Consider the following 57,671-nt stretch of genomic DNA (forward strand, 5'->3'; position numbering starts at 1 on the left):
AATGCTGGGGCCATCTTCTTTAAATTTACCCCGGGTGGTCCACCAACTCATCTGGCATACACTGGGCACACTCCCAAGAGCCGACAGCATGACGGCCGTCCACTTAAAACCGGGTACGCTCGAATAAGAACTGATCAACTACCGATGCCGTCCACTTTTTAGACCGTAGTAAATTGCTGATCCGTTTGGTACCGGCCGGAGCGTGAGCCGGACCACAGATATTAAGCACCCAACTCACTCAGGAGTAGCCCCATTTTACTGTGACGAAAAATAAGAATGGAAACGAACAGATCGAAAAAGGTACGCACCAGGCGTTTGTCCAGTTGACGATCCAGTACCTGATCTAGTGGAGATAAATAAGCAGCAACCTGACACAGTAAAAATTGTGATGCTTTTGGTGCACTTTCCTGATTTAACTTATCTTGCAAACGTTCTTTGAACATAGCCCCTTGTGATTTGGTGTGGTCAGATACCCAAATATACAAGGGGCATTTCCTTTTCCTCCTAAAATAAGCATCCCGAATTTCAGCCTAGGCCAAAATTCGGGATAACTCATGTTCAGATCAGGGTAAGTAAATTAGGCTGCAATATCCCCCATGTTACCGAATCACGGGGATCATCCGCTCTCCTAACACACTGCACATTAGGGTAGTGCCAACCGGTACTTCCGCCTGTTTCCCTTTCACGAAGGGCAAAGCCAGAAAACCGATACCTCCTGTCAGTGCACCAGCGGCTACACCGCCCCAGGCTAGCCCTTTGCGGCCTTTCCCTTCAAAATTGGAAGGCATACCGCTTACGGGAAGAAATTGGCCGTCCACAGTCTGCACATACTGGGGTAGAAGCTGAATCTCCCCGGCTTTACCGAACATTTTACTCTTTTCCACTGCACTGACGACCACCCGGGCCGGAGCGCCGGCACTAATGACTTTGTAACCGTTTACAATGATATCGTACTTGACCCGCATATCCACGGTCTGTCCCTGGCTTAACTGCTTCCCGTTCAGCGGATAGATGGTTTCCAGTTCAATCGGCGTGCCGGAGAAAATTGGGACCATTACCGGTGCGTGCTGCTGCTGCTGGTAATAGTAGGTTCCGGCAGGAGGTGTAGCTGGAATCGGTGGTTGACCTGGCATATTGACCGTTGGGTATTGTATCGGTTGTGGGGCCACGCCTACTGGATAACCGGTAACGGTTTGATTAGATACCGGTTGCGATCCGCTTTGTTGAGCAATGGCAGCTTGAGCAGCAAAAAACAGAATGAAAAGCAGGCTAAGTAGAAATTGTTTTTTCATGATATTAGGTTTAAATGAATGATATTGATCCTTTAGTGGAACCATTCATTCTATTGTCCCCCGAAATCACTTTTTTTTATTTTTTCTTAAGACCACTGCACATGTTTAGGAATTATCATGATTTTTTAGGAATGCCGTTCAAACACTAATACCCTAATACTGGGACATTTTTACCGAAATTCCGGAAATCTATCACCGCACTATTATCAGACGGATACTTTCCCGTACTCCTACCTGTTGGACTACCAACATATAGGCTCCGGCAGCCAGTATTGTGGCGTCCAATTCCACACGATGGGAGCCCTTATCTCGGGCAATGGCACTTTCGATGGTCCGGAGCCTACTGCCGAATAGATCGAAAAGATGCAAGGATACCTCGCCCAGATCTGACAATGTGTATTCTATAGTGGTCCGACGATTAAACGGATTGGGATAGGCCTTTAATCCGATCGGTCCCGGGTAGGTCTGCGTCGGGATGACTTCCTGCTCTGGCCGTTCAACTGCTATTGGCGTTTAAGCCGCCGTTGGAGGCACAGGGGTGCAATCCGCAATTTTTGCCACCACGGTTGACCTCTCCCAGAAATGCGTACCGGCTCCGAATGTAATGGATTCCCCGGCGTGGTAACTTGCACTGAACCCCGTAAAGACGACATCGTAGGCGGTGATTGTGTTCTGTGCCCTGAATACGTGAGTACTAGTGAGGAGAGTCTCGTCCTGTATCAGATCGATGTCTTGACAAACGGTAGAACTTGTTGTTACCTGGGGATAGGTCCAGTAAAATCCATTGTCGGTCTCGTCTTTTTCCGTTACCACACCGTCCGCATCGATGAAGTAAGCAATAAAGTAAGCGCCGGCCGGGATGCCGACCGTGCTGACATCTATGGTAATGCTTTCATTACTGGCACCGCCGGGTAACAAAATACCCACCGGATCATTACCCACTTCGTAAACTGCCGTGGCGAAGGATTCATCGATGGATAGATAGTAGCGCAGCGTGGAAGCTCCGGCCGGGGCGTTACCATTGTTGATTCTATTGTTCAAACCACCGCAAAAGGAGGTGGTTTAAACAATAGAATTAAATTAAATTTCATCATTAGTGTGCAATAGCTTCCTATTTAATAACGCTTACTTTTTTGATTGTCACTTAGTATTTTAGATTGAGCTAGGAGTAGGGAGAAAACCATTTACGAGCTCATAAAAGAGTTTTACATGAGTTTATGCGTAAGTAGCACGTTTTTGATACAATTTTTCCCAATGTATCAACGCAAAACTTCATTTGCGTTCATTAAGAATGAGCCCATTCTTTGCCATACTAACAACCCATACCCGATCTGCTTTATACACTTTAGTAGGAAAACAACCGGAGATTTAAGGAAGCTACAGATGATATCCGGGAGAATATCCATTTGTAAAAATTTTATCGGTGTTAATGGCTACATTTGACAAGTGACTATACTTGTAAGATGAAACCACTGAGGGTTAAATACTTGTTTATTGGAACCATAGCCTTGTTAAAGGCAATTGCTGGTTTTAGCCAATCAATTCCAAGTTTTCAGATTGGGACGCAGCAAAGCCAACTTTACGTATCGCCAGTATCTGTTCGAGTGGATAGTACTAACACAGCGACCTTAGAGGAGGTGCTGACTTCCGATTTCTTACCACAAGATCAACTCGTAGTTCATCATTTTATAAAGCCATTCTATACCTATTGGTCAAAGTTTACCGTAAAGAACACATCCGCTGATACGGTGGAGGCATTCCTTGGTTTTAATGAGTTCGATAAGCTGGCATTATTTGCCATTCATCCCCATCTTACGGCAGCTCCTCAAAGAGGTGGGGTTTTAACGAACGACCGTAACAAGGAATGGAATAATCCCATGTTGTTCCCCATCACCTTAGTGCCTAAAGATTCTGTTTTATTTGTTGCCAGGAGTCAGGATTTAGCCTCTATCGTGTTTGCAGCTGATACACTTGACTTCTCAGTGGAGGTGTATTCTAAGAGTTCATTGTATGTCAAGTTGCAGGAAGAGCATACAGGCCAACTTCGTTATTACACCTTTACTATTGCGTTCCTTGCTATAGTGATTTTTATGACCTTTTTTACGTTGATAAAATGGAGGTATAATCAGGATTATGCTTATCTGTATTATTCCGGTTACACATTTGCATTATTTTTATATTTTTTACGGGAGCTTGAAATTAATTACTATGGGATTAATTTTGTATTCTCTTACCTCACGGATTGGTATTACTTTGTGGAGATCGCGACTTCTATGTTCATGTATAGCATGTATGCGCTTTTTATTCAATATTTTCTGGATGTCAAAAAGGTAAATCCGACCTGGTATAGAAGAGCTATTCTGGGTAGTAAGGTTATGGGGATATTTACCCTGTTGTCATTGGTGGTTCTGTTGGTTTTTGGTAACCAAATCGTCACTATCGCTTCCCTTGTGTTTCGTATTTTTCTAGCATTTTTGGCTCTACTGTATATCCTCCATCTATTTAGAACGGCAAGAGAGAGTATCTTGATCAAAATTGTGTTGGGCGGCACTATGATTTTGATATTTGCTAATTTAGTAGGTCTTGGAATAGAGCATTTCGGCCTGTCTCCAGCGGCTGAATCCAACTCGGTTTTTAAGGAACCGCTCATTTATCCGCAGTTGGGGGTTTTACTGGACCTTCTAATATTTTTTATAGGATTAGCGTATAAAGAAAACCTACTGCGAAAGGATAAAATGGCCTCTGAGCGGGCCGCCTTAGCTGCTCGTATGCGACCACATTTTATTTCCAATGGCCTCAATTCGATTAAGCTGCTAATTCAAGAAGAGAAAAATAGACGAGCCGTCAGTTACCTGACCAAATTTGCGCGCCTGCTCCGGGAGATTATTGAGTTTTCTGTAAAAGATCAAATTACGTTGCGGCAAGAATTAGAATGGGCCAAAACTTACCTGGAGATCGAACACCTCCGGTTTAGCGGTGAGTTTGAAAGCGAAATCAGCGTGGATAACACTATTGATACTAATCAGGTCCTGATACCGCCCTTGGTCTTGCAACCCCACCTGGAAAATGCTATTACCCATGGTTTGCGAAGTGTAGAGGAGTTAGAATGGCAAAGGCTAGCGGTACCGCGTACCAAAAAAAAACTTGATATCTTAATAACCCGAATAGCCGACGGCATTAAATGTGTGGTAGAAGATAATGGAGTGGGCCGGGCAATGACAAGTAGTTTGAAAGAAAACTCAACAAAAAACGAATCCATTGGAATCAAAACCACCGCGGCCAGATTAGCGCAGTTTGAAATACAACAAATTATAATTGACCGGGTGGATAAGGGTGGAAATCCACTGGGGACTACCGTTGAAATTATCCTCCCTTCAAAAAATAAATGATATGCTCACCGCCATACTCGTCGATGACGAAAAAGATAGCCTCACAACATTGACTACTGATTTAAAGTATTATTGTCCGCAAGTAGAAATTATCGCGGCTTGCTCTACCCCCTTGGAAGCCCTGAAGACCATTACACGTGAGGAGGTGGATATTGTTTTCCTGGATATTCGTATGCCAGGACTGACCGGATTTGAGCTGCTAAAAATCATTGGTGAGATTGATTTCTTTGTGATCTTTATTACATCGTCCGAGGATCATGCCAATGCCGTCGAAGCATTTGGAATAAGGAATGCCAACTACTTACCAAAACCCATTGATGGAGATCGACTTATTGAGGCTGTCAAACGGGTCGAGTTACAAAAAAGTTTACAACTACAAGTACAGGAGCCTTCAGAAGCAGGAACCGATTTATCCATTGTGACCAGCAGATCATCCATAAAATGGACCGTCTTCCAGGACAGCACAGATTATATCTTCGTTCGGAATGATGACATTATTTATTTCCAATCCGATGGGGATCACGCTAAACTTTTCGTAGATCAACCCGAGTATTATGGGGTCAAAACCGCCGATAAATACATACATATTAATGACGGGCTCGGGAGAACCGCTGATCGCCTCAGATCCCACCACGTATTTTATAGGATCCACAATAAATATCTTATTAACCTGAACCACGTTGTGCGCGTCGAAACGCATAGCACGCAGCGTATGGTGCATCTTTCCAATGGTACGCAATTGCAAGTAGCCATCAATAGAATGCAAGACTTTCTGACTACCCTACGAACCATCCGCTAGTACAGAGCAACAGCCGGAATCATCAAATCTACCGCTGATCTACCTTAATTGGTCGGTATTCTACGGAATAGGAGTGGTAGCTTGAAAATCAAGGCTGATATACTGGGTTTCATTAAGACCATCGATTAATTTATAGGAGGATGACCTTTTAATAGGTTAGCTTATCTAATGTTTTAGCATTCAGATGATTATGTGTTTTTTCTAGTAATAGAGTAGTCGCATCTTTGCATTAACAAACTACTACTATACTAGCATTTTTTAAGAATCCGTCACTGGATTCACTGGGACCTTTATGTCCAATAAATACATCAAATCATCAACCTATGTTTTTCTTTGTAAAATTCAATCATGTATCCATTTTCCTGTGTCTTCTATTAAGTTATAGCGGACTCTTCGGCCAGGCAGACTGCTTTACAATAGAATCCGTTGGCTACGATCGTGGCAGTACCATCGAAGAGGACGTCATTCATCTGCGCGGACGGGTGCCTGAAGGGTGTACAGACCTACGCGGTATCATAACGTATTGCGGCACCGGGGATAAATTTCAGACGGTCAACATTTCTCAAAATGAAGATCAGGACTGGGTGTGGGAACAATCAGTCCGATTGGGGAATTTGGAGCAGCTAGCATGTCTAAGCTGCGGTAGCACTATTCGGATAGAGATTAATAAGTGTTATGGCACTTCGGTCGACTGTTCAGGGCAAAGTGCTTACATCGAAATTCCGCTACGCAATTGTTCTGAGCAGGAATGCCCGGAGATCAAGCTGGACCACCAGCCGATTGATTGTAATGAGATCCTTGAAGACGGCTCCTATACAGTACGCTTTAGTGGTCGTATTGAAGGCAGTCAGCCCTCTTACGACAACCTCAATTACACCTTGGTAGCGATCAACACAGATACACCGCCTATCACCACGGAGATAAATTGGTCTGGTACGGGGCCACCGTTTGAGTTTGCCTTCTCGAAAACATTTGCTTGTGCAGAGCTAAACGATCAGTATCGCGTCTACGTAATGGCTACTGGATGTAATGATGCCGTGGTAAATTCTAATATATCTTCCTTCAACTTCTTGGATTGCGAGTGTCCACTGCACCAAGCAATTGAGGTCGTACATGTCGAAGGGTGTACGTACGAATTTACATTACCAATTGTCGACACTTGTACTGTCTATTCGTACAACTGGAGTTTTGGTGATACCTCGCCAGGCGTTGATATTGCAAAATCGAATGCGTTGACACAGCGGCACTCTTTTTCCGCTGCGGGGGTATATACCGTAACCGTAGATGTTGAAGGTAATCGTGACTGTGTTACGCAGGTTCAAGTGAAAGTGGACTCAGGCTGTGCCGATACAGATATTGAAGAACTGAATTGTAGTGAACTACAGGCCAATGTTGGTGATCACTGCGATGACGGAAATCCGGCTACAACCAATGATAAGATCACATCAGACTGTAAGTGCATAGGGGTTACCACGCCAAGTACCAATTCTGATGGCACCACTGGTGATGAAGGCAGCGGCGGTACCAACGGCGAATGCGACTCCATCTGGCAATTTTGGAATTGTATCACTTTTAACCCCTGCTGGTTATTGGCTTTCTTGCTGATGATCGCCGTAGCGGCCCGGATCGTGGCTATCGCTACGGGTTGGGGAATAGAAGTTAACCTGCCGGGGCTTTTATCGCGTACGATTACTCTAGGCGAGATCGCCACCGAATTAACCATGCTCTTTGGAGCATTTGTGCTGTCAATTTGTCCGTGTGAGGCGGCAATTATGATGCTTGTTGGTGCCATCCTCGGGATGATCATCATTCTGATTTTACTCTACTATTCTAATGGTAGCTTACCCAACTGGCTCATGGCCATCATTGTGGCTGTAATTACCGCTATTATAGCAGTAAGAGCTATTCAGAGCATGGGGTGCTAGTGCCATTGATTACCCAAATATTTAACCAGATTTTAAAATTAACATACTATGTCATATACCATTTTTCCTCGCAATCGAAGTCTGCAGTTGAAGCCGACCCGGCAACCAGGCCGGATGTTGGCTCCGGATCGTGGGTGCCTCGAAAAGCATCGTATAGCACTCAATACGATTGGGATTTCCACGATTAGTGGGTTAGGGGGCATGCAGCTGAAAGAGCTTATCACACCCAGTCCGGGAGTCGTTCTTCCTAATATCCGAGGGGTGATTTCTAGTAGAGAGGTTTCGTTTTCTAACGCCTACCGCCCCACTGGAATCCCCGGTGATGTCGTGCGTTTTGACGGAAAAGCTAAGCGCCTTAAAACCAGGCCTTTTCCTGTGCGCTTTGATCGGAACAACCATCTGCAGATAGGAAATGCGCTGCTGTCTCAGCAAGCGATTACAATGTTGCCGATCCATACCGCCTACTGGGTAGCAGAGCATTTATACTTAGCGGATAATACCACCGTAGTATTTGCGGAGGCATACCGGGATTTAGTCATCATTGCAGAGCAAATTACCATCGGTGAGAACGTAACCTTCACCTGGGCTCGGGAGCCATTGGCACCGCCCGCAGCGCCTCCTAAGGCAGCACATGGCCAGGAAGGCACGAGAAGTCTTTATCTACGTGGACAAGGCGCAAATGGCGGTAATGGGGAGGACAACATAGCCGTTGCACCAACTGGGTACAGAGGTAAAGACGGCCCAAACATTGAGTTGTGGGCTTTGAACATAGATGGCCAAGCTATTTTCGATCTTGCTGGTCAGCACGGTGGGCAAGGCGCCAAAGGCGGTGACGGTGGCGACGGTGGTCGAGGCGGGCAAGGAAGAACCGCCCGGCTCAATAGTGCCAGATTTTGCCGATCCGGTCCAGGTACCGGTGGCCGTGGCGGAAATGGTGGTAAGGGCGGCCGTGGTGGTATTGGTGGCGATGGAGGGGATGGCGGCACCCTAAAAGTTTACGCTCCTCAATCCATCCTACAAGCTTTTGATACAGCGAATATTTTCGGTGATTTCTCTGCTGGTCAGGGGGGGGAAGGAGGTCAGGGGGGCCAGGGAGGACAGGCCGGTGCCGGTGGCCCTCGCGGTGCCTATGTGAATGACCTAGTTGGTAATCCTTGCTCAGGTGACTTTGCCCATAGCGGCAGTGCCGGCTCTCCGGGAACTAATGGAGCTGTGGGGAGTTCCGGTCAGCCGGGAAGGAGTAGCCGAAATGCGGTCCGATTGGTTGGGATTAGCACCGATCTCTTTCGAGAGCAGCTGCAAGCACCGGCGATTCATACCTTGTCTCAGTCTAATGGTAACGTAGGGGATTGGCTTACTTTGCACGGCCGAAATTTCACACAGACAGATACCATTTTGTTCAATGGGGTAGCCTGCGAGACGATTTTCAGTAGCGATACGACGCTGTCTTGTCAGGTGCCTGATGTGGAAGGAGGAGCCGCTACTTTAGCAATACTCCAACGAGACGGTACTCGATCCAATAAGATCAGCTTCGTGCTACGGCCCTTTCTTCAGGATGTAATCAATTCCCAGAATCAAAAATGGAGGGCTGGGGCTAAGTTTTACCCTGGGAAAGAGGCCGCCATAATCGGAACCGGCTTTAGTGAAGAAGTAGCATTATTATTTGGCGGGCACTACCTCGATAGGCAAGAGGTGCAATACATTAGTAAAAATGAGTTGCGGTTTACCGTCAACCGTTCATCCGAAGTGGCCTATCCCGAACTACTGGAGCTACAGGCGCGATTAGGTACGGGGGAAACTTCCAACGCACTATCCATTCCGCTGTGGACCTACGAAATTGTATGTCTTGGAGATTCTATCGTTTGGGGGCAAGGACTGCGTGATGAATATAAATTCACCTCGCTGGTAGAACGGCATATTGCGGAGGAAAGCGCAGGGCAAATAGGTGTCTATCGTCATGTATACGCTCGCTCCGGTGCTAACATTGGTGACCCTGATCATTGGAATATGCGGACGCAGGGAAATCCTAATCATGAGGTGCCGGACAGAAATCCCACAATTGGTCAGCAGGTGCAGCTATTTCAGGAAGCGGGAGGTGATCCTAAGGCCGTACGTTTAGTACTGCTCGATGGGGGGATCAATGATGTGGGAGTGGAACGGATACTATGTAACGACGATATTAGGGGAGATATCGAGTCCTTTTGCTACGGGCGTATGGGACAATTGCTCGATAGGGTTCACAACACTTTTCCCAATGCGAAGATCATTGTGACGGGTTACTTTAAGATCGTTAGTCCCCAGAGTGACAGAGCACTCATCAGTTTGTACCTGATCGGTACCGGTGTAAGCGCAACGGTGGGTGCCGCGGTAATGGTAGCTGGAGCCGGTGGCATCGTTGCAGGCGTGGCCTTATCTGCTGAGCTACATGACCATCTTACGGATCGCTCGCGAGTTTTACATCGACAGGCTCATGCAAGTCTTCGACGGGCAATTGATGAATTTAACGGTTCACATGCAGCTTCGGTGGCCTTCTTTGCCGATCCGGAATTTACGGACGAACACGCGATTTTTGCTCCGGAGGCACTGGTATGGGGAGTAAAAGGGCCACCTGCTCTTGATGCAGCAGACGAAAGTGCCTCCGGCGGCGTAGCCGAAGATCGAAAAGTGCTATGTGTAAGCGCTGGCCTGGGAGGAATGGCGAAATTCAAATGTATACGGGCTTCCGCCGGGCACCCTAATCGCGCCGGTGCTATCCGCTATGCCGAGCGTATTTTAAACATTTGGAACCAAGAGATGAACGATCTCAATGAGTTTCCACAAAACAACAACTAGTTATGAAGTATCTATTTCTTTTTTTCTTTTTACCGGGTTTGATGTGGGACCTTGCAGCGCAAAATTACCCTTGTGATTCAGATCTGGAATTTCAAGCTGACCTTGCTTTTCGTTGGGCGCCGATTCATCACCAGGATATCGACTCTCGTAAGCACAGTAACGGTTGGTTGCCTTGGAACTGGGTTCGCAGGACCTGCAAGCACGGCCTGCAGGGTAGAGCGGATCTCATCACCGCCTTTGACTTCGATCGAGATTCGGACACCTCCAACAATTGGGAAAATCTCAAGCGAGGATTAAACCACGATATATCGCCTGTTTGCTATTATTCTGTGGTAGAGACCGCATCCCATTGGTACATTGTCTACGCCTTTTACCACCCCCGTGACTGGGAGTGTCCCGGAGAAAGCTCCGTCGAAGGGCAGATTGCGAAATTTTTTCCCGAAAAAGTAGAACACGAGAATGATATGGAAGGCCTCTTGGCCATCGTTCATAAGGATGGTACGACTTTTGGAACCTTGCAGAGTATCGTGACGGTGGCGCATAACAGCTTCTATTCTTTTATTCCGGCTGGGAGCAGTTTACAGGGAAGTGTCAATGAAGATCAAGATGGTACTTTACAATTCGCTACCCTCGCCGAAGATGGATTGCCGCATCCCGTTACCGCCCAGGAAGCTCGGGGACACGGACTTAAGGCCGAGCCTGAATACCGCATTGATGGAGATGGTGTTATCTATTCTCCTACCAAAGGGGAGCGTGTGGCGCCCGCCGATCCGAAATACGCAGCGGAGGATATTCTTTACGGAAAGTACGCCCTCATCTCTATTTTTGATGAAACGGCTGGATTGTGGAATAAGCGTTGTCCGCGTGCCAGTTACCGCGTTTTTGAAGAAAGCAGCGGCCAGTTCATCGGCGATTACGGGGAAAGCCTGGCCAGCCCCCCTTGGAAATGGGATGACACCGATGGGGTTACGGTAGATCTTCCGGGAATTGGCCCTGTAAGTATCAATGGCACCGAGGACGGCTTACCCGCAGGATGGCTGGCCATTCATCCTGCTGATGTGGCTAAGCACTATTTTCGGGGTTTCTCCCCGGGATTTTCGAGCGAGTACCTCTTTAATCCATACACGGAAAATGGAGGGCTGCCCGTTTGCGAGCCTCCTCCTCAAGAGCGCGTTGTGTTTGATGTGCGTAAGCAGGGGGCTAACTTTGATATCGTTGATTTTTGCTTGACCACCGGTATTGTTCCGACCTACTGCACCTACGGACATGATATTCAGGTGCTGCAGGCTTCTTATTCTTCCGTCACGGGAGAACGTATCGGATTCCCGCAGCCCCTGGAGTTGAACTATCAGGTGTTCTACCAGCTAGAACGAACTTATGCTGGGACACCCTGCGCAGACTGTGAAATGCTTCCGCTAACGGACCAAAGCAGTTTCGTAGAAGAGCATGTTCGCATAGAGCGCAATGGAACCAACATTAGCCTACGGTTTTTCGATGAGAATGATGAGCTACCCGCCAATCAGCTGGGCAATTCCTTTCTGGCTGACCCCGACTTGATTGAACCGTACGCTAATAAAGCTCGCATTCAGATCAAGGTAATCGCACTGCTTTCCGAATGCGATACCATCGAGATGACAGCCAGCTATTCCGCTTTAGATTGTCGTTCGCTAAAATGTCCGGGACTGGAGTCGGAAATTCCCCAGCTGGTTCGGGATATTGATATCCTGATTGATCCTATCCGCAATCTACTGGTGATCTATTCGAAAGGGAAATTCCAAAACGAATTCCGTGGAGTGTTTGTACGTCAGCAATTTGCTGCTTCGTTTTTAACACTACTAGAGCGAATTCCCCGGGAGCGCATCAACCAAGTATATGTATTAGGGCAAGAAACGACCGCTCCGCGCACATCGACTAACGCTACGATGATACGCGAAAGAAATACGCAGATCAACGCTCAATTCCGACAATTACGGGTGGAGAAATTGGACATCGATGCGTTTGATCTGAGGATGCAGCAATCGCGGGAGTAGGTCCGTTGCATGGGCCTGGTTTGGGAGCGTAAGTAGAACTCGTCTCTTACAGTACGGACTAAAGCAGGACCTAATACTTCAGCATATTCAGGATATGGCAAATAGTCACTTCGGTGAGTGTCCCATATCTCTTCGTGCACAACTAGAAATACGAAAAGCCGAGGCGAATAGCCTCGGCTTTCAAAAATAAAAACTAAACCCCAGTTATATTCTTGATAATGCTGCCCCATTTGAAACTAACGCGGACAGATTATATTGTATTTATTAATAATCTTTATCGAAAATATCGTCCATTAGTTTCATAAACAGGAAGAATATTATAATTGTTCAATCCACGCCATGCCCGGGTTGACTCTACTTAACATATAATTAGCTATGAGGCAAGGAACAGGCTCTAAATTCGCGTTAGGTTGAGATTTCATTTTGAATTCGGGCCAGGTAAGCTTGCGGGTCTTCTCCCCAGGCTTGGATGATTTGAAGTGCAGATGAAATATAATTTTTTGTTTCTATAAGATCTGAAATAGGTAAAGCAGTTCTGATGGTTTCTTCGGCATACTTTAGGGAATTGTTTTTTTCGGGGACATACTTGATAAAAAATATAGCTAAATTGATGGTCGACATTGCCAGGTGTGAAAGATATACACTGGCCTGACCTTTAACGAGCTGTCGTCTAATTTCCAAAGATTCTTCATACATCTTCCTCGCCTGGCCAAATTCAGACTTTTCCAGAAAAACACTTGCCAGATTGTTGAGTAAAGTGGCTCTGTTGGCAGCATAGGTGGCAGGTAAATTTAAGGATAATTCGTTATAGATATCCAGCGCTTCTTCATAGAGCGATTTTGCGGCGTCCAACTGACCTTGATCTTCCAGCAAATTAGCTAGACTGTTCAGCCCATCCGCTAATTCGGGTAAGTATATTTCGGGATACGTTTTAGCTAAGTCTCTAAGGATGCTTACGGCTTCATTAACGAAATTCATGCCCGTCTCGTAATCTCCATGCTCTGCGTATACATTCCCGAAGTTATTTAAAAGGTAGGCTAAATGGGGCAGGTAAGTTTCCGGAAAAGTTTTCACTAATTCGCGATAATGCGATAAGCTTTCTGTGTAGAAAGAGACCGCCTGAACAGTGTTACCAACTGAGTAATTTACAATGGCCAGATTGTTTAAAGTTCCGGCGAGATAGGGGCGGTAGCTTGACTGATCACTTTCCGTCAGCTTCCGGTATATCGCTAAGGCCCGTTTGAAGGAAGATATAGATTTTTCAAAATTATTTTGAGCTCTATAGGATTCTCCCAGATTATTTAAGGTTGTGGCCAGATCGGGTAAAAAAGCCGGTGGATCGCTATCGGCTAATTCTTTTCTTACGGCAAGGGCCGCTTCGTACCGAAGGGTAGCTTGCTCATAATTCTTGCTTTGAAAGTAGGTGTAGGCAAGATTGTGTAATGTTCGGCTCTTATCCGGCAGATAAGCTTTCGCCTCCGTTAATTCTAAAGAATGATAAATGCTCAGCGCCCGCTCATAATAGGCCCTGGCTTTTTTAAAGTTATGCTCCTGGGTATAGAAATTGGCGAGATCTCCTAAAGACGCTGCAACATCCGGAAGATATCTCAATGGCTCCATCACTGCTAAACCTTCGAAGATGTGAAATGCTTCTTCCGTGTAGGATTTAGCTTGTTTAAATTGATTTTGTGTTCTTTTTAATTCGCCATAATTAGAAAGGGTGTTTGCCAGATTTGGTAAGTAAACTTTAGGTTCGGAAAGGAGGAGTTCCCGGTATAAATTTAAGGTGTCCTGAAGCAGGGACTCCGCTGTTTTGAAATCGTGAGCTGTTTTGCAAGAACTGGCGAGGTTGCCTTTTATTAAGGCTATGTGAGGCAAAAAAGCCCTTCTGGGAATTGGTTCGATGGATTCATATATCTTTAAAGATTCCAGGTAAAGCGACCTGGCAGAAGAAAAATTATTTTTCTTATCCTCAAGTATTGCAAGATTATTGAGCGTCATTGCCACATCGCTTAGTTTTACGGGGGAGCGATCTTCGGCCAGTTCCTTTTTTAGCTGCAGTGCTTCTTCGTATAAAGGAAACGCTTCATCAAGATTATTGCTTTCCTGATAGGAGGTAGCCAGGTTGTTTAAAATCTGGGCCAGTTCATCTTTTAGAGCGCCGGCATTATTTTGGCCGACAAGCTTTCTTGTAATCTGTAAAGAGTCCGTATATAGATTTATGGCTTCCCGGTACCTGTTCTGCCGGTGTTGATAGTAGCCATATTTAAATTGATAATTGCCAACTGCACGCGGGTTGCCCGAAAATTTTACGGATTTTAAGCCTTTTTCGAAATAGAAAATGGCTTTTTCGAAACGCTCTTCCAGTTCATAATTCAAATTGGTAATTTCTGCTTTCACTAAAAACTCATTGGCATTATCGATCAGTTGCCTCGATACTTGCTGTAGCTGTACCTGGTTTTGTTGATAGATTTCGAAATGTTCTAACAACTCATCTTCTGGAAGTATATCCCCTACCTGTTTTAATGCTCCCGCTGCATACGCATTTTTAATGCTGGCCATGTTTTCCGTATCTTGAATCCCATCTAAGGTAAGCGCCAGATCCAGGATATCGGCCCGCATTTTTCGCTCCTTATTAAGGATCACTTGCAGATCCGAAGCCAGCTCAATATGATTTGTTGTGCCCTTAGGAACTTCCACCATCTTGATTTCTAATTGCTTTTTTTGCTCTTGCAGGATTTGGTAGAGGTCGAAACTATCGTAAAAGGTATCCCACTCCAGGTGGGTGTTTCTACCCGATCGGATATCGTCTATAATCACCCGGATCTGGCGAGCTAAATTAACTTCCTCCGTGAACATGATGTTGGTATTCGCCCGGGAAATGATATTTTGTAGAAAAGTAGAATTGTCCACCAGATTTAGTTATTATGAAATACCACCAAGGTGTCCAGGAGCTGAACGTCGCCCTTTCCTAAATAGTCCATCTTTGCGATGGAGGCATCCTGGTCATTAGGTAAATCAGTTTTTAACAATATGTTATCGGAATCAAGAAGCAGGCTTGCTTAAAATATTTCTCCGGAAAAACATCAGCAGCCTATCCTGCAAGTATTTCATCCTGCTAATGCTGAGAACAATGAGCCGTTTTGGCACTATCGGCAAAAAAGCCTTTCGATATCGGACTGTAATTTAGGGAAACAAACTCGTAGACTGGATATAAATGTTCTATAATTTCCCTCGCCTGTGGTCGATCCTTGCTTTTGAACATGCCCTGATCCGCAGCCAGAATTTAATCAATCGGTACCGGAAAGATTTTGCACAAATGGGTGCCGTCTTCAATCACGGCGATGAACATGTTATTGTTCTGGTCTTTGAAAACGAGTGGCTCGTGGTGGATAGTTCGCTTTCCGGCATTGAGCTTTTGATAAGCCTTTAAGATTTCTAATTTTCTGTAACCTCGAAATAGACCACTTCGTTGATTTCGATGGGAGCGATTGCCTCCCCTACTCTATTGGCCTGCTGCCATGCCAATTCTATAACATGGGGACTCAACCCCTGTAGGACCATCGTACTTAACCGGTCCTTTGATAATATATAATTAGCTATGAAGAACTAATTTGATTCTTCGGGAAACTATAGCTTTAGCTTAAAGTAACTTTTCTACCGTTTCGTGGGTAAAAGCAAGTACCATTTCCCGGCTTATGGGCAATTGTTGCTGAAGATACGATTCGGAATAAATCCAGTTGACGTCAGCTATTCCGGATAACTCTCTCAATTGCCTACTGGCGGTCAGCAGGTAGTTAAAGAAAGCTGCTCCGGATAACTCTCGCTGTGTTCGAGCGGTCAGCTGATACCGGAGTTGTAGCAAATGGATAGCCGACAGCAGACTTTCACGGTGATGGACGGTTCCGTCTGATCCGATAGCAAAAAAGGACGCCCATTTGAATTCCAGGCTTTCTCGCACTATTTCCTCTTCCCTTCGCATTCCGATAAAGCTGTCTTTTGTGATCTTCAATTCCAATATCCGTTGGAAGTTTTCTTCCTCGAGCAGTTGGGTTCGGATTCGTTCCAGATTCAATTCCTGGGGACCAGCCTGATCGATAAACTCCATTATAGACAGCCGCAGGTGGTTCATTTCGACAAGCACATTCTGGCGATCAATTCGTTTTTGTTGCGCGTCCCTTTGTAGGTCATTGTACCGGGCAATCAATAGAATGAGTTCATTGGTGAAGTCAGGGGTTCCGGAATAGGAGGCCAATAGCAGATCAAGCACTTCACCTACGTGATAGGCAATCAGTAACTTTAGCTTACTTTTAATGTTTAGATCTCCCATTCGATATTTCCTGATTTTTGGCCTTTTGGTATATCTGCTATATTGCCTTTAAAATAAGGCTTCCCCGGGACTTCACCAATGAATTCAAAAGAGACAAATTACATTTGAGTTACTGCTTAGACCTCTGATAGCGTTCCATTCTCCTACTCATACTTTGTTCGAAGGCTTCCTGAGCTGCCGGCCAGATCGCTGACGTAGGAAACAAGTCGCACAGTACCTTGAAATACCACTTTTCCATCTGTAGAGCGATCAAGCCACACTGCTCCTGCGTAATGAGTTCAAAGTATTGAAAAGCTTCAAAATCAGCTCCTCTTGAGAGCAGTAATTTGGCCTGTAACCTACTTTGCATACAGGGATCTTCCTCCGCCATTTGTGTTTCCATAAGGCGGAGCGCTTCTACTGCAGACTGCTCTTTACCCATAAACTGGAATGCCATTGCCGTCCAAAAATGCGTAGGTGCATATGATTTTATACGAAGCGAATTTTGCAAATGGGCAAGAGCCGCTTCTGCCTGACCGAGGGCTAGATGCAAGATGCCTAACCACATTACACTGTTATAATCTTCTCCCCGCGAGCGTATATGTTGTTCCAGAACGGATAGAGCTTCTTCGTAATCATTTTTGAGTGCATACGCAATGCCCTGCCAGTACAGAGGGTCGACATCCTCGCTTGGAAAATCTTGTGATGCCTGAAAGTCAGCAAGAGCATCCTCGTAGTAACCCAGACCGAGTAGTGTCTGTCCGCGATCAAGGAAAATTTTTGCATCTGCCTTCAATTGAATGGCCCAGTGGTAATCCTCAAAAGCAAGATGAGGCTGGTCTGCTTTAATGAAAACCATAGCTCTCCAAACATAGAGATCACGGTTGTGAGTATCCTGCTCGGTCGCTAAATAGAGATCCTGTTGAGCCTGCTGGTATTGCCCCAGACTGGAAGCGGCAATACCGCGCGCGGTATAGTACCGGGCTCTGTTGGGTTGTAGTTGGATGGCGTAATCTAATGCGGCGATAGCGGCTTCATTTTCATTTAGACTTAGTGCTATGGATCCTTTCCAATAATACGTCTCCTCAACGGTGGGGAATAGCAGCATCCCACGGTCTTCCATTTTCATTCTGGCAAAGGCCCCATGCGTACGTTCCGTAACAAATTCCTGTTCCGGTATCTCTTCGGGTTCCAGACTTTTTCTGAGATTGATTGCTTTTTCAAGACAGCTGGCAGCTAGTTCTGGGTCCTGACCGTAAAGCGTTACTCCTTTCCAGTAATAGGCTTCGGCAAGCTCGGGATTGATTTTCAGCGCTTCGTCCAATAGGGCAACTGCCCGTTTATAGTCCCGATCAAAGTACCGGCAGGATCCTAATCCCATTAGACAAAGGGCCGTCTCATAGCCTTCTTCCAGTAAGGATTCGAAAATGGTTACGGCCTGACGGTGATCCCCCTCGTAGATTTTGTCGACTCCGGTTTGGAACTTTGCGTTCAATGGGATCAGATCGAGCGCACGCTCGATCCCTACATTTGCTAAGAGATGAAGGTGGTCGGATATAGTAAGGTAATTCTGCTTTCCTTCTATACCTGGCATCTCGTTGGCCAGCACGGCCGTAAATTGCTGTAAACCCGTAAAATCCACCTGCTCCTGCATCCGCTCCAGTAGCCGCCTTTTTTCTTCCGGCCTCTCATTCCCATAGAGGACATCGAGTAATTGGGAAAAATTCGAAGGCTCTTCTTCCCGGACATATAGACAACTCAGGGCGGAAAGCTTTACCTGTTGCCGGCTAATGCCGCTGCTGTGTTTCCAAATTCCCATCTGGTCCATCAATTCGGCCCCTTTCTCTAGTAACCGCCCGGCTGCTATTCGGTCTTTAAACAGATTCAAATAGGTCGTGCCAATTTCTATAAACCAGTCTAAGCGGTGCTGATCCTGCTCCATTTTGGGGATCAGTGCTTCGATCTGCTCGCAATTATGACGTATCTGCTCGTAGCGACGTAGTTGTTGTAGCGGCTGATACATGTTATTATAGCTAATGGCCTTGCCATTCCAATCCTGGATTTCTTCCTTTATAGATAAAGCATGCTCATAAGCCTCGATGGCCAGTTGCCATTCCTTGGCAGCTGCGTAACAGAGCCCCAGATTGTTATAGGCATTAGCCAACCCACTCCTGGCATCAATCGTTTCCATTGTTAAGAGGGTACGGATTGCATTTTGGTTTCTGCTGATGGCTGTTGCGAAACTGCCATTATGCCGGTCTATTTCCGCCTGGTTGACTTCTGTCAGCGCTACCTGGATCTTATCTTGCTGCGCGGACCGGATAGCTCGTGCTTTTTGGAGGTAGATATCTGCTTTCTCCCGCTCCCCCATGGCCAGATAAAGTATGGCTAATTGGTTACTACAACTGGCAATCTGTGGACTGGAACGTTCCTGCTCGCTGAGCTTCAGGGCTTCGGACAACAATTTTTCGGCAGCGGTGAACTCCTTTTTATCGATCAGGATTTCTGCCTGATTGATCTGCTCTTTTATAAATTGGAAAAAGGAATATTCCTGAGGTTGCTCGGAGCCCGGATCACTCGATTGCGTGTTTGTCTGAACCCGAAAAGGCTTTAACATTCCGTGCAATTCCTGATCGTGGAAACGCAGGATCTCATCCGTTTCCCGACTCCATTTATCTTTTATATCCGGAGAGAAATAAGGTGAGTTCTGATCTTCAAAAAGAACCGAGGTAATGATCTGGATGATCTCTTTTGGTTCGTCTATAAAATCCAATTGCTTAAATCTCGAATTCAGGCGGCCATCGTAGAATCCGTCTCCCAGATCGATCAGATCACCGGGATCAACGAGGATCTCCGAGGCGACCATCAGGTCATTGAATGAACCGACCAGGGCGCTCATTCGATCAGCTTGCGAAATATTACGCCATACTGGGCTTTTGCTTTTATTCAATCGATTGAGGGCTTGTATCAGTACCGTAAATATACGGGTGCGCGCATTGGGATAATTTTGCTGACTTCCATAGGTCTGCTGGATCTTTTGTAAAATGAGTACCGTGGCTCCCAGTGAGACCAATATCAGGCGCAAGCGCCATCCATAGGATTGACCGTAATCTGGTAAAGGGTAAGGAAGTACATTCTCTTGTTGTAAAACATCCATAACGCCCCAGGCTGCATGCCGGTCTGCCTGCCATTCCAACACTTTGTGAATAGCACTATCTCTCTCGAAAGTATATTGTTGATTGGTTTCGTTGATTTCCGGCTTGATCCCAAATTTGCTCTGTAAATAGTGCAAGTGCCCTTCCCAGTAATGTCCTTCCTCGTGGAGTAGTATCCACAGTAAGCCGATATAAACCATATTGGCGGCTAATTGCATCCGTGCCCTGTCTCCAAATGGCACTACATGGTAAAAGCCGGAAAGATACACTGATTTATAAGCATTGGATCGATTTACTTTATCCAGGCGTGATTGCTGTCGGTAGTCAAAATACCGGGTATGGGGGATCAATACGCCTCCTTTTTCTAACCACATACACTGGGTACCATCCCATAGTTTCTTGGAATAATTATCTGTCGAAAAATCTGTCGAAAAGAAATCGCTGTTGGTGCAAAGCCGAAAAAACAGATCGTCCAGTGAAAAGAGGGTGGCCAGGGAAAGCTCGATCTGGCACTGACCTGCTTTATTCAGGTTGATGAATGCATCCAGCTTTAGGTTGTCATTTTGTTTGTACTGAAAACGGTGACTGGAAATCGTGTCAGGACGGGAAATCCCAACCAGGTGATCTATTAAGCCTCGTAGATTGTTGGAGGTATGCTCCAGATAATCCCTCATGATGTGTTCATTCGGGCTCGTATCATTTATAATGCGTAGAATTTCAGCATCTACAATATCATAACGTGAAAAATTAGGTAGCCATTTATCCATATCCCAGGTTTTGTATAACTAATAAACGGCTGGAGTAGGCTATTTAGCAACTTGGAGCGTAACAAATTTTGCTTACACTAGTTTTTAGCGTCTCCTGTAAGGAGTGGACCTCCCCTGCCCTATCGGCCTGCTGCAATTCTTCATCCACAGCTATTAGTGCCCAATTCCTGATTGGTCATTAAATCGAATGGCCCTGGCGTCTGTCTATTGTAATATCGTAAGAAAATGATCAATAGGAATTTCTTGGAACTGGATTGAAGTAATCCAATGTAAGGATATTTGAAGATAAAATAAATTGCCTGAAAATCTATTTGATAAATCACAATATAAAAACTTTTGATGATTATTTTCTTGCCTATATGATATTCGAAACATTCATATTCCTAATCCATACTAATCTTTATATTTGAGAGTAATGGTCCCCATTCGGGACGCATAAGCTGTATACTTACCTATACTATCCATCCAGGATGGTACATCATACAGTTTTATTAAACGATCATATCAAGGTTGATGAAATGAAAGTATCTAAAAAAATTGGCGGTAATCAAGCGGTCATCCTTACAAGTTGATTACCGCCAAAAGATTTTCAGAATTCTGAGAACTCAGCATAACGTTCATAAGGATAATATTGATGGAATCGCCGGTCAGAATACCATTGTAAGCGAGCACCAGAAAGAAAGAAGGCTTACCGGAGAAGCACTAACTGAGCTAAGAGTTAATAACTTAATTAATAAATTGAGTTATGTCAACCCGAAAAATGAAATTCAGATTAAAAAAGAGTAGAGGCAATCACTGAATTTGCAGCTTTAGCATGTAAAGCAAGAAAGGCAGTTCCGAAATTAGTTGAAAAATTATTCGACAAGGACAGAGTAATTAGCGACAATACGAATTCTGAATTAATAACTGTAGATCTGGATTATTATAAGACCGGAGTATTTGCCAATCTTGCCTTAGATGCGCCAGGATTTTGTGCACTCCCTCAATCTGGAAGCTTTTGTGCTACGTTGATTGAACTAATTTTATATGCTAATAAAAAAAATATATTGTGAAGTTGTCACAAAATCCCCAAATTTCATAGTACTAAATAGAAGGAACCCTAAAGACCAATTGTTAGCTCGAAATTCCAAACGCTGACAAAAAAACGCCAATGAGAAAAATAGACCTCACTTCTGAACTATTACGTTTTCATCAGGATGCCTTTAAGAAATGGTCACATAAAAGGTGGCCTAACCATTTATTCGACGACCAATTGTTGGAAGATGAATTTACGGACGTGGTGTGTTTTTATTTAAAACATCACGAAAATGGGGTTTTGGACCATGCCGAGATTCAATGGGATTATATCGCCATGATGGGCTATTACAGGTTACGCGATAAATACAATAAAAAAAAAGCCCATAGAGTGATTGAGTTACCGGAAAACCTGATAGATAAGTTAACGTACGATGAAGATCGGAAAGAATTTGCAGCAATCGCAAGGGATGCCTTTGATCGCCTATCGGAGACAGAAAAAGATCTCCTGGCTGCCCGAACTATACATGAGCTTCGGTATCGAGAAATTGTAGAAGAAAAACACCGATTAGAATCATCAAACAATAAAGGTAAGCTGAACAAGAGTCTCCACAAAGATGAAGCGAAAACAAGGCAGAGATTTACGCGTGCACTTGATAAACTAAGGAAAAACTTTGCTCAGATCTTGGAGACCGGAATAAAGAGAAAACTTTAAGACACCTGAAAATTCCATAAAAGCGTCGATAGATGAAAAATAATGACCAATTCCTAATCAGTGCATTTTTTGAGAATAGCTTAACACCTGAACAGGAATTAGAATTCAAAAAGAGATTGGAAGATCAAGATTTCCGGAAGGAATACCTGAAGGAAAAGGCCATTCGGGATCTGTTACTGGAGCAACAAGATAAACATCTGGAAAAGGAATTTAGTGAGCTCGATTGGTCGCTGGATGTTACGCAAATCAGGCAGGAACTGAACGAGTTGCAAATGGAGGCCATTTTCGATGCCTCAAAAGTTTCAGGGAGCCCGTTGAATGGTCACGTAAACCGGCAACATGGTGAATTGCCGGACAATGGACAGAAACGGAATTTCCCAAACCGCAGGAAAGCACAAGCGCATCCGTCTTTCAGCCTGAAACGCAGATTGGTCAGCCGGTGGATGCTGGCAGCAGCAGCATGTTTGGGTTTGGCCATTGTTGCCTATTTCGGTTTAACCGGAACTTCACATAAAAATGCACTTACCGAAATAGAGCACTATGATTCTTTTTACAATACTGCCTCTGCGGACAGCTACTCTGGTCAGGACTCTCTTTCCCTGGTCCGGCAAGCCTTTGAACAATATGACAGCAGGCACTACGAGCAAGCGTTGCTTTTCTTTCAAAAGGTCCCGGATTTCAAAAGTAGTGATGATCTGCTCTTCTTCATTGGTGTTTGTCAGCTCAAGCTTAAGAAGTGGAAAGAGGCGGCCAGAAGTCTGAATGCAGTGATTGACAACACCAGTCAAACTACTTTTGAAGGACCCGCTCGGTGGTATTTGAGTCTGGCATACCTGCATGATGATCAAGAAGAGAAAGCATGGGGATTGCTGGACATTATTGTGAATGAACAAGATTACAACTGGATAAAAGCCGATGAGGTATTGGAAACCTTAAAACAATAGATGACAATGAAAAAAGTACAACAAATTTTGACTGCCATAGGAATCCTGGTTCTGATCTCTGCCTGTGTATCTTATCCGGATGAGGTATTTGATAAACTTACTAACAGACAGAAAACGGAAGACAATTGTGAAGGTTGTGGCGATTGTGATATTAATGATAGTTTGCGCGACAAATGCAAGAACAAATGCTTTTTTTACAATCCAAAGATCCTAAGGCTAGTTCCTCCTGAGGCGGCAAATCCACTTTGTAATCTAAATTTGCTCGTTCAGCAGACTATTCGCAAGCCCAATCCTGAGCCGTGCAATCCGCGGGTTTGTGCCTTCCGGATCACTCATCCGCATAGCCTGTTTCCGGACACTCTGACTTATGGTATGGCAGTTTTTGATAAATCCGGAAAAATCCTGTTCGAAAGCAGAAACGTACGGCCGAACGGTAATACGCTGGAATTCAATTTTATACCCCGGCAAGATATTAGCGCCAAGAAGTTGAAGAGGGTGCTGAGCTCCAGTACGATCAGTTTCGAGACTTTTTATCAAAATCAAAGGTTATCCTATTTTACTGTACCAAATGTCAGTTCGAACAATGCAATACTGAAGTAAATTAACATAATTTTCTCATATCATTATTTTCAATCACCACCTCAATCCCAACCCCTGCCATGCAAAAATTAATTTGCTTTCTTTTTCTTCTTTTGGGTTTCACCTCTGGTGTGAATACATTATTTGCGGAGACAAGGTGCTTTACCATATTAGAACAGGCATCCAATACAAATGACTATGAGGAGGCAGTTACTTTATATGCGAAATGCGATAAATGCCTTTCCGAATTACTAAAGAAGAATACTTCACGCGATGGGTCCGCTGAAATTTATATGGAATTGTTCAATTCAAAAAATTTGCAACTGTATCTCTATAGCCTTAATAACAAATTGAAAGAATGGGGAATGCTGATCGAACAGACCAAAACAGCATTGCCTGTATATCTTCAACACATCCCCGAAAGCCCTGACCGACGGGATATGCTTGCTTGGTTTAAGATATTGGAAACCAGTTATTATTACGAAAGAGGACTATTTAGAGACGCTAAGTCGATTGCAGCGGAAATTATAGCCGACCTGGAGCCATTACCGGTTGATGTGGTTGAACAGGATCGGGAAAATCTGGCCACTGCTTATAACTTTCTTGGGAAAATATATGCTGCATGGGGGGCACTACTGCAAGCAGAGAGCTGTTTTCTGAAAAGCATTGAATATCGGGGTGGGAAAAAGAATAGTTGGGCCTACAAGTTGCTTGGTGATCTTTATTTGGAGAAAAAGCCAGATGTAGCAGAGCGCTATTACAAACAAGCAAAAAACGAAATTGTGGGTATGTTACCTTCCTCCAATTCAGATGACAGTATTCGTTACCTAAATCGATTGAGAGAGATTTACCTGAAATTAGCTATTCGATACGCCGACCGTAAACAATTTCAGTTGGCGAAAAATGCGCTGGATCACGCAGAAGAATTCGACAAAAAACTTGGTAGTAAAAATGCGCTTTATCGGATTCTTGCTCTGCGGGCCAGGATCTTTCGAGAAGAGAATGATGCAAAAAATGCCGCAAAATCTATAGACTTGGGCTTTATTTCTCTCCGTGATAATGGAAAAATTCAGCACTACGAGTTTGCAGAACTTCAATTAGAGAAGTCCAGGCTACTAATTGCGCTGGGACATGCTAAAGATGCATTATCTGAGTTGGATAAGGCCAAAGAAGTGTTAGCGCCAAACTTAAGCTTCGCTGCTGGAAGTATTTCGGCAGCTGGATTGGAAGCTCCGATTACTTTCCTAGATCTCATCAAATTGCGTGTCGAAGTGCTCTATCAATTGAAGGTATTAGGTCAGGGGGAAGAAAGCTTATTACAGGACCTTTGGAATACGGCTAAGATCGGAGTTGATATCATCGATTCACTCAAGACCCAATTCCAATTTGAGGCCGACAAAACGTTAGTTTTGCAAAACTACAAAAGTATATTCGAATACCTCATCTGGGTAGGGAAAGAGCTTTGTGATCGTGGGAAATCGGACTATTGCGAGAAAGCGCTGATCACGGCCGACAAAAATAAGCATCTGCAGCTACTGGAAACCTTCAGAAAAAGGCGCTTGATGAATTTAGGAGATGCCTTGACGGGGCAATTGATACAAGAGATTATCTCACTGGAATCAGATATCCGGTTTTTACAGGATGGAACTTTAAAGAATCAGAAGTACATCGACTTGTTGAATAAAAAAGAAGCCAGTCTAAAGAGGCTGAAAGATTATAACCCTAAGGTATACTCAATGTTGTTTCAACCAGACTACATTACTATTGAAATGATCAGACAGACCCTGTTGTCGGAAGATGATCTGCTGATTGAATTTTTTGAAGGTGAAAAATACATCTTTACTTTTTTTATGACCATCGATACCCTGCTCATCCATTCCTACGAGCGAAATAACCAAAGAAGTTACGAAAATAATATTAGAGTACTCCAGAACTCATTGCACACTGTTAACAGCGATCTAAGTAGTATTCCGAAATTTCAGGAAGTCTCCTTTTGGGTGTATGAACATTTACTCCTCCCTCTGGGGGATTTTTCCCACAAATCTCATGTTATCATGATCCCTGATGAGACCATGACTAGTATACCTTTTGAGGTTATTCTCAATAACAAGATCGAAGATCGGGAAATTAGGTGGCAGGATCTGGTGCCCAATTATCTCGTCCAACATTATAGTTTCACTTATTTGTATTCATTAAATGTCTTAAGGGAAAATAACCAGGGTAGATCAAAAGAGAAGTCTACAAAGTTTGCAACATTCACTTCAAAATACTTAACTCGCAATCTTAAAGCATCGGAAGAAGTTGCCAAGAACATAACCAGACAGCTTAATGGCAGTCTGCATACGAAAGTTACTAAAAAGCAATTCCTGGAATATGTACAAGATTTGAATGCTTTTTTGCTGGTTGCGCACGCAGAATACGATGCAAAAAATCCTTTGGAGTCAAAAATTATAATTTCCGATTCCCAAATAGGCGATACCCTGTATGCTTATGAGTTGTACCAGTATGAAATACCTGTTGACTTTAGTTTTTTCATGAACTGTGATCTGGATCGCAAAGATCAGGGGAGACCCACCGGTGGACGATTCTTGCCCAACTTCACGCAATCTTTCAACTTTGCCGGGGTCAAAAGCGCCGTGATTTCCATTTGGGAAGCAACTGATGGAGCTTCCGGAGAGTTGATCGAATCCTTCTTCAATCAGCTTGATTCGCTTAAAATCTCGAAAGATCGGGCCTTGCAGCAAGCCAAGATCCAGTACCTCGATTATTACAAAAACAAGGGCGATGGGGGTAAGCTCCAGCCTTACTACTGGGCGCATTTCATTCAACAAGGTAATCCTGATTACATTGATTTGAGAACTAGACAGGACCCCGTAAAACTAATTTTAATAATACTTGGGGTGTTGCTTGCAATCCTCTTTTTCCTCAGCAGAAAAAAATCAGCCACCTCCTAGGCCCTTATTATGTATGGAAGATAAAGCTGTGCTCCTTCTAATTACCAGTAATTGATTTAAAACAATAATCAGTCAGGCAAATTCCGGCCAAACATCGTTTTGATGACCTCAGGACGGGAGGGCTTGCTTTGCCTTGACAGTGGCGATCAAGGATGGTATTAAATCTTTCGATCATGAATTCAACACAAAAGTATGTTATCAGTATACTACTTCCGGTCCTTGCCATCTCTTGTCAGTATACAAAACAGGAGCTGCAACCGGACTGCGCCCTCCACCTCATACCGTCAACAGAAACCGTGACCGACAGCCTGACCCAGGAATGGAGTAATGTGCTCACCTTCAATATTAATACACTGATGCCTGGAAAACTTCAGCTGTCGGCAGTTGATTCCTTGCGATTGAGCCATGTTAAACACGAGTTGCACCGGAAAAACTTTCACTTCGATGCGGAAGATATAGCCCGGCACAATCAATTTGTACTAGCTTATTGTCCACTTCTTGTACTTTTAGACAGCTTGATCGCTCCGGAAGACCAGAAGCAGAAACGGGAGCGACTGTACCAGATACTTGAGCAGTATCTGGATCTTGTAATGACCAGGATACAACCGCCCGAAACCCCAAAAAATCAACCCACCGCTCCGCGCATTTCACTGGTCAGGATCGAACCCAATATTTCTACGATGGGCCCGCTGGAAGTACCCTTAAGTAGGCAGTTCTTGGATGGTCTGCTATTGCCAGGCCATCAGATTACCAGTCGGGAAGATGAGGTGATTTCCCACCGAATAAAGATTCATTTCAGTGGAGGCATCGTATCAAGCGGCGTAAACCTTCACCGGCTGGAACCAGGTTACGTTCAGGTTTTGCTGGACGGTCTGATGTGTCTGTGCAAAGAGGAAGAACAGGCAGCCCTGCACCTTCCAATGCCCACTCAGTATAGTTCTGAGGCAAATCAAAAACAAGTTCTGGCCAGCAGGCTGGTTGAACTGCTGCAACTACAGCGGGAATTGATCTATCGCATCATTGAAAAGTGCATAGCATGAAGTATTGGCTTACACTGTTTTATGGATTCTTTTGTCCCATAAGTCTTTTAATGGCACAACCGGGGCAGCGGATTATCCTGTATACGGGAGATTCTCCCTTGCTGCTACCCTTTATCCAGGAAAGTCTGGAAGAAATGACTGACGTGGAAACGAAAAAACCGCTCTTCGCTCACGTCAGCAATCTGACCCAGGTTATCCGAGACGAGGCAGCCATGCTGGGACTGTATGACCAGCTCTTGAAAATTGCTGAAAAAGAGGGGCTGAATGTTGCTTTTGAAGTATTTCCCGATACGCTGAAAAAACGGCTGATCCATTCACTTCAACAACACGATCTTTTCCTAAAGGTCGATGTCACTGGTGAGTACCCCATCCAGAATTATTATTTCAGGCTTTATGAGATTGGGAAGGGAAAGGCATTGATAATGTCCAGTGGGAAGGGGGTGGCGTTGGAGCGACTGATTATAGATCTTACCCAACAATTTCATAATGCTCTGGCCGAAGATTTTCTCTTGGTTCGTCAAGCAGAGGGCCGCTTCAAGGAGGATATTCCTAAACTATTGAAGGGAATTTTCCCTCGAAGTCATCATTGGCCAGAGGCAGTCATTAAGGTCGATACCGGAAGACTCAATGGTCGAATAGGATACCGCAGGGAAGGAAATAAAGATGAGATTGTATTATACGCAGCAGTAGGGGATACCATTTTTCTCGATGCTTATCTTTCCAGGTTTCAGGGAATGCCGGCAGCGCTGGATTACCATTGGCTCATACAGCGGCACTCGAAACCCGACCTGAAATTGCAGCTCCATAACCGGGGAATGACCTGCTATGTGATTCCAGAAGAAACCGGCTGCTTTACAGTGGAACTCGAGCTCCATGATGGTATAAAGTCTGTCGACAGCCTGGGGCTTACGCATGATGAATTAAAAGTCATGGCCACGGCTACTCCAAAATTTACCGTTTTGCCGCAAGCGATTTATTCTCGCGCTTACCGCAGATTTGGCGAGCTTTACTCAAAAGGCATTGCCTCATCATCTGAAGGACTACTTGTGGGAGACCTCTCCGGTATGACGTTTAAGCAGATCGTTTCCGGAAAATCCATGCCGATCGAACTGATCGATCCGGCACCTGATTCTGCTAGGTTCAGGCTCCAGTACCCTGGCGCCTCCTTTTATGGTGAAGTCCTAATCGAAGGCAGCACAGCCGAAGGTGTGACCAACCACAAGGCAATCACCTGGTTACATCGCGTTTTTGAACCGGTTTATTTCGGCCTGTCTATGGCACAGAACGGGATCACACTCGATCCGGGTGACACACAACGCCAGGTCGTCCGCACTTTTCTTGAGCCCAAACTTTCCCTGTCCCTGCATCTGTCCGATTTCATAGATATAGGACTATACGTCCCTTATGTAAAACTAAACTGGGAGGATCAACCCCAAGGCCTGATCCAGGTTAATGCCTTGCCGGAATTAGAGATCGCTTGTCGATATCGTCGAGAATTAGGGAGTATTTCAGCTATCGGTAATTTGCGCTTTCTACAGTTGAATTATACAGACCGAAATGAAATATGGAGTATCCCGGGACTGAAAGTACAGCTTGGTCTCAGTTTGTTTAGGGGATCGGTAGATTGCAACTTTGCCCTGGGCATGTTCAACTGGGTGCCGAGGCATACGCTATTGGCCGGATTTCACGAATATTTCTCCACTGGGTTTACGTATCACATCACTCATAAAAGTATGACCTATCATGACTACTAATACCGTGATTCGACGCCTTTACCTAGGCTTATTCTCCATACTATTGGCGCTAAATACCAATGCTCAGGACAAGCTACATAAGGAATGCTGTAGATTACCATTAAGCGCCTATTTTATTTTTGGTGTGAGCTTCAATGGTGATCAAATTAAAGATATCAATGACCGTAACTTCGCCGATACGGTGTTCAAAAAGTTATCCGGCCCCTATGCCGGTATACGGACAAGCGTACCTCTTTTGAGAAGAATCCGCCTCGAATGCCAGGTTATATATCACTGGAAACGATACCATTCTGTTGAAGATAGCTTTTCTGTAAGTATGAAAATAAAAGATCTGGAGGTTATTCCTATGCTTTTAATTCCACTGGGTAATGATCCGAAATTTCCCATCCACTTGGCAGTCGGACTAGAACTGAATATCAATCTTCTGCGGGAAGCAAAAGCGCTGATCAATAATAAGCCCGTGCTAAGTGATAAATGGGGAAAAAAACCTTTATCTGGCGAATTGATGAGTGGTATTAATCTGCATTTGCACCGATACTTCAATGTGGAGATTCGGGCCGGTTGTCGCTTTACTGATATTCGTTCGAAGAGCAACATGGGAGATTTTGATATGGATCGGAGCCGGATATCGGTGAACATTGGCGGGTACTTCACACTTTTTTCCGAAAAGGCATTATCTAATTGATCTATTCCAGGCCAGTTAACAATGTAATTTGGGAAGAATGATGCTTATCTTAAATAATCAAGTTTAAGGCAAGTTTTATATAAATGCAATTTAATGCCAACATGGCTAAGCCAGGCAATAAGATTAAATAATTCCTACTTGAAGACACTTCAAAGAGTTTTGCGAATTAAATCTTCTCCAAAAGTTCTTCTTGCAATTGCCATTAGAGATGTAATTAACAAGAGGAAGGATGTTGTCTGTTATCGGTAATAAAATAACAAAACCTTTAATTATGTTTCTCCATCTAGAACTCATTTCCCGTAGCATAGAACTTAAACTGATCTGCTTTCTTCCTATCTGGCTACTTTTTTCCTACACTGCCCTGTGTCAGACCGGCGGACCGACTCAGCCGGAAGTGCAAACATTTGAGCCCCTCAGCACCACGGAGTTGGTAGACCCCTTTACCGGGGATTTTACTTATAATATCCCATTACTGGATGTGGGCGGATACCCGATCAATCTGATCTATAAATCGGGGATCACGATGGACCAGGAAGCAAGCTGGGTAGGATTAGGATGGAATTTAAACCCCGGAGTTATCAACCGGCAGGTGCGGGGTCTACCTGATGATTTTGCTGGAGATATTCTGGAAAAGCAGATGAACATAAAAGATAATGAGACCTGGGGAGGAACAGTAGGTGTCGACCTTGAAATTTTTGGCTTTGAAACCGATTATCTCAAGATAGGGGAAAAAATTGGAGTAAACTATAATAATTATCGGGGTTGGGGCTATGAGAAGGGGCTAAGTGCGGGTTTACGGGCATCCGAAAACTCGAAACCGTTTTTAACGGCTGGGTTAGGTTACTCTTCCAATAATGGCGTAAATGCTTCTCTTGGCCTGTCCGTTTCCCAAAAAATAAATGCGAGTCAGAGCACCGCCGCTTTGGGAGGTAATATCGGCGTAGATTATAATTCCCGGAGTGGGACGGTATCCCTTAATTTGATGGGGGGCTTTCAAAACAGCTGGAATAACGGCGCTCAAGGAAGTGGATCTTTTGGAACAAAACTTTCTTTTGCTTCTCCAACTTACACCCCGAGCTTCCCGGTGCCGATGGCCGACCAGTCGTATGCTTTTGCCCTAAAAGTCGGAGCCGAAGTTTTCGGCACGACTGGAAATCCGTTGGATATCGCAGGCTATTATTCTAAACAACGACTGGCGAAAAGAAGCGAAAGAATCCGTGCATATGGCTATTTGTTCGCGGAAAAATCGCGAAATGCCAGCCGAGTTTTGCATGATTTCAATCGGGAAAAAGATGGCAATTTCTACGCCAAACAGAAAAACCTGCCGCTAGCCTATCACACTTATGATCTCTATATGGTCAGCGGCCAAGGCATCAACGGCATGTTCCGGCCCCATCGCTCCGATATCGGTACCGTTTATGATGCAGTAAACAGTACCGGCGGCCTGGAGGATCCGAATATTTCCGGTGGATTGGAAATCGGAAGTGGCCAACTTTTTAAAGTCGGCGGGAACCTTTCGGTCACTACCATTAATCGCTATGGAGGGATCTGGAAGCAAGGCAATCCAATCCAGGAAAAATTACTGTTTAATACTTCCGAAGGCAAAGGGCCGTTGTACGAACCGTTTTATTTCAAGCAGGTCGGCGAAACTACCGCCCTACAAAATCCGGACCAATATAACGATTGGAAAGAGGAAGCTCCCATTGCGGTGCTCCTGAATGGCCAAAGAACATCCAACGCGCTGCAAGCAGTATATTCAAACCGAACCACGAACTTCAATATTGGAGGACTTAGTAATTTTCTATCGAAAAGAGTGTCCCGAAATATTAATTTTTCGACGCTTACGGCCGCTGAGGCAAGGGTTGCCGGTTTGGAGAAACGTATTTTCGATTATGCCCCGTATATTAATAGCCGACACCGAACTCAGCTTAATTTGGAACAGCCCAATGTGGGGGTAGATATTTCTCATCATGTATCCGAGATTACAGTCACGCGAGAAGACGGCGTTCGCTTCGTTTATGGTCTTCCTACTTATAATATAGTTAAGAAAGAGGTCTCTTTTAACATAAGTGCCGGCCCGGATGCATCGCCGGAAGTGACCGACGGCCTGGTTGATTTCTCATTCGGCAATGACGACACACCTGAAAATAAACGCGGGAAAAGTCATTTCTTTGAAAGTGTTACCACTCCCCCTTATGCTTATGCCTATCGGCTTACCGCCATGTTGTCTCCTGACTATATTGACCTTACCGGAAACGGCCCAACCCCCGACGATCTGGGTACCTATACCCGTTTCAACTACGACCGGGTGCATCAGCACTACAAATGGCGTAGTCCGATGGGAGCGGGACAAGCCTTCTATCTAGAAGGAAAATCCGCAGACTTTGAAGATGACCTGGCCTCTTACCTGTATGGTGAAAAGGAGATCTGGTACCTGCATTCGATCCAAACGAAGAATTATGAGGCCCGGTTTATTACCTCCGACAGAGAAGATGGTATTGCAGTGGAAGATGCTTCCGGAAAATTGCCTAGTGGAACGAATATTGACCGGCTACGTAAGCTGGATCGCATCGAATTATATACGGCTTCTGAATTGCGAACGAATGGTAGGAGTCCGGTACCCATCAAAACTGTTCATTTTAGTTATAATTATTCACTATGTCAGAATGTTCCCAACAGTATCGCAAGGAATAAAGGGAAGCTCACATTAAAGGAAATCAGTATTACCTATCAGGAATCTGATAAAGGGAGGTTCAGCCCTTATCGCTTTAATTATAACGGTCTCAACCCGGATTACAACCAACAAAACAGCGACCGTTGGGCCACCTTTAAACAAAGTGATCCCGAACTTTCCAATACCAGATTTCCCTATAGCCGGCAACCCGATCGACAACTGGCCGACCAGGAAGCTGCCGCCTGGCACCTTACGGATATTTCACTTCCCAATGGCGGCAAGCTGAATATCGAGTACGAAGCCGATGACTATGCCTATGTGCAGAATAAAAACGCACAGATAATGGTTCCGGTAGTTGGTACCGGTGCAGGCCCCGAATTGCAGGCAGGGACATTGAGTCTTTATGACGGCGAACGCAATTTCTCCTATTTCTTTTTCGATTTGCTGAAGCCGATCGCTGATGATGAACCGGAAAAATTGGATGGCTATTTTGAAAATATTGAAGAATTGTATATCAATGCCCAGGTCCGGATAAGGGACGACCGCAGTGAGACCATTCGCGAATTTCTGCCATTGGTAGGGGGCGCAAAACGTTATGGTTTCGACGAAAGCAGTAAAGTGAATAATGCTTACACCCGGGCTTGGGTACAAATCCGGGAAGTAGAATTTGAAAACGGAGGCATTGGAAAGAATTCTAAATACCGGGGCAGTATGGTCCATCCGCTTGCTCAGTCCACCTGGCAGTTTCTCAACCTACATCTACCCCATATTGCCTATGAAAACGGAGAATTCAATCAAGGAGACGCCAAGCGATTGATCTCTTCCTTTTTGTTTATTTGGGATAGTGTTTCGGATATTCTCAACGGCATCAACACTTATATGAAGGACCGAAAATACGCTAATGCTTTGTCTTCTAAAACCTCCTTCATCAGACTCAATCATCCCCATTCCCGGAAGGTCGGAGGAGGCAGTCGCGTAAAAAGGATCCGGCTGAATGATCAATGGGGCAAGATGACGGAACGGGAGGGCGAATTGCTTGACTTGCTGAACTTTGATTACGGGCAGGAATACGATTATACCACGGTAAACAGCGATGGTCAATCCATTAGTTCGGGGGTGGCCACTTACGAACCATTGGTCGGAGGAGATGAAAACCCCTTTGTACAGCCGCAAAGATTCAAACACAACCGCTTATCCCTTTTTCAGTTACATCCCTTTGGAGAATCTTTGTTCCCGGGGCCTTCAGTGGGATACAGCACAGTAAATATCCGCCAACTCAAGCCCGCCTCCGTAGTAGTTACCGGAAACGGTACTACCGTACAGGAGTATTACACGGCCAGGGATTTTCCTGTTATTGTCCGGCAGACGGACCTGGTCCCGGGGGAAAGCAAAAATCGCAATAATCCATTCCCCATCATTAGTCCGGTATATAACCGCGATATTGATGAAATGGCTCTAAGCCAGGGCTATAGCATTGAATTGAATGATATGCACGGTAAACCGCGGGCCCAGTGGTTATACGCGGAGGATCAGCCGGAAGCGCCGGTTTCCGGTATCAGCTTCCAATATCTGACCGAGCCCGATGCTCCGGATCAACTGAAAAATACGGCTCCCGTGATCCGGCAGGCTGACGGGGGGGGGCTACGGCAGGAAGAAGGCATCATCGGTTTAACCTATGATATTATTTTTGATGCCCGGGAGAGTTTACATAAAGTGAAAGCCACCGGAGTTGACATCAATGCGGATGGTTTCCTGGCGGGCATTTTCCCGATAACTATCCCTATACCCTATCCGGATCTGGCGGAATCTACCAACAGGTTCCGTTCCATAGTGGCGACCAAAGTGGTTCAAAGAAGTGGGATTTTGGCCTCGGTCACCACGCATGATATGGGAGCCAGCATAACCAGTACGAATCGCGCCTGGGACGCATTGACCGGAGAGGTTTTGGTAACCGAAGCACAAAGTGAATTCGGTCAGTCTTATTACACGATGGAAATTCCTGCCTATTGGGAATATCCCGGAATGGGAGGCGCCTGGCAGAATATAGGTGCCGTACTGGAACAGGTAGAAACTTCGGCGGATGGACTTTTGCCCTTGGCTTCCGGTTCGGATTTTTTCTTTCCGGGTGACGAATTGCTGCTGGAATACATAGAAGCCACCGGGGGTACGCCGGGTGAACCCATCCAAAAAGTGCTCAAAAGGGATAAAGCCTGGGTATTGGAGGTTACTGCGGAGGGCCTTACATTGATCGATGATATCGGACAAGCGATTCCGCCCCGAGTGCACGAAAAGATCAAAGTGGTGCGATCAGGTTATCGCAACCAGCAGTCCTTTTCCCAGGGAACGGTGGTGACCAAAGTCGATCCACTCTCGAATGGATTCGATTTCAAACAGGTTATTGACGCCAATGCCATGGAGTTCGCCGATCATTGGCAGACGTACGCTGCGTATCAGGTAAATACTCCAGGAGTTGCCTGCGATAATTGCCAAATGATTGAGGTCTTACCTCCGGAAAAAATATTCGATGATCGGGTAGCGCTATTAATGGAGTACAACACACCAAAATCTTCCGCTACCGCTCTTTTGTACCTATTGCAGGATGTATTATCTCAGGGCAATAAATTATTGTTGGAAGAGGATCTCCTGCCCATAATTAGAAGTCGTCAAACCGGCACCCGACCACTTCCCGCCGATTTTGAAGTCTTTGTGCTGCTATATCTACAGCAGGCACTTTCAGGAACCCATTATGCCGATTTGCCCGAAGACGGTGATTATATCGGAGCTCGCTCTAAACTGGTCCCTATCGATGTTACTCAGATTGAAACACCATTTGGCGCGATTAACTACAGCAAGGGTGGATTGACGGTAAGCCAGCAAACTTTTATTAGTTCGATTAAAGACTATTTTATCTGGTCTTGGGACGTTCAGTATGCCTACAGCTCTTTGGAAATTGTAATCAAGAACAAGATCACCAGTGAGACTATCTGCAGCCTTACCTTGCGCAATCCGGATGGGCCTTTTCCTCCACTGAATGGGATCTCCGCAATTCGAAATCTACAGATTGATCGCACTTCTCCTTTCCAGTGTGGAAGTGTCGGTGATTTTCTCATCGATGTTGAATTTACTGATCCAGATGATCCCAACGGCATCGTTCAAAGCCTAAGCTTACAGGGCTTTGCTCCGTGTCTTCCCATAGCTGATTGTACCGAAGGGTTCGGCAGCAAGCCAATTCATTCCTGCGATGTGGTTCCTGGGGCGGCAATTAATCCATTCCGCGCCGGGATACTAGGTAACTGGCGTCCCTTGCGATCTTGGGTCTATCTATCCGAGCGTACCTCCGGAAGAGCACATCAGGCCGGAACCTTCATCAACTTCGAACCCTTCTGGTCCTCCTTCTCCGGTCACCGGCGCGATAACTGGCAATGGGAGAGCCTTTCCCGGGTAATCAATCCGTTGGGTAACGGACTGGAAAGTTTAGATCCGCTCGGGAGAAGCCGGGCAGAGTTATATGGCTATGACCATAATCTGGTCACCGCCGTCGGTGCGAACACCACTCATTCTGCCTTAGTGTTCGACGGGTTTGAAGATTATGATTACAAAAACCGGATTGGAGAGATCGGTGACTGCGATCCGCCGCGACATTGGAGTTTTCAGGAGGCCATCGAAGAAAGCAACATTCGTGGCCTAAAGATCGATCAGGAGCAGCGCCATACCGGTCGCAGCAGTCTAAGGCTGCCGGCTTCCTTCGATCGACCTCAGTCCGTAAGTATTTCCCGCTCATTGTCGGAACTCTGCCGGGAACTGCCTTCCGGTGGTATCACCAACCATCAATATCTCCTCCAGCCTTGTGATCTAATCCCTACTTTTCAGCCGCCCCCTGGAAAGTATATTATTAGCGCCTGGGTCAAAGACAGCGGGGAAGAGTTGTCTTCGGAAGGTCCCCCGTTCATTAGTATAGGAGATCAGAACTTTCATCCGAGAGGGCCCGTGGTAGAAGGCTGGCAACGCATCTTTTCTTCATTTGACATTGAGGATACCGACCCGGAGATCAAAGTAACCCTAAATAGTGGAAAAAGAGGCGGTTGGTTTGATGATATCCGTATTCATCCCTTCGATGCGCAGATGGAGACTTATGTTTTCGATGCCCAAAATTTACGGCTTCGAGCAATTTTGGATGCCAACAATTTTGCTACCATTTATGAATATAATGAAGAAGGTGCTTTGCAGCGAACTAAAAAAGAAACGGAAAGAGGCCTTATGACTATTCAGGAAATTAATACTGCCAAACCTAAAACCCTTGCTGAAGATGAATAAGCGATTAAAACTATATCTTTTATTAATGCTTTGCCTTGGGTTGGGGCAGGCTGCTGAGGCAAAGATCCGGAAATTCAGTAAGCTTATCAGCGGAGAAGAGTTATTATCAGCCATTGACGACATGACGCTGTACAACGATGAGATCTTTGATTCTCGGGGCTTTACCAGGCTGGGTTGGGACCAACGCTTGACGGTAAAAAGCTGTGATAACCTGATTTACCTGGAGGTATTGCCCTATGGTATCGAGCCGGTTCAGGTGTTTTTTCGTGCGGAATTGGAAATACAGATTCGCTACAAATCCTACGACCGAAACTGGCAGCCCACTCAGAACATAATCCTTGAAGTGGAATATGATCCGGAGAGAGGAGTAAGTTATCCGGATAAGACGCTTTTTACCTTTAAGGACGGACAATTTATGGAATGGACGATCGTTCAGCCGTTACGATTTTATAATCGGTTGGGGCAACTATTGGATCAAAATGAGCTAAAACCAAAGGTCCAGCTTCAGGCTCAGATTCAAGTGGATCGGTATTTTTCAATAAACCCCAGTCAGTCTCCAGCCAATGTCCAATCTGAACTACGAGATAGTCCTGATCACAGTTCTGGCAATCTTGATATCAGTTGGAATGTCTTGGCCTGGGCGGAGTATTATGAATTGGAATACACTTTCATCAACTCTTATTCCTCGGAACAGTTAACGCGCCCATTCGACCAGCGTCGGACACAGCTATTCTATGATTTCAGAAATAACAGTACACGGGTGAGATTGGATAGTAATTTTTATCAGATCCCGTGGATCTTCGAACAGGGAGTGTTGCTTTGGCGTATTCGTGGTGTAGGTCTCGACGGGCCCTCTTTTGACCAGTTGGTTGTAGGCCGATGGAGTGCTTACACCAATGATGCAGGCCAGTTTTTTAGGGGAGGGCGATCCAACCACTCAATCGCGACCCTATCCGGCCGTACCTCCTATATACATGAAAAAGAAAAAAAGAACTGGCAACATATTGCCACTTTTGCCGAGGGAGGAAGGCGAAAAGATGTGGTCTCGTATTATGATGGCAGCATGCGCAGACGGCAAACAGTCAGCCGTTTAAACAGTGACCAGGTATTAATAGGAGCAGAAAACATCTACGATCATCTCGGCCGGCCTGCGGTGGAAATACTCCCCAGCCCCAAATCTTTTCCTTCCCCGCCGACCAATCAACCATTTATAGCCTACCAAAAGGATTTTACCCTAAACCCAGAAGGTAATCCCTATACATTTGCTGACTTTGAGGCTAAGAGTTTGGGTGGGAAAGCACGGCCGCTATCGCAGCGTCATAATGGGACGGGGCGTTATTTTTCTCCCTATAATCCTGATCAGTCCGGTCACCAGGCATATTTGCCCGATGCTCAGGGGTATCCGTTTTCTCAACGGCAATACAGCCCGGATAACCTGGGTAGGATCATTCGGCAGGGCAGCCCGGGCCCACACCATCAATTGGGATCGGGTCACGAAGATAAATATTACTACGGTGTACCGGCTCAGGAAGAACTGGATCGAATTTTTGGCAATGAGGCCGGATATGCACAATATTATGAACGCAAGACGTTGGTGGACGCCAATGGACAGGCATACGTTGAATACAAAGACCCGAACGGCAACCTAATCGCAACGGCGCTCACCGGTGATGCTCCCGACAATGTGCTGCCCCTCAACTCTTCAGGGCTTAAGCCGCTGGTCTTTAACCTGCTCGAAAAAGAACAGCTGGCGCCATCTCCATCAGCCCTGCAGTCAAGTAAACGCCTGTTTGTCAGCGCGGACCATAGCACCTATCAATTCCGTTATGAATTGGATCCGGCGGATTTTTTGGATGACTCATGTCCTGAGCGGCCAGTTTGCTACGATTGCGTATACGATCTTCAGATCACTATCCACAATGATGATGGTGCATTGATATACGAAAAGACAGAACCGATCGGCAGCCTGACCGAGCTTAGCGCCTGTCAGGAAACCGATGGCAAACCTTTGCGTCTGGACTTTGAAGTTGAACTCGATCGCGGTTCCTATACCGTCGGCAAAACATTATGCGTCAATGAAGCGGCGGTAGAAGCCTATGTAGCGGATTATCTGGATGAACAACAAAATATCTGCCTGGATAAATGGAGACAGCAACTGGAAATTGACCTAAGAGAAGGTATCGATCTCAGCGATTGTGAAGAACCCTGTCTGGCGTGTGAGACGGAGGTATTTCCCGCAAGTCTCAAGGTGAAATTGCCCGGGGGAACAGTAGAAGAAGTAAGCTTTGATGCCGAAGCCAGGAAAAATATCGGCCGGGACTGCGTACTGAATTGTGGGGATGGCATGGTAGATGATCCTTGCATTGCCGGCTTGGAGGCCATCCTGGCCGATCTGCAACCGGGCGGTCAATACGCCCTGTATCTGGATACCCTTAGTTTTACATATCAGCCGGAACAATTTCCTCTCTCTGTACTCAATAACGAAAATGATCTTCCGCTGAAGGATGCCCATTGGCGAAACCCCGTTGGCGGTTATCGTAATGCCGACGGCTCACCGGCTCTGGTAGCCATAGAACGGGAAGAGCAATGTATCGGTACTCCGGTCGTCGGAGGCAATGGACAACTGCTATGTGCACCGGAAGAATTGGATTCACCGCAGGATTTCATTGACAACTGGGAGTACAGTTGGGCCGAAGCCCTGAAATACTATCATCCTGAGTACGGCTATTACAAATGGTGCCGCCAAAACAGCGAAAGCTTTTCCTTTGATGCCCGGATGCGGGAGGCTGATAATTTTGCCGAAGCTTCTGCCGCTGGTTTGCTCTCACCTATTGAATTAGATCCATTTCTGCAGAATGAGGGCCGAGGACAAAAAATGGAAGAGCGTCTGGAAAGCATTCAGGTAAGGTCGGAAGAATCAGACATCGACGACCGCCTGACCATCATTCAATTGGTTCACCTGATCGTCCATTGCAATAATCCCAACGAAAGCGGGTCCGGCCTGCTGGAATGTGCCCGGTCGATGACTACTCTGGGAGCAATTACGGGCAAAGAAGATCTGGAATGGGAAATGTTCCGGGCTATCTATCTGTCTCAGAAGCGGCAATTGTGGGATGAGGAGCGGCGCGCCTTCATCAATGCTCAAAGTCATTTTTACCGCAATAATTGTATTGGAGAAACAGCACCTTCCAATTGCCAGGAGCGGATGCGCAACGATGCTTACCAAGACAAAACCAAACGGTTCCCGGACGCGGATGAAGGACTGGACCGTATAGAACAGCTTTCATTGGAGGAACTGCGGCAAGAGCACGAACAAATTGTGCAGGAGGTCTGCGGAAAATGCCCCATCGCCACCGAGATCGAAAGCCTGCTGACAGCGGCCGCCCGCAGCGGTAAATTGCTGACCAGCGGCACCGTTCCGGATGCGCCCCTGGTATTGAGTCGAACCATACTGAACCTTTTTCCCGATCCCAACCAGCTCACGTATCAGTGGAAAGTGATCGACCGGGGAGACCTGCTGGTCATTCAGATCTTGTCGGCAAATACCGGGCAATGTGAGATCCGTTTACACAAAACAGATCCGGCGATATCCTGGAATGCTGTCGAATGGTTCACCTGTCTGGAATACCTGGATCGGCCGACAAGCCTGGATCTGGTTGCTGAAAATCAAACATTTCGATTACGGGCCTATCTAGCATCCGGAGCATATATGGATGTGGAAGGCTATATTTCCTGTGCGGAGCTGCTGAAATGTGCCAGTCCGATTGTAGTTGGAAATTGTGAAGTAAAGCCAATTGCCGACGAATTCCTGGAAGTGGTAAGATATCTGTTGGTAAATAACCAATTTTATGAAAGGGATTTGGATCTTCGGAATCAACTGGGAGAAAAAATGGGAAAATACCATCAGGAAAATATTACGGAGTGCGATGTTTTTGTTGATCCTTACTTTAGCTGGAATTTTTCAGAATGGAATACTACGGACGATGGCAACCGGCCGGTTGATCCGTCAAACAATTTGCCACCCCTTCAAGTTGATGATCCATCCCAATATACCCGTTTCAGAGGTAGACTGGAATTTGAAGTTTTTTGCCCGGATACCCCCCAAACTAAGGATATATGCGATATTTCGTTCGAGGCACTCGATGGATTTAACTTTCTTGATTTTTACCGCCTGGGAAGAGAATTAGAGCTCACAGTAGCAGCAATTATAGAAGAAGAGGAAGGCTCGTGTGCCGGTAGATCGATGATCATAAATGTAGGTAATGAAGCTGGCCTTCCAGTACGTATTAAAGTGACCAATAACTGCTACATCTTTGGCGACTGTTGCCGAAGCAATGATTGTTTGGCCTGTGATCTACCGTCCTGCTGTGTTGAACCTATTCCGGTACCAGTCTATGTGCCCCCCTGTTTTGAACAACAGGAAGAAGACTTGCAATGGACTGTTGATCTGCGTTTTCAGCGCTACCGGGATAGCATCGAACAAAACCTGCGCCAGAGATATCTTAGCAGTTGCCTGGCTACCAAAGAACTCTTCAACGCTTCCTTTAACGAGCAGATTTATCATTATACGCTTTACTATTATGACCAGTCCGGTAATCTGATCAAAACGGTACCTCCTAAAGGCGTGGATATTTTATCTGGAACTCGTTTGAAACGCGTGGCCGCCTATCGAACAAGCAATGCCGCCGCGCCGATCTATCCGGATCATTCGATGCTTACTACTTATCGTTACAATTCCCGGAATGAGGTGGTGGAGCGAATGACGCCGGATGGGGGTACCACGCGCTATTGGTTTGACCAATTGGGGCGGCCGGTGGTAAGCCAGGATGCTAATCAAAGAGCCCTACAGGAAAACGATGGTACTAATATTTACAGTTATGTACAATATGATCCACAAGGTAGAACCATAGAAGCAGGGGAGATGATTAGCCGTCAACCATTTACCGAGGCACTAGTACAAAACCCGGAATTGTGGAAGCAGTGGTACCAGAATGGTAATAGGACCACTTATACGCAGACTGTTTACGATAAGGCTTTCTCTCCAATGGTTGAAGATCTTTTCAAAAATGGCCAACGATGGTCAAGGAATAGAGTAACTACAGTAAGAAGTGTGAGCGAGCCGGAAGCCTATCAATATCTCACTCATTTCAGCTATGATGTACACGGCAATATTAGGGAACTAATTCAGGAGAATCCACAAATGCCGGAAGCACATCGGTTAAAGCGAGTGGTATATGAATATGACTTGATCAGTGGTTATCTGAAACGAACCACTTACCAACCAGGTGCACCGGATCAATTTATGCATCGATATGCATACGATGCTGATAATCGCTTATTAAACGTTGAGACCAGTACGAATGGTTTCATTTGGGAACGAGATGCTGGCTACCGCTACTATGATCATGGGCCGTTGGCCCGTGTTGAGATCGGTGAAACTCGCATCCAAGGTATTGATTATGCTTACACTATTCAAGGTTGGCTCAAGATCATTAATTCAAATGCGCTTCGTCCGGATAAGGATATCGGAGAGGACGGTTTCTTCTTAAACTACCCGCAAATGCTGAAGGCCCAGGATGCTTTTGGCCTCAGCCTGGGATATTACGATGGCGATTATCAACCGATAAAACGAGCCAAAAGAGCTGTGGCTGATACCAGGAATACTCCTCTGAGTCGCTATCAACAGTACAGCGGAAATATTCAACACGTAGTGACCAGTCTGGCCGCTATGCCGGATGAACAAAAAGTGCAGGCTAAAATATATCGATACGATCAATTGGACCGACTGAAGACAATGGATATCTGTACCGGGTTTAACCGAATGACGAATTCGTGGCAGGGAAGTAAAGTAGTAGCAGACTATCGTACGGAATTCAGCTATGATCAGAATGGAAATTTTTTGCGGGTAAAACGAAACGGATCCGGCAATAGAATAATGGATAATTTAACCTATCACTATTCGCCCAATAGTGACCAGATTCAATACATCGACGATCGGGTAGGAAAAGTATTCGGAATGGATCTGGCGGATCAAAAGCCCTTTAATTACGCATATGATCCAAAAGGACAAGTAATTAGCGATGTAACATCGGGTATAAAGGAAATCGAATGGACTCCATTTGGTAAAATAAGTGCTGTACAACAAGAATCGGATAAGATCAATTTTCATTACAATGGTTTTCTTCAGAAAACTTTTAGATCAGGAGCTGATTCCAGCCAGTGGTACGTCAGAGATATGAGTGGGAAACTTATGGCGCTTTACTCCATACGGGGAGATTCCGTTTACCTGCAGCATCAGCCTATCTATGCATCCAGTAAGATGGGTATGTACCAAACGCAAATGAACCTGACTAGTAATGCAGCAGCGGGATCGGAGATAAACCCGGTAGGGCAAAAACACTTCATCGGACCAGATCACTTGGGTAACGTTTTGTTAACCTTTAGGGATCATAAATACGGAAACTCGCCTGATGATATTTCCGAAGATCGGAGCATTTATGGCCCAGCGCAGCATACTTCCCGGGATTATTATCCTTTTGGGTTGGAAATGCCCGGCAGAATTATGCGTTTCGACGAGCAGTTGGGAGGGTTTGCCGGGGAGGAACGAGAGTTCAACGGAAATTATGATTTTAACCAAAGGATATTTTCTCCTGCAGTAGGGCGATTCTTATCAGTGGATCCGCTCTCGGATCAGAACGCAGGCGCTAGTGCTTACTTGTATGCTGATAACTCCCCTATTTCACGGGTGGATGAAGATGGACTAGATGGGGTAGATTATCGGGTAGCCGCTACTTTTCATTTGGGATTTCAAGGACAGATTGGTTCCGATGAGACCGGTCTTTCCGTATTTGCTGCCGGACAGTTACAGTCGCAGACGGAAATCATCGGGATTGAAGGGGGAGCCAGATTTGCGCTGTCTTTAAATTCCAGAAGATATGGGGTCAAGGGATTCAGCCCGAGAGTCGATTTTGGTTGGTTTGCAGGTTTAAATTTTGGTCCATTTATTAGCAGTGAAGGGGCGCCAATTGGCGATTTTAGTATACCGGGGTTTGCCGGTAGCAACTTCCTCAATGAAGGATCTTTTTTTACATTCGGATTAGGACAGAACCACACTTTGGGGAAATTAAAGGGTTGGGACATCAGCCAAACGCAGGGAATCTTATATGCTAGATTCAATTTTTGGAGGCTATCGTTACAATTCAATAGCCTTAATGATGGTTGGCTTGCAGGAGGCCTACCCTATTTGGGTGGCGGTTCGGATGAAGCACTTACTGCCAGTAATTTATTAAAACTCAACTACCACGATGATATAAATACGCTACAGCTGCGTCTACATATAGCTGATCGAACTGACTTCATTACTGATGAAGCCGGAGAGCGAGTCTTTGCGAATGAAGATCGCAGAGCGTCCGCCCCATATGCAATGACTCCTAATCCTAATTCTAGGGGGTATTATCTAACAACGGGACCAGGCGTCAGAATCCATCAATTTACTGGTGGGCTTTCCTTTAGACGTTACGGAGGCGCAGGAATTGATTCAGGTGTAAACGCCGATTATATCTCTAATAAATTTTCGCAAAATAAGATACACCGAGATTTATCCGAAGATCCTGATTTTAGAAACTCTCATTATGAATTACCGGCACTTAGACTTCGTGCGCCTACTATGCAAATTCGCAGGGACTGGCTGAGAACCAAAGATTAGTAATAAGCACAAAACAGCTGATGAGTTCTTTATGAAATCCGTAATTATGCGCACCGCTAGATCCATTGTTTTATCAGTATTGTTATTACTGACTATCTTCTCTTTGCCCGTTCATTCACAAAATTCATCAACCCGTCAACTCTACTGGTCCGATGTTACAGAAAACGCCATCGCTAAGGCCGGCCTTGACGGCTCCGGGCAGGACCCGTTCCTTTCTTCCCCGGTTGGCGATAACGCCGGGATCGCCGTAGACAGCCTCAATCACCAGATATTCTTCGCCAGCGGGGCCAGTATCAAGCGGGCCCGCCTCGATGGGAACCATATTCGAGAGGTGGTTCGACTGTCCGCGGGACAGCCCCTGAATATAGCGCTTGATATAAGAGGACGAAAGATCTACTGGACGGACAGCCAGAACCGCAAGATCCAGCGCGCCAACATGGACGGCAGTCAAGTGGAAGACCTCATTACCCACGACCTGAGTAATAGGGTGGATATCGAACTGGATCTGGAAAGTGGGAAAATGTATTGGATGGATTCCGGGAACCGCGTTCTGCGCCGGGCTAATCTAGACGGTACTCAAATCGAGACCATTCTGGACAAACAGCCGGAAAGCATCTTGTTTCGGCCGCGCGATCTGGTACTGGACCCTAGAAACAAAAAAATTTACTGGGCGGATTGGGGGTTGAATAAGATACAATCTGTAAATTTTGACGGTACTCAGATCGAAGATGTTTTTAGCCGCCAACAGGATGGCAGTCTTCGACCAATCGGATTAGCTTTTGATGCCAAAGAGCAGACTTTATATATAGCCGAGAGCTTTCGGATTAAGCAGATCGATATCGCTTCAAGGAATATTTTAGCAGTAATCGGAAATGTCTCTGAAGCCAATCATGTGGCGCTGGATCCGACCAATCGTAAGCTATATTGGACCTCCTCCGGATTGGATCTTGTGGAACGTGCTACATTAGACCTAAGTGATAGAGAAATTTTGATCCAATCATCTACCGTTCATCCTATTGCCGTAGCCGTAGATGAACGAAACCAGCATATATACTGGTCAGAAATACAAGGTAAAAACAGAGGGATCTATCGGGCTCATTTAGACGGTAGCCAACAAGAATCGTTGGTTTCGGTAAGGCTGGGGCGTGTGATAGGTATAGCCGTTGATACGCTACACGATAAGATCTACTGGACTAACGCTGGCGAGGGAAAGATACAGCGCGCCAATCTGGATGGGAGGGACGTGGAGGATGTACTGCAGCTAGATTCCTTCCAGCCTGCGGGTATAGCTATCGATATCCGGAATAATAAGATATATTGGTCAGCGAATCATTCGGGAAGCAGGAGTGGTTGTATTTTTCGTGCTGATTTAGACGGTAATGATATGGACACCCTGGTAAGTATGAAGAACGGCCTGTTTGGAGTTGCTCTCAATGGCTCACTTGGCCGGCTCTATTTCACCCGATTGAATGGATTGTACTTTGTTGGATTAGATGGTGGCAATTTGAAAGGGCCCATTACCCCGCCGGGTGGTGGTATTTTGCGGCATCTTGTAGTTGATGAGATCGGCCAGCGGGTCTATTGGACGAATCAATCGAACAAGATCCAAAGCGCAAATCTGGATGGCACACAAATAACTGACTTTGTTACTACAGGGCTGGCCAAGCCAAGCGGTATTGCACTGGGCCGGGAAAATATTCAATCTAAAGAGGAGATCCTGGTCAGTGACCATACCGGGCGAGGATATATACAATGGACCAAAAACAAAAGCTATATCCTGGACGGGCCGGTATTTATCGAGGCAGGAGACACTTTAGCAATAGAAGCCGGTACGGTGATCCGGGGCCGATCGAAATATTCGGCCTTGATCGTAGCCAGAGGAGGCTATCTAAAGGCTCTTGGGACTCCCGCTCATCCTATCATTTTTACGACCTATCAAGATGACCTCGATCATCAAGAGGATTTACCCACATTTGCCGGTCGTTGGTCAGGTATAGCTATTCTTGGTCAGGCCAGACTTAATTCCCTTCCGGAACAATCCCATTTAAGTAGCTTTCCTGAGGACGAAGTTCGAGCACGATACGGTGCCCAGGATTTAGACGAAGATGGATTGTTTGAAACCTACGACGACCAGGATGGATCAGGGGTCATGCGGTATGTTTCCATTCGGTTTGCGGGGGCTGAACTCACTGACACACCCAGGCAAAGTGCCCTTTTACTGGCCGGAGTCGGGAGCAACACCGAAATTGATCATATCGAGGTATTGTACAGTGACGGAGATGGGGTACGTATTTTAGGTGGCACCGTTAATACAGCTTATCTAGTTTCCGCTTTTTGCCAGAACTTTGCTTTTGTAACCAACGAAGGGTATTGTGGAAGTAATCAGTTCTGGTTATCGGTACAAAACCATTCCGTTGGAGCGAGTCAACACCTGGGCGGCACACAACCGATAGATGGCTATCCTTTTACTGCACCGGCCATCTATAATGCAACGTTTATAAGACTCTGGAGGAGAAATAATGCACCAGCACTGACTTTTCGGGATAATGGAGGAGGAAGCTATCGCAATTCTATTTTTCTGAATTACGGCACTGGTATTGAACTCGAACTAAAGTTAGATGGTCGGGAAAGTAGTTACCGTCGCTTTCTGGACCATCAGCTTGCTTTTACCAATAATATCTTCTGGAATGCTGCCGATCTGGATGCGAATGAGTTATTCCGGCTTCAAGTTTACCATTCTACGCAACCCGATGATGACTTCGCCGCCACTACCGCCGAAAATTTGTTTGCAAAGCACCTGGAACTGGGGGGCAATGCGATAGAAAATCCACAATTGATCAACATAAAACGTAGCAGACGAAGTTTAAACTTTAGACCGAAATCTACCGCTGTTTTTGATTTATTGGCTCCCCTTCCCCCAGAAGATCTTTTTATTCAGCCGGCTGGATTCAAAGGTGCTTTCGAACCGAACGCCGAAGAACTATGGATAGCTGGTTGGACAGGTTTAATAAAATTGGCTCTGAATATTAAAGGCGGAATAGGAATTGATTAGCGTGCTAATTGATATTTTATCCTTTTTTAAAGTGAGAAACTAAGCCACTGAGCGGCTACCTGCATTCCGATATGATATAGAGGACGTTATGGATGCGAATGTGGTTAATTTGCAACAGATCGCGTCCTAGTTGAGAATTGGGGATAACATTGAGCCGAAGGTGCGGTATTTTCGGCAGAAGGAAGTGCGCTAGGGGAAGAGGTTTATTTGAGATTCATATAAGCTTTAGTAAGTATACACAAACAATCAGTTGAAAATCTCTGCCAGCTATCAGATCATCTCCTCCGAACGGCTTCGACCTTGAAACAATTTTTTTCTAGGTTCCTATAAATTACATATAAAAATTATTAGTTTTAAGGAATCATAAACACCGCGTGAACAAGCATATAGAACTAAACTCACCATCATGAAAACGCTAATCGAGGACCGTTTGACAGAGTTGAAAACTGAATTTCAAAAAGGGAAAGAACGTCTGTCTGAGTTGGAAAAGGAAAGTAGAAATGTTGAAGAAGCTATGTTAAGGATCAGCGGCGCTATACAAATCCTCGAGGAGCTGCTTGCTAGTAATCAATCCGATACGGAAACTAAAAAGCGCCAAACTAATGGTGTGGTAGAAGGAGTATAGTTCTTATTGTCTAAAGCCCGTACATACAGAAGAGGTGGGCCGATCGAACAACACACCTTTTTGTAGGCCTATGCTTCGCTCAATTTTTCCGGCCATCTTGTAATTGATTAAAATTAGCCCAATGGCATCTCCCCCAGTTTCAAATATTCCCATCGTTTTATTTCCCTTAAAGCTGGAAACACGTTTTGTAGGAAATCAGCTATGGATCCGGGCCTTCCCGGACAGTGCTTTTCTGCAAAGTCACGATCCTCGCCTGACACAAGACGAACGGTCGGCCGCTGTTGCTTTCAAGGAGTTGACCACACGCGAGGAAAAAAAAGCCGCCTGGGAAGATCTGGTAAATCGGTACGGTACTTATCGTGCAGCTTGGTTGGCTCAAATTAGCAAAGAGGAAATTGCCCTCCAACAACAACAGGCGGCCGAGCATGGCTTAGAAAAAGCCGAAGACGAAGCTACAGCGTTTTTTCTCAAATGGCTTCCGGATCGACTGGTCTTTTCGCTTTACAAAAAGGATAAGCCTTATGATCCGATCGAAGTGAGAGGCGATAAAATCGATCGAGAGGGCTTAACGCTACTTAGTAAGGAGGAAAAGTGGCTAACTGATTTTGAAGAAGCGGTTCGTTTGGGCATGGGCACCAAAGTATTCTTTACGGAAACAGAAACAGAATTTGAAAAGGTCATTGTAAGTGGATTGCGATACGCAGAGGATCCACTCACTCCTGCTCGCGGATTGGCAGATCTGTTTCACAATCATCAGTACACGGAAGGTTTTTCTTTCCTTCACTACGGTACTCCTACCAACAATACAGAAACGGCTAAGAGTGGATATTCCGCCCGTGATGAATTTGACGCGACCGGTAGCTTTAAGCACAGCGTACAGGGATTTGATCTGGATTCGGATGATCGGGCGGCCGGGAGCCGGCTAGCAAGGGCGCTAGGTCTGGAAACCGATGATCTCAGGCACGTCCAGCATGCGGATATTAGGGACCCGGCCCTGAGTGTACTTTTTCAGGAAGCTACCTGGTTTGCCCTGGGCGCCCAGCCCTTATTGATGCTTTTCGGTGATCAGATCAGTAATGAAATGTACCAGGAGCTATGGGAACATTACGCACAATTCGTGAGCGCTAAGGGACGATATGCAGCTCTGAAAATCGGTAATCAACCCTACGGGGTATTACCGGTCATGCACTTTCGGAAATCACTAACCAACGATACCAAAGGTCGGGGCGGGAAAATCCGCAGCAGTGATCAGCTCAGTGATAAGATGTGGACCCTATTTGCGCTATTGCTTAACCGCTGGTCCCGTATGGCCGTGGATGACCCCAAAGTGGTACCCCGCCTCGGAGACGAAGAAGATACCTATCTGGAGATCCTGCGCATTCTATCCATGCAGGAATCCGCTCATACCTATCAAATCCGACCATTGGAATATCACCACTTCCAAAAGCGGTGGCATCGGTGGTTGCGGCAAGTGGCAACTCCGTCAACGGGTATGCCGGCTATAAATACTTCCGATCCTATCCGAGAAGACTACGATCTCCTTCGGGAAAATATTGAATCCATTAAACGGATATTTGAGGCGGTACGGATCGATGAGCATACGGTGATCGACCTTAAATCTACTTTTGGAATTGAGGATGAAACGCTCTACCGAAGCCCGTTACTAAGTTTTAAAGCAGCGGATACACAGCTGGTTGGATTCGAATCCGGCAATTCGGTTTTGCTGAATGAATTCGGCGTGAGTAACGACAATGAGACAGGCTCGGAACTGGCCGGAAAAGGCTTTTCTATAACCGAAGATAATTTGGATCAGTTGCAAGCTTTCATCGATCGCCTGCAGGCTACGGAGACAACAGATCTGTTGCAACTGATGCGGATAGGGGCTTCCAGTCTATTCAGTGATTTATTAATAAGAAGCTATCAGCAGGCGATACGATTATATTATCGTAACGTCACGTACAATCCTACTATTTCCGAATTGCAGGGAGCAGCCGTTATGCGTATCGGCACTATTTTGAAATCTGAAGGATCCGAGGTGATTAGAGGAGAAAATGTCTTGACGATTAGTCGGAAAGACCAATTGGGAAACGAACTACCTGCGATCCCGGTTAATGCCCCTTTTGACGGGGTCATCGAAAATATATCAGCGACACCAGGCGCAGAATTTTACCCCATAGATCCGCTCTTTACCCTCAAAGATGAAATCCATTACCGAGCGACTAAAAATCGTATGATCGGACTCATACAGCAGATTATCGATGCTTGCCGGGCCATGGAGACTCCAACCGCCAGGAAACAGGCCCAAACGGAAGCAATACGAGAAGTTATGGATCTCAACAGTTACCGCCTGGATGCATGGATGACGTCGTTGGCCGACAGAAAAATCAAAGAAATGCGGCGCCTACCGACCTTTGAGAAAGGTATCTACTTCGGTGCTTACGGCTGGGTCGAGCAGTTGAATAGAAACCAAGCGCAGCCGGTAAAAGTAATAGGAGATATCAATCACCCCGACAGGCTTACCGTCGATTACACCGGCGAAGGTGGGATTATCCATGCCCCCGGCCCAGCTCAGGCGGTGGCGTCGGCTATCTTCAAGAACTCTTTCTTGTCATATCGGGATGAAGCTGAATCCAGTAATCCCTTTACACTGAACCTCACTTCCGAACGATTGCAAAAAAGCAATTTCCTGTTAGACGGCATTCGCCAGGGGCAGCAACTGGAAGCGCTACTGGGCTATCAGTTGGAACGCCTTCTGCACGAGCACCCTCGTACCGAGGAGCAAAGAGCCTTATACAACGGGGATCTCCACGAAGAGATATACATTCTGCGGGAGGCTTTCCCGCTTTATGAAAATGTGAGTGCTGCTCAGACCGGTTTCGTACATCTCAGTGTGATCAACGGCAGTATGATCATCGAGAAAGCGAATGATGAGCAACATTTCGAAGAAGATCTCAAGAAAATTATTCAACAAAAGAAGATTGCCATCATCCGGCATTATGTAGCGAAACTGGCGGATGCACTGGATAGCTGCATGGATACTTTATTTTACGAGGCCGGCTATCAGGTAACACAGGGCAATCTGAGTCAGGCGGCTGCAGCCCTCGATGCTACCAAAGGCGAAGTTGATCCTCCATCAATCGAATCTACAAAAACGAGGATACCAGGAACGGGAATCTCGCACCAATTCATGATGGTTTTTCCCGAAGCGAACACCACTTATACAACCGATAACTGCCGAGCTTTAGCGGAGCCTACGCTGGAATCGTGGCTGGAGAAAGTGATCGGTGATTTGCAAAAGGTCAGCTGTATGGTAGATCTATTAGATCCGGAAAAGGAGGATCTGGTCGAATCGGTCGAAGTGAAGCTGAGCGACCTGAATATCGGCTATCTCGATTTACTTTATCTAAGCCGCGATGAACTCGACGAAGGTGCCGGTGAACTGGAACTGCGTATCTGGAATCAGGTGGTTGCTGAAAAAGGAACGCAAGCAAGGAACTTCCGCTATCGGATCAGTACGTTTGCGGGCGAAGGCAGTCAGTCGTTAGCCTCGGTGCAGCAAGTAGCTCGCTACACGCTAGATCTGCTGCAAAAATGCCGGCCTATCCAATCGGCAGACATTAAGTTGGAGGAGGAAGAAGCGGTCTATGAGCGATCAGCACTGAACGCTGTTAAAAGCCGTCTGGAAGAGATCGTAGAACGCCTACGCAACGTTGACCTGAAAGATACGAGTGATCTGGCATTTTTGGCCAGACTGGATATGGAAGATATCAAAACTACCATATTAAATAATTTACCGATAAATGAAGCAAGGGCAAATCTACTGATCCGGGAAAAGTTAGATGCGACGATAGCACTATTAACTCAGTACGAAGAGACCGCCCTTTTCGAAGCTGCTTTCGATCAGCTGAAACAGGTAGCTCAAACCTTGTTCGGGCCAGAATTCCTGCTATTGCCCCCAGCCTCTCTCAGTACGACTTTCACGGATTTACTCAATGACAACAGACCGCAGCTATTGATCGGAGACCATTCTACGTCGCAAGACGGCAGGGTCTGGGGGCAGAGTCGAATTCAGAACTGGATGCAGAGTGTTGCTCAGGTCTATGAGCAAACGGAAGTGTTTGAAGACTGGATGATGGTCAGTGAGGTATGGAGAACGCGCATGGACCTTGCCAACACGGGTAAATATAAAGTAGTACAAGGCCCGACTCGATTGGAGTATCCCTGGGTAGGGCTGCCTAAGAACGATATCTCTACCATTTTGCAGCAGCATTACCAATCCGGGGAAATCTATACACATACGGCGTCAGGCGCAGCCTATCCGCTGGATAACGGTGATTACTATCCGGAAGGATGTGAAAGCACTGTAGTCTATATTTCCGAAGACCGGTCTTTTACCACATCCCAGCCCATATTTGGGCTGCTGATCGAAGCTTTCACCGAGCATATACCTCATAAAAAAGTAGAAACCGGCCTTAGTTTCCACTATGATGCGCCGAATAATCAGGCACCGCAAGCCATTCTATTAGCGGTACATCCGGATGCTCTGGAATCCGGCAGTACGCTTTGGGAAGAAGAAGAGTTGAGAGACATCATTTACGACACGATGGATCTCTACAAGATTAGGATGGTAGACCTCGAAGCTCTTAAAGAATATGGCTATGTGTTGCCCATGCCCTATTGGATCAACACTTAAAGCAATTTATTGCCGGCGATCCGGGGACCGCTTTCTTCAATATTCGACCATTCGACCAACAAGATCAAAATGAGCTTATACTTCAAATTAAAAGAGCTGTTGTTTCCTCCCGAATCAGGGTATCAGAACTTTGTGCCGCAGTTCCGTCTGGAGGGACGATCCCGTAATGCCATGGACGAGACCAGCCTGGAAATGAGAACCGCCGATCCGCTGTGGATGCTGGGACGTCAGTGGCAATTCGGCGAATTTCGGGGTGAAGATAACGGTTCGCCCATTCAGGTGGTCGCCAATTATCGTAAAGAACCACTCCCCTATTACTCATTCCCCGGCGACAATCGACGCAGAGCCCTGGGCAATATTCCCCTTGAAGCCGGCGTAGAGGCCATTCCCGTCGTTCCGGGAGATCTGCGCAGCAAAGTACGCATTGGCCAAAAGTTCGAAGCCCTGATCCGCGAGCAGTTCAGTGATGCTATTGCTCAGCGGTATATAGGTTTACTACGGCAGGAGCTGTTTCTGCGGGCAGACGGACCGATGGACGAAAAATCACGGCGCTATTATCATTTGATGAAAGGACAAGTTGTAGACGGGGGGCAATTATGGCGGCTCATCCAGGACCATAAATTCCCCTTCGGAGATTTTCAAGATCTGGATGAGGCAACGGATAAACTCAAGCGCTGGTATAATGATCTATTTCTGGATACCGGAACAGGCTCCTCCTGGCAAGCACCACAGCTACTACACCGTTTTGAGGTGCACGGTGAACAGGATATCGATCTGCAAGCTCCGGATTACCAGAGCGGCCATCTGGACTGGTACTCCTTTGATCGGGCCGGCATCGGGATCTCGCCAGCGGAAACAGCTCAGAACTCTCAGGCTTTTATGCCGGTCAATGTATCTTTTGCCGCTATGCCCGACAAGCGCTTATTCGCTTTCGAAGACAGCCAGTTGGATCTAGCCGGAATGGAAGTGGAACCTACTGATCTGATGCGATTGATGATCATTGATTTCTCCCTGGTTTCCGGTAGCGATTGGTTTATTGTACCCCTGGAAATGGAATTGGGAGAGATTTGCTGGATAAATCATGTGGAAGTCAAAGACGTATTCGGGGTCAGCACCATTATCGAAAATAGTGACGGTCAGTTCCTGGGAGATAACCCCTTGAATGTATGGGACAATTTCAAAGTGCGCGACCGGCCGGTTAGTACCTTCGATGCCCGTGACCACTTCTTATATCTCGTGCCGGCCACCACTTTCCGCCAGGAATCCCGACCCATTGAAGAATTGCTTTTTCTGAGAGATGAATACGCCAATATGGTCTGGGCCGTTGAACGGACATTACGTAATGAGATGGGAACACCGGAAAGCGGCTATGAGCTGCACCTGGAATTGAACGGTCCTTTCGCTCGTGAAGAAAACGAAGCGTACTCCAGCAATAATATGCCGAAATTCCGGCTGGCTTCACCGGTACCTACCAATTGGATCCCCTATCTGCCTTTCCACCTGAAGGGCAGTAATCGGGAGATCGAATTAAAGCGGGCCGTCATGATGCGCAACGATGACAAGAATGATCCGGTGGATATCTTACCTATTTCCTGGCTGGCCGGCGAAGATCTGAAAGCTATCCGGGAAGAAGCTATCCCACGTGCAGGAGTGCGGGTACAGCTCACCCGACAACGGGTACGGTGGACGAACGGAGAGACTTATGTCTGGCTAGGTAGAAAGGTGAGTACAGGTAGAGGAGAAGGCAGTAGCGGACTAACTTTTGATCAATTATTAAGTTGAAATTATGGGAAATCGGGTTAACTACTTTATGCCTTATACGCGGCAGGGGCTAACTACCTTGGCTGACCACCGGCAATCCTCGGCCGGCCGACTCCAATTTGAGGTCAATGTATTCCTGGAGGGTAAAGATGGATCGGGTAATAAGCTGGAACGAACCGTTCGGCAAAAGATAGTCCTTTTGGGACCGGGGGATATTCTCGGAGTAGACCCACGTATTATTTCCAGAGTGGCGCCACCTCCCGACACCAACAGTTTCGAGGCTTCGCTCACTCCTTTTATTGAATTTAATGAACCGGACTTTTTGTGGCGTTTCAGTACGCGGCAAGCCGCGGACGGTGAAAACTGGCTACCGTGGTTAACGCTGATCATCCTGAAACGAAGCATGGGGGCAGAGGAAGGAGAGTTCGTGACCCTCCAAAATGATCAGGCGGACCTGCCGCCCCGCATTCAAGTCAAACCCAATGCCGTTCTACCAGATCTGAACGAGTCCTGGCGCTGGGCCCACGTGCATATGTTGGAGACTCAGGGGCTTAAGCATGAGGACCTAAAAGCAGCAGTCGCCCGCTCTTCCAAAAATACTGTCTGCCGGTTGATGAGTCCACGTCGACTGGAACCGGAGACTGCTTATGAAGTCTTTTTGGTACCTACTTTCCGGCTAGGTGTGCAGGTCGCACTGGGATTAGCAACAGAAAATACAGACAGAAAGGAGCTAAGCTGGGACACCCCGGCCGCCGGAGCCGGTCAACAGTTGCCGTATTATTATCGCTGGTCATTTCGCACGGGTACCAAAGGAGATTTTGAATACCTGGTCAGGAAACTGCAACCGCGCAAACTTCGCGGGTTGGGCATACGGAAGATAGATTGCCGTACGCCGGGTTTCGGCATCGAACCGGAGATAACGGAAATGGAGATGGAAGCAGCTTTGAAATCCCTGGATGTTGCTGTTCAAAGCTGGGGCATGGATAACAAGCAAGCGGACGGCCTCAATGCAACACAACGCGACATGGCGAATCTGTTAAATAGTAGCGAGCAGGACGATATACTCAGAGTAGCACCCCCAGTATATGGAGAGTGGTACGCCGAAAGAAGTAACGCCGAAGAAAAACTGGTAGTAGATCAGCAACACTGGCTGGAGGAAATTAATCTCGATTTCCGCCATCGGGCGGCCGCCGGTTTAGGCGTACAGTTCGTCAAGCAGAATCAAGAGAAGTTGATGCAGGCTGCCTGGACGCAACTCAATAAAGTTCAGGAAGTTAATCGTCGGCTTAATCTCGGTCGATTTGGTCGTTCGATTTCTAAGAGTCTACATCGAAGGATGGAAAAAATGAATCCCGATCACCTCTGGAAACTAGCACTGCCCGTACAGAATAAAATGCTGTTTTCGGAAGAAGAACAGCAAGTACGTACGCGTGGAGTCAACAACTCCAATTTGACTATCGGCGCTCATTTAAGAGCGAGTGAAATAACCAACAAGCTGGTGCAAGTAAAGGTAAAAAAATACCTGCCGAAAAAAAGATCCACTGCCGAAGCAGGAGACGAGAGCGGTGCGGTCGGCAGTGTTTTTTTTACTCCGGTAACGGCAAATCAGTTAGTAAGCCAGGCCTTTCAGGTAGCAGGGACCACCAGAAAAACGCCGCAATCGAGCAGTACTCTTTTTCAGATAGAAGACAAGAACGAGACCAGTGGCGACCTTTTTAACACTCTGGGAGCTAAAATGAAAATGGCGCTTGATCCGAAGGAGACGATCCAGGTACGCCTGGCCAACCGGGTCAGACGGATCAGGACCTGGGAAAAACACCGGCGGTACAATGAGGAAGACCTCGCTAAGACCAAAAGCCGCAGTGACCAGCAATCCGAATCCGAACTTGATCCACTACGTCCGGTACTGTGGTATCCGGAATTTCACCGTCCCATGTATCATTTTCTGCGAGATCTGTCTCAGGAATATATACTCGCGGGAGTGGAGCATATCCCTCAGGATACAGTCGGACTACTAGCCGCTAATCGCCGGTTTATTGAAGCCTATATGTTGGGAGTCAATCATGAGTTTGCCTCTGAATTAAGATGGCGGGAGTTCCCTACCGATCTGCGGGGAAGCTATTTTCGAAGTTTCTGGGATACCAGTATTTACTCGGTAGACGAAAAGGAAGAAGATGAATTCTGGGAAAATTCGCAGGACGGTATTCGGCTCTTAGCCCATATACACCGGGAGTTCGGTACTCACTACGATAGAGAGATGATCGTAGATGCCTATACGACCGGCGAACCTTCCGACACGCAGAAAGCGGTGGCGGCAATTTACGAAGAAGCCGTAGAAAAGTGGCTTTTGTCCAGAGATGAAGATAAGGATATCGCCGAAATTGCCGATTGGAAGAAGAACAGCCGTTTAGGGGAGCATCCGGCACCGGGCACCTGGACAAACAATAAGAAAAATGTAGACGCTTTAGTGTTGGTAGTCCGGGGTGAATTATTGCAAAAATTCGAAAATACACTCATCTATCTGGTTAACAGAAACGCTGAGGATAGTACCCAACCGGATCTCAGCTCGAATGCCGGACGGAAGTTTCCCGTATTCGAAGGCGCTCTGCCGCCTGACATGATCTTCATTGGTTTCCCCATTACTACCAAAGAGGTAGGTGACTA

27 protein-coding genes (1 of these 27 running past the window's edge) are annotated in these 57,671 nt (G+C 46.1%); 20 read left to right on the plus strand and 7 right to left on the minus strand.

The features are described 5' to 3' along the window. Positions 1-221: 221 nt before the first annotated feature. From CRP01_RS43100 to CRP01_RS34235, 4 genes are all read right to left on the minus strand, one after another. Positions 222-443 (minus strand): hypothetical protein, encoded by a 222-nt coding sequence (locus CRP01_RS43100; RefSeq protein ID WP_233752813.1) that lies wholly within the window; start codon positions 441-443, stop codon positions 222-224. Positions 444-599: 156 nt separating this feature from the next. Further along, on the minus strand, positions 600-1,292 hold the full coding sequence (locus tag CRP01_RS34225) for a hypothetical protein (RefSeq protein ID WP_099154592.1): 693 nt from the start codon (positions 1,290-1,292) through the stop codon (positions 600-602). A 192-nt stretch (positions 1,293-1,484) separates the two neighbouring features. After that, the gene (locus tag CRP01_RS43535; protein ID WP_099154593.1) at positions 1,485-1,799 is read right to left on the minus strand and encodes a T9SS type A sorting domain-containing protein; all 315 of its coding nucleotides are present in this window, start codon (positions 1,797-1,799) and stop codon (positions 1,485-1,487) included. 6 nt (positions 1,800-1,805) lie between these two features. Continuing rightward, positions 1,806-2,333: a CARDB domain-containing protein gene (locus CRP01_RS34235; RefSeq protein WP_099154594.1), complete on the minus strand. Its 528-nt coding sequence runs from the start codon at positions 2,331-2,333 to the stop codon at positions 1,806-1,808. A gap of 422 nt (positions 2,334-2,755) precedes the next feature. Between CRP01_RS34235 and CRP01_RS34240 the strand changes: the two genes are divergently transcribed. The 5 genes from CRP01_RS34240 (at position 2,756) to CRP01_RS34260 (ending at position 12,267) form a co-directional block, all read left to right on the plus strand. After that, complete coding sequence (locus tag CRP01_RS34240) at positions 2,756-4,681, plus strand: histidine kinase (RefSeq protein WP_143473659.1); 1,926 nt, start codon at positions 2,756-2,758, stop codon at positions 4,679-4,681. Position 4,682: 1 nt separating this feature from the next. Beyond that, positions 4,683-5,480, plus strand: coding sequence for a LytR/AlgR family response regulator transcription factor (locus CRP01_RS34245; protein WP_099154596.1), 798 nt, complete (start codon positions 4,683-4,685; stop codon positions 5,478-5,480). Between the two features lie 323 nt (positions 5,481-5,803). Next, positions 5,804-7,405 carry a PKD domain-containing protein gene (locus CRP01_RS34250; protein ID WP_099154597.1) on the plus strand — a complete coding sequence of 534 codons (1,602 nt, stop codon included), beginning with the start codon at positions 5,804-5,806 and terminating at the stop codon, positions 7,403-7,405. Positions 7,406-7,453: 48 nt separating this feature from the next. Then, the gene (locus CRP01_RS34255) at positions 7,454-10,237 is read left to right on the plus strand and encodes an IPT/TIG domain-containing protein (protein ID WP_099154598.1); all 2,784 of its coding nucleotides are present in this window, start codon (positions 7,454-7,456) and stop codon (positions 10,235-10,237) included. A gap of 2 nt (positions 10,238-10,239) precedes the next feature. After that, positions 10,240-12,267 carry a hypothetical protein gene (locus tag CRP01_RS34260; protein ID WP_099154599.1) on the plus strand — a complete coding sequence of 676 codons (2,028 nt, stop codon included), beginning with the start codon at positions 10,240-10,242 and terminating at the stop codon, positions 12,265-12,267. 405 nt (positions 12,268-12,672) lie between these two features. Here the strand turns inward: CRP01_RS34260 and CRP01_RS34265 are convergent, their stop codons facing one another. Continuing rightward, a complete protein-coding gene (locus CRP01_RS34265; protein WP_143473660.1) occupies positions 12,673-15,126 on the minus strand; it encodes a tetratricopeptide repeat protein in 2,454 nt (817 codons plus the stop codon). 358 nt (positions 15,127-15,484) lie between these two features. Here CRP01_RS34265 and CRP01_RS34270 point away from each other — a divergent pair, with 358 nt between their 5' ends. After that, positions 15,485-15,700, plus strand: a complete 216-nt coding sequence (locus CRP01_RS34270; RefSeq protein ID WP_099154601.1) for a hypothetical protein — start codon at positions 15,485-15,487, stop codon at positions 15,698-15,700. Positions 15,701-15,910: 210 nt separating this feature from the next. Here CRP01_RS34270 and CRP01_RS34275 read toward each other — a convergent pair whose 3' ends face one another. Together CRP01_RS34275 and CRP01_RS34280 are read right to left on the minus strand one after the other, a co-directional pair. Beyond that, entirely contained in the window at positions 15,911-16,597 is a 687-nt protein-coding gene (locus CRP01_RS34275; protein ID WP_099154602.1) for a hypothetical protein, read from the minus strand. Positions 16,598-16,706: 109 nt separating this feature from the next. Further along, complete coding sequence (locus tag CRP01_RS34280) at positions 16,707-20,498, minus strand: tetratricopeptide repeat protein (RefSeq protein WP_099154603.1); 3,792 nt, start codon at positions 20,496-20,498, stop codon at positions 16,707-16,709. A gap of 1,150 nt (positions 20,499-21,648) precedes the next feature. On the opposite strand from CRP01_RS34280, the gene CRP01_RS34290 reads away from it, so the two are divergent. From CRP01_RS34290 to CRP01_RS34355, 14 genes are all read left to right on the plus strand, one after another. After that, the gene (locus CRP01_RS34290) at positions 21,649-22,227 is read left to right on the plus strand and encodes a sigma-70 RNA polymerase sigma factor region 4 domain-containing protein (protein ID WP_099154605.1); all 579 of its coding nucleotides are present in this window, start codon (positions 21,649-21,651) and stop codon (positions 22,225-22,227) included. 32 nt (positions 22,228-22,259) lie between these two features. Next, the gene (locus CRP01_RS34295) at positions 22,260-23,171 is read left to right on the plus strand and encodes a tetratricopeptide repeat protein (RefSeq protein WP_099154606.1); all 912 of its coding nucleotides are present in this window, start codon (positions 22,260-22,262) and stop codon (positions 23,169-23,171) included. Between the two features lie 6 nt (positions 23,172-23,177). Continuing rightward, the gene (locus CRP01_RS34300; RefSeq protein WP_143473661.1) at positions 23,178-23,771 is read left to right on the plus strand and encodes a hypothetical protein; all 594 of its coding nucleotides are present in this window, start codon (positions 23,178-23,180) and stop codon (positions 23,769-23,771) included. Positions 23,772-23,830: 59 nt separating this feature from the next. Then, complete coding sequence (locus CRP01_RS34305) at positions 23,831-26,704, plus strand: CHAT domain-containing protein (RefSeq protein WP_099154608.1); 2,874 nt, start codon at positions 23,831-23,833, stop codon at positions 26,702-26,704. Positions 26,705-26,877: 173 nt separating this feature from the next. Then, positions 26,878-27,744: a hypothetical protein gene (locus CRP01_RS34310; RefSeq protein ID WP_099154609.1), complete on the plus strand. Its 867-nt coding sequence runs from the start codon at positions 26,878-26,880 to the stop codon at positions 27,742-27,744. After that, positions 27,741-29,498: a hypothetical protein gene (locus CRP01_RS34315; RefSeq protein WP_099154610.1), complete on the plus strand. Its 1,758-nt coding sequence runs from the start codon at positions 27,741-27,743 to the stop codon at positions 29,496-29,498. The genes CRP01_RS34310 and CRP01_RS34315 overlap by 4 nt, the downstream gene beginning before the upstream one ends. Next, positions 29,488-30,183, plus strand: a complete 696-nt coding sequence (locus CRP01_RS34320; RefSeq protein ID WP_099154611.1) for a hypothetical protein — start codon at positions 29,488-29,490, stop codon at positions 30,181-30,183. Before CRP01_RS34315 ends, CRP01_RS34320 begins: the two co-directional genes overlap by 11 nt. A gap of 271 nt (positions 30,184-30,454) precedes the next feature. Continuing rightward, the gene (locus tag CRP01_RS34325) at positions 30,455-37,171 is read left to right on the plus strand and encodes a hypothetical protein (protein WP_099154612.1); all 6,717 of its coding nucleotides are present in this window, start codon (positions 30,455-30,457) and stop codon (positions 37,169-37,171) included. Beyond that, positions 37,164-44,876 (plus strand): RHS repeat-associated core domain-containing protein, encoded by a 7,713-nt coding sequence (locus CRP01_RS34330; RefSeq protein WP_099154613.1) that lies wholly within the window; start codon positions 37,164-37,166, stop codon positions 44,874-44,876. Before CRP01_RS34325 ends, CRP01_RS34330 begins: the two co-directional genes overlap by 8 nt. Positions 44,877-44,922: 46 nt before the next feature. Continuing rightward, entirely contained in the window at positions 44,923-47,928 is a 3,006-nt protein-coding gene (locus CRP01_RS34335) for a hypothetical protein (RefSeq protein ID WP_170110663.1), read from the plus strand. 406 nt (positions 47,929-48,334) lie between these two features. Continuing rightward, positions 48,335-48,553 (plus strand): hypothetical protein, encoded by a 219-nt coding sequence (locus CRP01_RS34340; RefSeq protein ID WP_099154615.1) that lies wholly within the window; start codon positions 48,335-48,337, stop codon positions 48,551-48,553. 103 nt (positions 48,554-48,656) lie between these two features. Next, a complete protein-coding gene (locus CRP01_RS34345) occupies positions 48,657-53,246 on the plus strand; it encodes a hypothetical protein (protein ID WP_143473662.1) in 4,590 nt (1,529 codons plus the stop codon). A 69-nt stretch (positions 53,247-53,315) separates the two neighbouring features. Next, the gene (locus tag CRP01_RS34350; RefSeq protein WP_143473663.1) at positions 53,316-55,028 is read left to right on the plus strand and encodes a hypothetical protein; all 1,713 of its coding nucleotides are present in this window, start codon (positions 53,316-53,318) and stop codon (positions 55,026-55,028) included. A 4-nt stretch (positions 55,029-55,032) separates the two neighbouring features. Then, positions 55,033-57,671: the 5' portion of a hypothetical protein gene (locus tag CRP01_RS34355; RefSeq protein WP_099154618.1), read on the plus strand. It continues 265 nt past the right edge of the window; only the first 2,639 of its 2,904 coding nucleotides appear in the window; its start codon is at positions 55,033-55,035; its stop codon lies off the right edge, out of view.

Origin of the sequence: Flavilitoribacter nigricans DSM 23189 = NBRC 102662, assembly GCF_002646595.1 — a bacterium.
Taxonomy (GTDB): domain Bacteria; phylum Bacteroidota; class Bacteroidia; order Chitinophagales; family Saprospiraceae; genus Flavilitoribacter; species Flavilitoribacter nigricans.

Bases quoted from the DNA above. Each gene is read 5' to 3' on its own strand.
- CRP01_RS43100 (WP_233752813.1), bottom strand. From the start codon at position 443: ATGTTCAAAGAACGTTTGCAAGATAAGTTAAATCAGGAAAGTGCACCA.
- CRP01_RS34225 (WP_099154592.1), bottom strand. From the start codon at position 1,292: ATGAAAAAACAATTTCTACTTAGCCTGCTTTTCATTCTGTTTTTTGCT.
- CRP01_RS34240 (WP_143473659.1), top strand. From the start codon at position 2,756: ATGAAACCACTGAGGGTTAAATACTTGTTTATTGGAACCATAGCCTTG.
- CRP01_RS34245 (WP_099154596.1), top strand. From the start codon at position 4,683: ATGCTCACCGCCATACTCGTCGATGACGAAAAAGATAGCCTCACAACA.
- CRP01_RS34250 (WP_099154597.1), top strand. From the start codon at position 5,804: ATGTTTTTCTTTGTAAAATTCAATCATGTATCCATTTTCCTGTGTCTT.
- CRP01_RS34255 (WP_099154598.1), top strand. From the start codon at position 7,454: ATGTCATATACCATTTTTCCTCGCAATCGAAGTCTGCAGTTGAAGCCG.
- CRP01_RS34260 (WP_099154599.1), top strand. From the start codon at position 10,240: ATGAAGTATCTATTTCTTTTTTTCTTTTTACCGGGTTTGATGTGGGAC.
- CRP01_RS34265 (WP_143473660.1), bottom strand. From the start codon at position 15,126: ATGTTCACGGAGGAAGTTAATTTAGCTCGCCAGATCCGGGTGATTATA.
- CRP01_RS34270 (WP_099154601.1), top strand. From the start codon at position 15,485: ATGTTCTATAATTTCCCTCGCCTGTGGTCGATCCTTGCTTTTGAACAT.
- CRP01_RS34275 (WP_099154602.1), bottom strand. From the start codon at position 16,597: ATGGGAGATCTAAACATTAAAAGTAAGCTAAAGTTACTGATTGCCTAT.
- CRP01_RS34280 (WP_099154603.1), bottom strand. From the start codon at position 20,498: ATGGATAAATGGCTACCTAATTTTTCACGTTATGATATTGTAGATGCT.
- CRP01_RS34290 (WP_099154605.1), top strand. From the start codon at position 21,649: ATGAGAAAAATAGACCTCACTTCTGAACTATTACGTTTTCATCAGGAT.
- CRP01_RS34295 (WP_099154606.1), top strand. From the start codon at position 22,260: ATGAAAAATAATGACCAATTCCTAATCAGTGCATTTTTTGAGAATAGC.
- CRP01_RS34300 (WP_143473661.1), top strand. From the start codon at position 23,178: ATGAAAAAAGTACAACAAATTTTGACTGCCATAGGAATCCTGGTTCTG.
- CRP01_RS34305 (WP_099154608.1), top strand. From the start codon at position 23,831: ATGCAAAAATTAATTTGCTTTCTTTTTCTTCTTTTGGGTTTCACCTCT.
- CRP01_RS34310 (WP_099154609.1), top strand. From the start codon at position 26,878: ATGAATTCAACACAAAAGTATGTTATCAGTATACTACTTCCGGTCCTT.
- CRP01_RS34315 (WP_099154610.1), top strand. From the start codon at position 27,741: ATGAAGTATTGGCTTACACTGTTTTATGGATTCTTTTGTCCCATAAGT.
- CRP01_RS34320 (WP_099154611.1), top strand. From the start codon at position 29,488: ATGACTACTAATACCGTGATTCGACGCCTTTACCTAGGCTTATTCTCC.
- CRP01_RS34325 (WP_099154612.1), top strand. From the start codon at position 30,455: ATGTTTCTCCATCTAGAACTCATTTCCCGTAGCATAGAACTTAAACTG.
- CRP01_RS34330 (WP_099154613.1), top strand. From the start codon at position 37,164: ATGAATAAGCGATTAAAACTATATCTTTTATTAATGCTTTGCCTTGGG.
- CRP01_RS34335 (WP_170110663.1), top strand. From the start codon at position 44,923: ATGCGCACCGCTAGATCCATTGTTTTATCAGTATTGTTATTACTGACT.
- CRP01_RS34340 (WP_099154615.1), top strand. From the start codon at position 48,335: ATGAAAACGCTAATCGAGGACCGTTTGACAGAGTTGAAAACTGAATTT.
- CRP01_RS34350 (WP_143473663.1), top strand. From the start codon at position 53,316: ATGAGCTTATACTTCAAATTAAAAGAGCTGTTGTTTCCTCCCGAATCA.